The 54,875-nt window shown below is 73.2% G+C and carries 58 protein-coding genes and 2 pseudogenes (1 of these 60 cut by a window edge); 28 read left to right on the top strand and 32 right to left on the bottom strand.

Annotated features, from left to right (window positions below; translation table 11 throughout):
- From ABT171_RS08675 to ABT171_RS08685, 3 genes and pseudogenes are all read left to right on the top strand, one after another.
- Nucleotides 1-317 (top strand): annotated as a pseudogene (locus ABT171_RS08675) (hypothetical protein); the annotation flags it as partial.
- A 410-nt stretch (nt 318-727) separates the two neighbouring features.
- Nucleotides 728-2,584 (top strand): M1 family aminopeptidase, encoded by a 1,857-nt coding sequence (locus ABT171_RS08680; protein ID WP_351241263.1) that lies wholly within the window; start codon nt 728-730, stop codon nt 2,582-2,584.
- Between the two features lie 180 nt (nt 2,585-2,764).
- Entirely contained in the window at nt 2,765-3,613 is an 849-nt protein-coding gene (locus tag ABT171_RS08685) for a lysozyme (protein ID WP_351241265.1), read from the top strand.
- Nucleotides 3,614-3,632: 19 nt separating this feature from the next.
- Here the strand turns inward: ABT171_RS08685 and ABT171_RS08690 are convergent, their stop codons facing one another.
- A complete protein-coding gene (locus ABT171_RS08690; protein ID WP_351241267.1) occupies nt 3,633-4,268 on the bottom strand; it encodes a LysE family transporter in 636 nt (211 codons plus the stop codon).
- Between the two features lie 100 nt (nt 4,269-4,368).
- Nucleotides 4,369-4,866: a DUF6234 family protein gene (locus tag ABT171_RS08695; RefSeq protein WP_351241269.1), complete on the bottom strand. Its 498-nt coding sequence runs from the start codon at nt 4,864-4,866 to the stop codon at nt 4,369-4,371.
- Between the two features lie 258 nt (nt 4,867-5,124).
- On the opposite strand from ABT171_RS08695, the gene ABT171_RS08700 reads away from it, so the two are divergent.
- Both ABT171_RS08700 and ABT171_RS08705 read left to right on the top strand, forming a co-directional pair.
- Nucleotides 5,125-5,556, top strand: coding sequence for a hypothetical protein (locus ABT171_RS08700; RefSeq protein WP_351241271.1), 432 nt, complete (start codon nt 5,125-5,127; stop codon nt 5,554-5,556).
- Nucleotides 5,487-5,900 (top strand): PP2C family protein-serine/threonine phosphatase, encoded by a 414-nt coding sequence (locus ABT171_RS08705; RefSeq protein ID WP_351241273.1) that lies wholly within the window; start codon nt 5,487-5,489, stop codon nt 5,898-5,900. Before ABT171_RS08700 ends, ABT171_RS08705 begins: the two co-directional genes overlap by 70 nt.
- Nucleotides 5,901-5,952: 52 nt before the next feature.
- Here the strand turns inward: ABT171_RS08705 and ABT171_RS08710 are convergent, their stop codons facing one another.
- From ABT171_RS08710 to ABT171_RS08720, 3 genes are all read right to left on the bottom strand, one after another.
- The gene (locus ABT171_RS08710) at nt 5,953-6,867 is read right to left on the bottom strand and encodes an aminoglycoside phosphotransferase family protein (RefSeq protein ID WP_351241275.1); all 915 of its coding nucleotides are present in this window, start codon (nt 6,865-6,867) and stop codon (nt 5,953-5,955) included.
- A 110-nt stretch (nt 6,868-6,977) separates the two neighbouring features.
- Entirely contained in the window at nt 6,978-8,129 is a 1,152-nt protein-coding gene (locus ABT171_RS08715) for an FUSC family protein (RefSeq protein WP_503074491.1), read from the bottom strand.
- A gap of 93 nt (nt 8,130-8,222) precedes the next feature.
- Nucleotides 8,223-9,392 carry an FAD-dependent monooxygenase gene (locus tag ABT171_RS08720; RefSeq protein WP_351241277.1) on the bottom strand — a complete coding sequence of 390 codons (1,170 nt, stop codon included), beginning with the start codon at nt 9,390-9,392 and terminating at the stop codon, nt 8,223-8,225.
- Nucleotides 9,393-9,499: 107 nt separating this feature from the next.
- On the opposite strand from ABT171_RS08720, the gene ABT171_RS08725 reads away from it, so the two are divergent.
- Nucleotides 9,500-10,057, top strand: coding sequence for a TetR/AcrR family transcriptional regulator (locus ABT171_RS08725; RefSeq protein WP_351241279.1), 558 nt, complete (start codon nt 9,500-9,502; stop codon nt 10,055-10,057).
- Nucleotides 10,058-10,084: 27 nt separating this feature from the next.
- On the opposite strand, the gene ABT171_RS08730 is transcribed toward ABT171_RS08725, so the two are convergent.
- Both ABT171_RS08730 and ABT171_RS08735 read right to left on the bottom strand, forming a co-directional pair.
- Complete coding sequence (locus ABT171_RS08730) at nt 10,085-11,254, bottom strand: AI-2E family transporter (RefSeq protein ID WP_503074494.1); 1,170 nt, start codon at nt 11,252-11,254, stop codon at nt 10,085-10,087.
- 38 nt (nt 11,255-11,292) lie between these two features.
- Nucleotides 11,293-11,589: a nitroreductase family protein gene (locus ABT171_RS08735; protein ID WP_351241283.1), complete on the bottom strand. Its 297-nt coding sequence runs from the start codon at nt 11,587-11,589 to the stop codon at nt 11,293-11,295.
- A 191-nt stretch (nt 11,590-11,780) separates the two neighbouring features.
- Between ABT171_RS08735 and ABT171_RS08740 the strand changes: the two genes are divergently transcribed.
- Nucleotides 11,781-11,939 (top strand): hypothetical protein, encoded by a 159-nt coding sequence (locus tag ABT171_RS08740; RefSeq protein WP_351241285.1) that lies wholly within the window; start codon nt 11,781-11,783, stop codon nt 11,937-11,939.
- Here the strand turns inward: ABT171_RS08740 and ABT171_RS08745 are convergent.
- Nucleotides 11,933-12,316, bottom strand: a complete 384-nt coding sequence (locus ABT171_RS08745) for an ANTAR domain-containing protein (protein ID WP_351241287.1) — start codon at nt 12,314-12,316, stop codon at nt 11,933-11,935. The genes ABT171_RS08740 and ABT171_RS08745 overlap by 7 nt on opposite strands.
- A 156-nt stretch (nt 12,317-12,472) precedes the next feature.
- Nucleotides 12,473-12,934, bottom strand: coding sequence for a DUF2267 domain-containing protein (locus ABT171_RS08750; protein WP_351241289.1), 462 nt, complete (start codon nt 12,932-12,934; stop codon nt 12,473-12,475).
- 235 nt (nt 12,935-13,169) lie between these two features.
- Here ABT171_RS08750 and ABT171_RS08755 point away from each other — a divergent pair, with 235 nt between their 5' ends.
- Nucleotides 13,170-13,907, top strand: a complete 738-nt coding sequence (locus tag ABT171_RS08755; protein ID WP_351241291.1) for an MgtC/SapB family protein — start codon at nt 13,170-13,172, stop codon at nt 13,905-13,907.
- Between the two features lie 45 nt (nt 13,908-13,952).
- Here the strand turns inward: ABT171_RS08755 and ABT171_RS08760 are convergent, their stop codons facing one another.
- The gene (locus ABT171_RS08760; RefSeq protein WP_351241292.1) at nt 13,953-14,462 is read right to left on the bottom strand and encodes a DUF1360 domain-containing protein; all 510 of its coding nucleotides are present in this window, start codon (nt 14,460-14,462) and stop codon (nt 13,953-13,955) included.
- Between the two features lie 273 nt (nt 14,463-14,735).
- Here ABT171_RS08760 and ABT171_RS08765 point away from each other — a divergent pair, with 273 nt between their 5' ends.
- From ABT171_RS08765 to hypE, 11 genes are all read left to right on the top strand, one after another.
- Nucleotides 14,736-15,266, top strand: a complete 531-nt coding sequence (locus ABT171_RS08765) for a hypothetical protein (RefSeq protein WP_351241294.1) — start codon at nt 14,736-14,738, stop codon at nt 15,264-15,266.
- 240 nt (nt 15,267-15,506) lie between these two features.
- Nucleotides 15,507-15,677, top strand: coding sequence for a hypothetical protein (locus ABT171_RS08770; RefSeq protein ID WP_351241296.1), 171 nt, complete (start codon nt 15,507-15,509; stop codon nt 15,675-15,677).
- A 411-nt stretch (nt 15,678-16,088) separates the two neighbouring features.
- On the top strand, nt 16,089-16,421 hold the full coding sequence (locus ABT171_RS08775; protein ID WP_351241297.1) for a hypothetical protein: 333 nt from the start codon (nt 16,089-16,091) through the stop codon (nt 16,419-16,421).
- 73 nt (nt 16,422-16,494) lie between these two features.
- Entirely contained in the window at nt 16,495-16,863 is a 369-nt protein-coding gene (locus tag ABT171_RS08780; RefSeq protein ID WP_351241298.1) for a hypothetical protein, read from the top strand.
- 66 nt (nt 16,864-16,929) lie between these two features.
- Nucleotides 16,930-18,639 carry an enoyl-CoA hydratase-related protein gene (locus ABT171_RS08785; RefSeq protein ID WP_351241299.1) on the top strand — a complete coding sequence of 570 codons (1,710 nt, stop codon included), beginning with the start codon at nt 16,930-16,932 and terminating at the stop codon, nt 18,637-18,639.
- Nucleotides 18,636-19,202 (top strand): hydrogenase maturation protease, encoded by a 567-nt coding sequence (locus ABT171_RS08790; protein WP_351241301.1) that lies wholly within the window; start codon nt 18,636-18,638, stop codon nt 19,200-19,202. The genes ABT171_RS08785 and ABT171_RS08790 overlap by 4 nt, the downstream gene beginning before the upstream one ends.
- Nucleotides 19,203-19,275: 73 nt before the next feature.
- On the top strand, nt 19,276-19,998 hold the full coding sequence (hypB, locus tag ABT171_RS08795; RefSeq protein ID WP_351241303.1) for a hydrogenase nickel incorporation protein HypB: 723 nt from the start codon (nt 19,276-19,278) through the stop codon (nt 19,996-19,998).
- Nucleotides 19,995-22,343, top strand: a complete 2,349-nt coding sequence (gene hypF, locus ABT171_RS08800) for a carbamoyltransferase HypF (protein ID WP_351241305.1) — start codon at nt 19,995-19,997, stop codon at nt 22,341-22,343. Before hypB ends, hypF begins: the two co-directional genes overlap by 4 nt.
- A gap of 3 nt (nt 22,344-22,346) precedes the next feature.
- On the top strand, nt 22,347-22,637 hold the full coding sequence (locus tag ABT171_RS08805) for a HypC/HybG/HupF family hydrogenase formation chaperone (protein WP_351241307.1): 291 nt from the start codon (nt 22,347-22,349) through the stop codon (nt 22,635-22,637).
- The gene (hypD, locus tag ABT171_RS08810; protein WP_351241309.1) at nt 22,634-23,785 is read left to right on the top strand and encodes a hydrogenase formation protein HypD; all 1,152 of its coding nucleotides are present in this window, start codon (nt 22,634-22,636) and stop codon (nt 23,783-23,785) included. The genes ABT171_RS08805 and hypD overlap by 4 nt, the downstream gene beginning before the upstream one ends.
- Nucleotides 23,778-24,851, top strand: a complete 1,074-nt coding sequence (gene hypE / locus ABT171_RS08815; protein WP_351241311.1) for a hydrogenase expression/formation protein HypE — start codon at nt 23,778-23,780, stop codon at nt 24,849-24,851. The genes hypD and hypE overlap by 8 nt, the downstream gene beginning before the upstream one ends.
- 30 nt (nt 24,852-24,881) lie before the next feature.
- On the opposite strand, the gene hypA is transcribed toward hypE, so the two are convergent.
- The 15 genes and pseudogenes from hypA to ABT171_RS08890 all read right to left on the bottom strand — a co-directional run bounded on the left by hypA (nt 24,882) and on the right by ABT171_RS08890 (nt 37,601).
- Nucleotides 24,882-25,238, bottom strand: coding sequence for a hydrogenase maturation nickel metallochaperone HypA (gene hypA, locus ABT171_RS08820; protein ID WP_351241313.1), 357 nt, complete (start codon nt 25,236-25,238; stop codon nt 24,882-24,884).
- Between the two features lie 7 nt (nt 25,239-25,245).
- Nucleotides 25,246-25,407: a hypothetical protein gene (locus ABT171_RS08825; RefSeq protein WP_351241315.1), complete on the bottom strand. Its 162-nt coding sequence runs from the start codon at nt 25,405-25,407 to the stop codon at nt 25,246-25,248.
- 50 nt (nt 25,408-25,457) lie between these two features.
- Complete coding sequence (locus tag ABT171_RS08830) at nt 25,458-25,664, bottom strand: hypothetical protein (RefSeq protein ID WP_351241317.1); 207 nt, start codon at nt 25,662-25,664, stop codon at nt 25,458-25,460.
- A gap of 20 nt (nt 25,665-25,684) precedes the next feature.
- Nucleotides 25,685-26,275 carry a DUF5947 family protein gene (locus ABT171_RS08835; RefSeq protein WP_351241319.1) on the bottom strand — a complete coding sequence of 197 codons (591 nt, stop codon included), beginning with the start codon at nt 26,273-26,275 and terminating at the stop codon, nt 25,685-25,687.
- The gene (locus ABT171_RS08840) at nt 26,272-26,826 is read right to left on the bottom strand and encodes a NifU-related iron-sulfur-binding protein (protein WP_351241321.1); all 555 of its coding nucleotides are present in this window, start codon (nt 26,824-26,826) and stop codon (nt 26,272-26,274) included. The genes ABT171_RS08835 and ABT171_RS08840 overlap by 4 nt, the downstream gene beginning before the upstream one ends.
- Nucleotides 26,819-28,612, bottom strand: coding sequence for a nickel-dependent hydrogenase large subunit (locus tag ABT171_RS08845; protein ID WP_351241323.1), 1,794 nt, complete (start codon nt 28,610-28,612; stop codon nt 26,819-26,821). Before ABT171_RS08845 ends, ABT171_RS08840 begins: the two co-directional genes overlap by 8 nt.
- Before the next feature lie 62 nt (nt 28,613-28,674).
- Nucleotides 28,675-29,763, bottom strand: coding sequence for an NADH-quinone oxidoreductase subunit B family protein (locus ABT171_RS08850; RefSeq protein ID WP_351241325.1), 1,089 nt, complete (start codon nt 29,761-29,763; stop codon nt 28,675-28,677).
- Nucleotides 29,764-29,865: 102 nt separating this feature from the next.
- Nucleotides 29,866-31,422: a hypothetical protein gene (locus ABT171_RS08855; RefSeq protein WP_351241327.1), complete on the bottom strand. Its 1,557-nt coding sequence runs from the start codon at nt 31,420-31,422 to the stop codon at nt 29,866-29,868.
- 212 nt (nt 31,423-31,634) lie between these two features.
- Nucleotides 31,635-32,126, bottom strand: coding sequence for a LysR family transcriptional regulator (locus tag ABT171_RS08860; protein WP_503074509.1), 492 nt, complete (start codon nt 32,124-32,126; stop codon nt 31,635-31,637).
- Nucleotides 32,127-32,171: 45 nt separating this feature from the next.
- A complete protein-coding gene (locus ABT171_RS08865; protein WP_351241329.1) occupies nt 32,172-33,395 on the bottom strand; it encodes a PP2C family protein-serine/threonine phosphatase in 1,224 nt (407 codons plus the stop codon).
- On the bottom strand, nt 33,392-34,492 hold the full coding sequence (locus ABT171_RS08870; RefSeq protein ID WP_351241331.1) for an FUSC family protein: 1,101 nt from the start codon (nt 34,490-34,492) through the stop codon (nt 33,392-33,394). Before ABT171_RS08870 ends, ABT171_RS08865 begins: the two co-directional genes overlap by 4 nt.
- A gap of 127 nt (nt 34,493-34,619) precedes the next feature.
- Nucleotides 34,620-35,174: a DUF3291 domain-containing protein gene (locus tag ABT171_RS08875; RefSeq protein ID WP_351241333.1), complete on the bottom strand. Its 555-nt coding sequence runs from the start codon at nt 35,172-35,174 to the stop codon at nt 34,620-34,622.
- A 31-nt stretch (nt 35,175-35,205) separates the two neighbouring features.
- Nucleotides 35,206-35,895: a helix-turn-helix transcriptional regulator gene (locus ABT171_RS08880; protein WP_351241335.1), complete on the bottom strand. Its 690-nt coding sequence runs from the start codon at nt 35,893-35,895 to the stop codon at nt 35,206-35,208.
- Nucleotides 35,896-36,112: 217 nt separating this feature from the next.
- Entirely contained in the window at nt 36,113-37,186 is a 1,074-nt protein-coding gene (locus tag ABT171_RS08885; RefSeq protein WP_351241337.1) for a class I mannose-6-phosphate isomerase, read from the bottom strand.
- 1 nt (nt 37,187) lies between these two features.
- Nucleotides 37,188-37,601, bottom strand: a pseudogene (locus tag ABT171_RS08890) (SRPBCC family protein).
- 247 nt (nt 37,602-37,848) lie between these two features.
- On the opposite strand from ABT171_RS08890, the gene ABT171_RS08895 reads away from it, so the two are divergent.
- On the top strand, nt 37,849-39,654 hold the full coding sequence (locus tag ABT171_RS08895; protein WP_351241339.1) for an alkaline phosphatase family protein: 1,806 nt from the start codon (nt 37,849-37,851) through the stop codon (nt 39,652-39,654).
- Between the two features lie 253 nt (nt 39,655-39,907).
- Here ABT171_RS08895 and ABT171_RS08900 read toward each other — a convergent pair whose 3' ends face one another.
- Together ABT171_RS08900 and ABT171_RS08905 are read right to left on the bottom strand one after the other, a co-directional pair.
- Nucleotides 39,908-40,630 carry a response regulator gene (locus ABT171_RS08900; protein ID WP_351241341.1) on the bottom strand — a complete coding sequence of 241 codons (723 nt, stop codon included), beginning with the start codon at nt 40,628-40,630 and terminating at the stop codon, nt 39,908-39,910.
- Complete coding sequence (locus ABT171_RS08905) at nt 40,627-41,853, bottom strand: sensor histidine kinase (protein WP_351241343.1); 1,227 nt, start codon at nt 41,851-41,853, stop codon at nt 40,627-40,629. Before ABT171_RS08905 ends, ABT171_RS08900 begins: the two co-directional genes overlap by 4 nt.
- 136 nt (nt 41,854-41,989) lie before the next feature.
- On the opposite strand from ABT171_RS08905, the gene ABT171_RS08910 reads away from it, so the two are divergent.
- Nucleotides 41,990-43,555 (top strand): nitrilase-related carbon-nitrogen hydrolase, encoded by a 1,566-nt coding sequence (locus ABT171_RS08910; protein ID WP_351241345.1) that lies wholly within the window; start codon nt 41,990-41,992, stop codon nt 43,553-43,555.
- A 13-nt stretch (nt 43,556-43,568) separates the two neighbouring features.
- Here ABT171_RS08910 and ABT171_RS08915 read toward each other — a convergent pair whose 3' ends face one another.
- Nucleotides 43,569-44,381, bottom strand: a complete 813-nt coding sequence (locus tag ABT171_RS08915; RefSeq protein WP_351241347.1) for a serine hydrolase — start codon at nt 44,379-44,381, stop codon at nt 43,569-43,571.
- Between the two features lie 255 nt (nt 44,382-44,636).
- Between ABT171_RS08915 and ABT171_RS08920 the strand changes: the two genes are divergently transcribed.
- The 3 genes from ABT171_RS08920 (at nt 44,637) to ABT171_RS08930 (ending at nt 47,145) form a co-directional block, all read left to right on the top strand.
- Nucleotides 44,637-45,677, top strand: coding sequence for a permease (locus ABT171_RS08920; RefSeq protein WP_351241349.1), 1,041 nt, complete (start codon nt 44,637-44,639; stop codon nt 45,675-45,677).
- Complete coding sequence (locus ABT171_RS08925) at nt 45,674-46,408, top strand: TIGR03943 family putative permease subunit (protein WP_351241351.1); 735 nt, start codon at nt 45,674-45,676, stop codon at nt 46,406-46,408. The genes ABT171_RS08920 and ABT171_RS08925 overlap by 4 nt, the downstream gene beginning before the upstream one ends.
- A gap of 134 nt (nt 46,409-46,542) precedes the next feature.
- On the top strand, nt 46,543-47,145 hold the full coding sequence (locus ABT171_RS08930) for an Rv1733c family protein (RefSeq protein ID WP_351241353.1): 603 nt from the start codon (nt 46,543-46,545) through the stop codon (nt 47,143-47,145).
- Nucleotides 47,146-47,472: 327 nt separating this feature from the next.
- Here the strand turns inward: ABT171_RS08930 and ABT171_RS08935 are convergent, their stop codons facing one another.
- Nucleotides 47,473-47,739 carry a GlsB/YeaQ/YmgE family stress response membrane protein gene (locus ABT171_RS08935; RefSeq protein ID WP_031161323.1) on the bottom strand — a complete coding sequence of 89 codons (267 nt, stop codon included), beginning with the start codon at nt 47,737-47,739 and terminating at the stop codon, nt 47,473-47,475.
- Nucleotides 47,740-47,982: 243 nt separating this feature from the next.
- On the opposite strand from ABT171_RS08935, the gene ABT171_RS08940 reads away from it, so the two are divergent.
- From ABT171_RS08940 to ABT171_RS08950, 3 genes are all read left to right on the top strand, one after another.
- Nucleotides 47,983-49,140: a TerD family protein gene (locus ABT171_RS08940; RefSeq protein ID WP_351241355.1), complete on the top strand. Its 1,158-nt coding sequence runs from the start codon at nt 47,983-47,985 to the stop codon at nt 49,138-49,140.
- Nucleotides 49,141-49,228: 88 nt separating this feature from the next.
- The gene (locus ABT171_RS08945; protein WP_351241357.1) at nt 49,229-49,591 is read left to right on the top strand and encodes an ArsR/SmtB family transcription factor; all 363 of its coding nucleotides are present in this window, start codon (nt 49,229-49,231) and stop codon (nt 49,589-49,591) included.
- A gap of 275 nt (nt 49,592-49,866) precedes the next feature.
- Nucleotides 49,867-51,570, top strand: a complete 1,704-nt coding sequence (locus ABT171_RS08950) for an LCP family protein (protein ID WP_351241359.1) — start codon at nt 49,867-49,869, stop codon at nt 51,568-51,570.
- 10 nt (nt 51,571-51,580) lie between these two features.
- Here the strand turns inward: ABT171_RS08950 and ABT171_RS08955 are convergent, their stop codons facing one another.
- Together ABT171_RS08955 and ABT171_RS08960 are read right to left on the bottom strand one after the other, a co-directional pair.
- Entirely contained in the window at nt 51,581-51,814 is a 234-nt protein-coding gene (locus ABT171_RS08955) for a hypothetical protein (protein WP_351241361.1), read from the bottom strand.
- Between the two features lie 66 nt (nt 51,815-51,880).
- On the bottom strand, nt 51,881-52,750 hold the full coding sequence (locus tag ABT171_RS08960) for a class II glutamine amidotransferase (protein WP_351241363.1): 870 nt from the start codon (nt 52,748-52,750) through the stop codon (nt 51,881-51,883).
- A 290-nt stretch (nt 52,751-53,040) separates the two neighbouring features.
- On the opposite strand from ABT171_RS08960, the gene ABT171_RS08965 reads away from it, so the two are divergent.
- Entirely contained in the window at nt 53,041-54,267 is a 1,227-nt protein-coding gene (locus ABT171_RS08965; protein WP_351241365.1) for an MFS transporter, read from the top strand.
- 19 nt (nt 54,268-54,286) lie between these two features.
- Here the strand turns inward: ABT171_RS08965 and ABT171_RS08970 are convergent, their stop codons facing one another.
- A protein-coding gene (locus ABT171_RS08970) for a TIGR01777 family oxidoreductase (protein WP_351241367.1) crosses the window boundary here: on the bottom strand, nt 54,287-54,875 show its 3' portion. 404 nt of this gene lie beyond the right edge of the window; the window shows 589 of its 993 coding nt (coding positions 405-993); its start codon lies off the right edge, out of view — the gene reads right to left on this strand; the stop codon is at nt 54,287-54,289.

Here is a 54,875-nt window from a genome sequence, read left to right on the forward strand (position 1 = left end):
TGGTTCCGGTCAAGCCGGTGTATCCGGAGAGGCCGGTCAAGCCTGCGGTTCCGGTGAAGCCGGTGTACCCGGAGAAGCCGGTGGTTCCGGTCAAGCCGGTGTATCCGGAGAGGCCGGTCAAGCCTGCGGTTCCGGTGAAGCCGGTGTATCCGGAGAAGCCGGTGGTTCCGGTCAAGCCCGTCTATCCCGAGAAGCCGGTCAAGCCTGCTTACCCGGAGCACCCGGTGAAGCCTGAGTACCCGAAGCACCCGGAGAAGCCCGAGTACCCGCAGCACTCGAAGAAGTCGTCGAAGTCGGGCGGTGAGCACGAGGAGTAGTCCGAGGCGCGCTGGGCCGCCCCGCAGGGGGCGGCCCAGTCGCATGGATGGGCCGAACTCCCCACCGCAGGCAGGCCATACGCCGAGAGCGCCCTGACCGGCTACGACTGGAGCACGGCGGGTTGGGCGAGCGCTGGATCCACGGCGCAGGCGCCGAGCCGGCCGACGACCAGGACGGCACCCAATGACTCCGCGACTCACACAAAACTCCGCGCCTTCTGGCATGGTCCGGTCAAATCTGGCACTCTCTCGAAGGTCCGGCAGTCCGCGCCCTGATGCCTGTGAGGGCGCGGCGCACCGCTCGGTGCAGCGATCGCGCAAGCCCCGTCCGTGGCCGCCCCGGCTCACCCCAGCCGTCCGGCGGCCATCGAGCAGGCCGGGAATCCCGGCCGCCGCCAAAGGAGTAGCGTGTGAGATCGACCCCCCACAAGGCCCTCGGCGCCGGTGCGCTCACCGTCGCCGCGGTCGCCGCCCTCGTACTCCCCGGCACGCCCGCCGCAGCCCGCCCGGCCGCGGCACCCGCCGCCTGCACTCCGGCGCAGGTCGTCGGCAACGGCGGCTTCGAGAGCGGGACATCGCCCTGGTCGACGTCCTCCTCCACCGTCGTCACCAGCCGCTCGGGTGAGGCCGCCCACGGCGGCAGCTCCTACGCCTGGCTGGACGGTACCGGCAGCACCCACACGGACACGCTCAGCCAGAGCGTCACGATCCCGGCCGGCTGCGATGCGGCCACCCTCACTTTCTGGCTGCACATAGACACCGACGAGACGACCTCGTCCACCGCGTACGACAAGCTCACGGCCAGGATCGGCAGCACCACACTGGCCACCTACTCGAACCTCGACGAGAACACCGGGTACGTACGGAAGTCGGTCGACGTGTCGGCGTACGCCGGGCAGACCGTCACCCTCTCCTTCACCGGGGCCGAGGACTCCAGCCTCCAGACGAGCTTCGTGCTCGACGACATCGCGCTCGACACCGCCGGCGGCACCACACCACCGCCGGGTGACTCCACCCGCACCCCGGCCGCGCCCTCGTACACCGTGAGCCTCAGCAGTGACACCAGCGGCACCCTATGGACCGGGCACGAGAGCGTGACCTTCACCAACGCCTCGGCCACCGCGCTGAACGAGGTCTATCTGAGGCTGTGGGACAACTACCACGGCACCTGTGACGCCCCGCCGATCCGGGTCACGTCCGTCACCGGCGGCACCGCGGGCGCGCCCTCCGTGGACTGCACCGCGCTGAAGATCGACCTGCCGGCCGCGCTGGCCCAGGGGCAGAGCGCCACCATCGGCTTCGACCTCGGCATCACCGTGCCCAGCGGCGCCGACCGGTTCGGCCACGACGGCGCCTACAGCTTCATCGGCAACGCCCTGCCGGTCCTCGCGGTTCGCGACGGCAGCGGCTGGCACCTGGACCCCTACACGAACAACGGCGAGTCGTTCTACTCCCTCGCCGCCGACTTCAAGGTGACCCTCGACCACCCCAGCGGCCTGCTGGTCCCGGCCACCGGCACCTCCACCGACACCCCCGGCTCCAGCGGCCGTACCGTCACGACGGCGACCGCCTCCAAGGTCCGTGACTTCGCCTGGGCCGCCGGGCCGTTCAGCAGGATATCGGGGACCTCGTCGGCCGGTGTCGCGGTGAACGTCTACTCCGTCTCGGGCATCAGCTCCTCCAGCGCCCAGTCCATGCTCAGCACCGCGAAGACCGCCGTGGACGCCCACGCGGCCCGCTTCGGCGCCTACCCTTACGGCGAACTGGACGCCGTCATCGACAACAACTACTGGTTCGGCGGAATGGAGTACCCCGGCTTCGTCCTGGACCTGGTCAGTACCACCGCCCTCACCCACGAGATCGGCCACCAGTGGTGGTACGGCATCGTCGGCGACGACGAGTACAACAGCCCCTGGCTGGACGAGGCGTTCACCGACTACGCCACCGACCTCGCCCTGGGCAAGACCGGGACCAACTGCTGGAACAGCGTCTCCTGGGCCTCCAGCGCCGAGAAGATCACCAATTCCATGGCCTACTGGGACGCGCACTCCTCGCGCTACTCCACCGTCGTCTACGGCTACGGCAAGTGCGCCCTGCACGACCTGCGCCGTGTCCTCGGTGACACCGCCATGACCACGCTGATGAAGGACTACGCGACCGCACACTGGTACGGCGTGTCGACCACGGCCGAGTTCAAGGCCGCCGCCCAGGCCGCCACGAGCACCGACCTCACCTCCTTCTGGACCCAGCACCGTATCGACGGCTGATCCGGTGGGGCCGGTCGCGGGTGTGCCTCCTGATGACTCCCACGACCGGCCCCCCTACCGCTCGCGTATCACCGCGTATCACTCGTAAACCGCCCCGAGACCCCCGAACGGACGAAACATGGTTCGCCATGGCTTCGTTGGGCGGAACCCGAAGTGCGCCGCGGCCCGACCGAGTGTCAGATGGTGTTCGTGCGAAGCGCCATGTCCCTCTCCCGCGGCCGCTCACGCCTTGTCGTCACGGGCGTCCTGACCGGCCTCCTGTTCTCCCTGTCCGGCCCCGCGGCCCAGTCCGCGTCGGCCCCGGTCGTCCCTCCGCGCGGCACCGCGTACATGGGCATCGGAGTCCTCGCCCATGACGGACGCGCCAGCGGCCCCGACGCCACGCCCGCCCCCGCCCGCGCGAACCAGATCGAGGGCGTCGACGTCTCCAGCTACCAGGGGAACGTCGCCTGGGCGACGCTGTGGGGCGACGGCGTCAAGTGGGCGTACACGAAAGCCACCGAGGGCACGTCCTACACCAACCCCTCGTTCACCCAGCAGTACACCGGCTCCTACAAGGCGGGCATGGTCCGCGGCGCGTATCACTTCGCGACCCCGGACACGGCCGGCGGCGCCGCCCAGGCCGACTACTTCGTGAAGCACGGCGGCGGCTGGTCCAAGGACGGCAAGACCCTGCCCGGCGTGCTCGACATCGAGTGGAACCCGTACGGCGGCTCCTGCTACGGCAAGTCCAAGAGCGCCATGGTCAGCTGGATCCGTGACTTCGTGAACCGTTACAAGTCCCGCACCGGCCGGGACGCGGTCATCTACACGGCGACCAACTGGTGGACCGAGTGCACCGGCAACTACTCGGGCTTCGGCAAGACCAACCCGTTGTGGATCGCCCGCTATGCCTCGACCGCCGGGACACTGCCCGCGGGCTGGCCGTACCACACGATGTGGCAGTACACCTCGTCCGGCAAGACCGTCGGGGACCACGACCGCTTCAACGGCACCCTCGACCGGTTGCAGGCCCTCGTGAACGGCTGAACCTGCACCACCGGCCCGGCTAGGAAGCGGGTACGACGAGCACGCGAAGGGCGAGCGCGGCCATCACGGCGCTGGACGCCAGGGCCGTGCAGAGCCGCCCGCGGCTGCCGGTCAGGAGCCGGCCGAGCAGGGCTCCGCCGCCGGCCAGCAGCAGCTGCCAACTGGCGGACGCCGCGAAGGCGGCCACCACGAACACGGCCCGCTCCAGGGGACTCGGCTCCGCCGAGGTCTGACCGCCCAGGACCAGGGCCGCGAAGTAGAGCACGGTGAGGGGGTTCATCATCGTGACGCCCCACAGCCCGATGAAGGCCCGTGCGGGGCGCTCCCGTGCCGCGTCGCTCCGCGCGGCCGGCCGCGGCTGGCGGTGGTGGGCGATCGCCTGTGCCGCGCCGCGAACGGCCAGGACGACGAGCACCGAGCCGGCGATCCAGCGCAGGGGATAGGTGACCGGCTGGAGGGCGTGCGCCAGAGCGGAGCCTCCCAGCACGGCGATCAGCGCGTAGAGACCGTCGGCGGCGGCCACCCCCAGCGCGGCGCACGCACCCGTCTTCCACGAGGTACGGGCGGTCAGCGCCACCAGATACGTCCCGACGGCGCCCACCGGCACGGCGATGCCGTACCCCGCGAGGAGCCCCGCGACCAGCGCCGTCATCATGCGGGGACGGGTGCCGGCCTCCGCGATCGACCGGGCTGCTGCTGCCGGCCACGCACCGATCGGTGGGTGGCGGTCGACGGCAGGAAGACGGTCGGTGAGGTCATGGGCCGATCATGGCGGCGGTGCTGCGCCCCGGACAACTCCTTTTCGGCGCGGCCGCCCGCGGCACCCCGTCCGAGCGCGGCGCGGCGGGTGCGGCGTGGCAGGCGCGCGTGCCGTGGTCGGCCGAGGTGTCGTCGTGGGCCTGCGCGGTGGCACCCGCCGCCACCACGACGGTGATCAGGACGGCCATGACGAGCTGGCTGACGACGGTCACGAACGCCCCGGCCCGGGCCGCGACCAGGGCTGCCACCAGCGCGAAGGCGGCGACCCCCGCCGCGGCGGTCAGATACCCCCACAACGGGTCCGCCTTGACGGTCCTGGCCGGGTCCAGACTGACTCCGGACAGAAACCAGAGCCCGAAGTCGCACGCCAGCGCCATCAGTTCCAGCAACACCAGGCCGCACCCGGCTCCGATGTCGGCACCGGTGTCGGCACGGTCGCGCCGTCGGGGACCGTTGGTGGCGTCGAACGCCGGTGGGGCGACGGGAAGATTCATGGCCCTCACGCTGCCCGGCCGACGGGGCGAACGCATGAGTACGGCTACTCAGCCCCGCCCCTCCCGGTCAGAGTGGCGAGCCCGCTCGCGGAAGTGGGCTCGTCCGGGGGAATCCGGGCTGCGGGGCCCGGCAAGCCTTGCGGGGCTGCTGGGAAGACGACCGCTCGGGGTTGGTGGTGACGACGTGACGGCAGATTCGGGCGGTGCGCCACTGGAGACGTCCTCGCCGTCCACACCGAGTCGCTCACCGCGGCGTCCGTGCGGCAGAGCCGCGCCCTGGCCGCTTTGCTCGCGAAGATGATCACCTCGAAGCGGACCTACACGGACTCCTTCGTACGGCGGACGCGCACCGAACCCATGAACCTGCCCGCCGAGATGCTCCGGGCCTTCCTGCCGCCGCGCACCGTCGGCAACCCGTACGTCGTCTCCACCGCCGTCCTCCAACCCGCCTACGACATCGGCGGTGACGCCTTCGACCACTCCCTCACCGCGACCGCCCTGCACACCGTCGTGCTGGATGCGATGGGGCACGACCTCGCCTCCGGGCTGACCAGCGCGGTGGCGCTCGCGGCGTGTCGCAACGCCCGGCGCACCGACGCCGATCTGCGTGCACGGGCATCATGGCGCAGCTCGACTTCTCCACCGGCATCCTCGAATGGTGCAACTGCGGCCATCCCGCACCGCTGCTGATCCGCGGCCAGCGGCTCGTCGCCGACGCCCTGGCCCGCGAGGCGGATCCGCCCGTGGGGCTGCGCAACCTGTTCACCGCACGGGGGCGCCAGGTGCACGAGGCGCGGCTCCAGCCCGGCGACCGGGTGCTGCTCCACACCGACGGGGTCACCGAGGCCCGGATGGCCGACGGGCGACTGCTCGGTCTGGAACGGTTCGCCGACTACGTCATCAGGGCCAGCGCCACCGGCGAGCTCGCGCCGGAGACGCTCAGACGCCTGATCCACTCGCTCCTGGACTCCAGGGACAGCCGGCTCCGCGACGACGCCACGATCCTGATGTTCGAGTGGCGACCGGACGGCTGAGCCCGCAGTCCCTGGATCACGGTCCGGTCGGCCCCATGGCCGCCGAGCGGAGTCAGCCGCGGGCCAGGGCCAGGAGGAACCGGGTCTGCGCGTCGTCCCGTCCGTTGCACACCCCGGGAACCGCGATGAGGGCGGCCAGGGCCCGGCACCAGCCCAGCACACGGTCGGGGGACTGGCCGGGGACCAGCGTCGCCAGCTTCTCGATCCTCCGCTCCAGCTCGGCGAGACCCGTGACCCCTTCGAGCACCCAGTCCACCGCATCGAAGTCCGGGTCGCCCCACGTCGGCCTGGGATCGATCGCCACCATGCGGGCGCCCGGACCGGACAACACGTTCGCCGGATGGAGATCCCCGTGCACGAGTCCCATGGGCCCACCGGCGGCGAGTTCCAGGGCGGCCGCTCGGGCCCGACCGAGCACCACCGGGGGAATCAGGCCGTTGCCGGGGGCCGCCGCTGCCAGCCTGCGGTCGGTCAAGCCGAACAGGGAGTCGATCCGGCGTGAGAGAGGCTGCAGTACGGAGTGCTCCTCTGGCGCGGGAGGAGAGACCTGCGAGGCCCGCAGGTCCCGGAGAAGAGCCGCGACCGAAGGCAGGTCCCAGGTGAGTTGCCGCACCGGCACTCCGGGTTCCACGTTCTCCAGCAGCAAGGCCCCGGCGGCGACGTCCTCCGCCAGCAGGGTGACGACCGACGGTGTGTCCGCCCAGGCCCGCAGGGCTTCCGCCTCCTCGCGGGCGATCGCCGGATCCGGCGTGAGCTTGAGCCACACCGAGGCACCCGTGTCACGCCTCAAGCAGCGGAACACGCGGGAGGTGCCTCCGCCACCCGCCGCGACAGGATGCAGATCCCAGCGAGCGGCGAGTTCGCCGACGAGGACGGGCAGCTCGTCGCACCAGGCGAGCACCTCGGCCCCGAACCGAACGACGAGCCGCTCCCGGACCTCCGGCGCGACACAGGCCAACTCTCTCAACACGTTCCCCCGCAAGTGGTCCATGCAGTGCTGCAGTGCTTGCGCATCCTAAGAGCATCCGACCCGCCGTCGGCCGCCGGTGACCACGCCAGGCCGGGGCCGGCCCCGGGTCACGTGCCCGAGGCGGCCAGCTGATCGGCCAGCCGGTGTGCCTGAGTGAGCAGCACGCCGTACGTGGCGACCTCGTCGGGGTCGTCCGTCGTGGAGCGGACTAGGTCCCGGCGCAGTTCGTCCAGCGTCGCGCGCAACCGCGTGACGGCCGCGCGCAGTTCGTCGTCGCAGGCCTCGCTGCCGAACCGGCTGTGGCTGTAGAGCCGCAGCGCGTGCGCGGTGCGGCGCAGGAACTCGGCGTAGCGGCGGGCGAGTTCGGGGGGCGGCCGGGAGGCCGCGCGGTCCTCGGTCGCGGCCTCCAGCACCGTGCGGGTCACGCCCGCCGTGTGTACGGCCGCGTAGTCCAGCACCAGGATCGCGTCGTCGTACCCCTTGCCGGGCGGTGGTGCGGCACGGGTGTGCCGGCGGCGCAGGTTGCCGCGCAGGCTCTCCCGGCTCCACGCGAGCGCCGAGCGGGCCTGCTCCACGAGCCGGTGCAGCCGCAGGGCCCGCTCGTGCCAGGCGCCGGCCTCCTCCCTGTCCCAGCGGCCCTCGGCCAGCCCCTGCGCCACCGCGCGCAGGATGTCGTGGGCCTCCTCGGTGGCGTCCTTGAGGACGGCCCGGCTGTCCCGCAGATACAGCGGCGGTCGGACCAGGGCGTTGACCGCGATGCCGACCACGGCTCCGAACAGGGCTTCGGCGAGCCGGGCCGTGGAAGTGGCGACGGTGACGGACCCGTTGGTCAGCACGAACAGGGCGCCGGTGGCGGCGTAGATGCCCTGGCTGCCCAAGCGGCGCCACTGGCCGAGCAGCATCGCGAGGGGCAGGACGACGGCCATCGTGGCCACCGTGTCGTGCAGCGGCAGCGCGACCGCGGTGGCCACGATCGTGCCGGCCGCGATCGCCGCGAGCTGCTGCAGCCCGTGTGCGATCGACCGGTACACGGTCGACTCGACCAGGACCACCGCCACCCACGGCGCGACGAACGCCACCGGGGCGTGCAGCCACCAGCCCGCCACCGCCCAGGCCAGCCACGCGGCCAGGGCCGCCTTCATCGCCTGGGCGGCCAGATCCCGCTCCCGGCACGGGCCGGCCCAGGCCCGTGCCGCAGCGTGCGCCGCAGTCCTCACCTCGCGCCGCAGCGCCTGCCACGTCGTTCGCGATCCATGCACGGCGCCCGGGTGCCACCGCGGACACCGCTCCATGCCAGGCGGTCGGGGCGACTGGGCTGTCGGTGGACGCACCGCGGTGGGCTTCCGGTCCGCCTACTGTCCGTGGCGTGTCAGGCTGGGCGGCGTCCAGTCGGCGTGGCGCAGGATCGCCCGCGTCGTCGCCCGGGCCGGGGCGAGCCGTAGCGCGGTGTTGCGCAGGGTCACGGCGAGGGGGTGGGACAGCTGCTGGCCCATCCGGCCCGCCTGCCGGGCGGCGCGGGCGACCGCCTGGGAGCGCGGGCGGCGCTCGGCGTCGTAGCGGGCCAGTGCCGAGCCGACCGAGGGCTCGGCGGCGAGCGCGGCGGCCAGCGTGACCGCGTCCTCCAGCGCCTGACAGGCACCTTGGCCCAGATTCGGCGTCATGGCGTGCGCCGCGTCACCGAGGAGCACCACCCGGCCCGCGACGAACGACCGCAACGGTGTGACCAGCTCGTGGATGTCGTGGTGCAGCACATCCTGGGGCCGGGTGGCGTCGAGGAGCGCGGGGATCGGGTCGTGCCAGCCGCCGAAGCGCCGGCGCAGCATGCCGAGCGGGTCGGCGTGGCGGACCCCGGGCGGGGCGGTGAGCACCGCGTGCCACTCGGCCAGGCCGTCGGCGAAGGTGATGTGCCCGAACTCCGCACCCCCGCCCCAGGTCAGCTCGAAGTCGCCGCTCAGCTCCAGCGGCCGGGTGGTGACGGCCCGCAGCACCGTCGAGCCGCCGTACACCGGGCCGGGGTGGCCGGGGAACAGCAGTCCGCGCAGCCGGCTGCCCACCCCGTCGGCCGCGACGACCAGGTCGGCGTCCACAACGCCGTCGCCGACCGGCACCTCCACCCGGTCCGGGGCCGACCGGGCCAGTGCGGGCACGGTGACCCCGATGCGCAGGCACTCGGCCGGCAGGGCCGCACGCAGCAGACGGTGCAGGACCGCGCGCCGGATACCGGCGATCGGCGTGCCCAGCGCCCGTTCCAGGGCGGCGCCGTCCATCCGGGCCAGCCAGCGTCCCCCAGGGGTGCGGGTGCCGCCGCTGTACTGCGGCCGGGCCGCCGCACGCACGGCCGCTCCGACGCCGAGCGCGTCCAGGGCGCGCAGCCCGTTCGCGTGCAGCGAGATGCCCGCCCCCGCGTCGGCCAGGGTGGCGGCCCGCTCCACCACCGTGACGTCCCAGCCGATCCGGCGCAGACCGATCGCCGCCGCCAGCCCGCCGATTCCGCCGCCGACCACCACCGCCGTGCCGCCCATGCCGGTCCCCCTTCGTCTTCTACAGGTGTAGAAGATCCTACCCCCGCCTACCCCGCGTGCTCTACAGGTGTAGAAGCGGGAGGTGGAATGAGGTGTAGAAAGAGGGCATGCCAACGGATCGACGTACTGTCCTCGCCGACGCGGCCATCGCCGTGCTCGCCGACACCGGTATGCGAGGGCTGACGCATCGCGCCGTGGACCGGGCGGCGGGGCTGCCTGCCGGTACCACATCCGCCTACTACCGCACCCGTCAGGCGCTGCTCACCGCCCTGGTCCGGCGCCTGGTGGCACTCGACCAGGGCGAGCTGCAGGAGATCGGAGCCCGGATTCCGGTGCCGCGCACCGTCGGTGACATGGTCGCCGGTCTGGCGCAGTTCGCCGCGGCGCGGCTCACCGGGGAGGGACGCAGGCGTTCCCTGGCGCGCTACGCGTGTGCGGTCGAGAGCGCGCGTCATCCCGAACTGCGCGAGATCCTGCTGCCGCGCGAGAACCGGGCGCGGCAGGCGGCATGCGACTTTCTCGCCGCCCAGGGCGTGGCGGACCCGGAGGAACGCACGGTGACGCTGCTGACCTGTGTCGACGGCCTGATCTTCGACCGGCTGGTGAACGGCGGAAGCGTGTCGGAGGAGGAGATCAGGGGCCTCGTGGCGGCGGCTCTGCGCTGAGCGGTACGACGGTGGCGGCGCTCTTCGTCACGGCGGCACCGCGCGCAGGGCGCGCAGCACCGCCCAGACGACCGAGACCAGGGGCACGGCCACCACCGCACCGATCACGCCCGCGACGATGCTGCCGGCGATCACCGAGACCGCGACCACGAGCGGATGCAGCCGCACGGCCCAGCTCATCACCAGCGGATGCAGCACATGCCCCTCCAGCTGGCCGATGACGACGATCAGCCCCAGCACCGCCACCGCCGTGATCGGCCCGCGTCCGGCCAGCGCGACGACCGTGGCGACGCCGAGCGCGACCGGCGAGCCCACCAGCGGCACGAACGCGGCGAAGAACTCCAGCAACGTCAGCGGCAGCGCGAGCGGCACCCGCAGCACGAGCAGCGCGACACCGACGAGGACGGCATTGGTGGCGGCCACGATGATGATGCCGCGCGTGTACCCGGCGAAGGCCCGCCAGGCCGCGTGCCCCGCCCGGTCCCACGCCGTACGGGCGCCGCTCGGCAGCAGCTGGTCACGGATCCACCTCCACTGGCGCTCGCCGGAGTAGATGAAGAACACCGAGGCGAACAGCGCCAGCGCGCCCCCGGCGACCAGCTCGACCAGCTGGCTCAGCCCGCTGACGGCGCGGCTGAGCAGGCTGGACCGGTGCGCGGTGATGTAGTGCGTCACCTGGTTCTCCAGCTCGGACAGCCGGCCGGGGCTCATCCGGAACGGCGGCCGTTGCAACCACTCCTCGATGCGGTGCACCCCGCCCCGGAACTCACCCGCCAGCCGGGCCGACTCGCCCGCCACGGCGTTGCCCACCAGGGCCAGCAGCCCCAGCAGGAGCAGCACACTGCCCACCAGCGTCACGGCGACGGCCAGCGGCCGGGGCAGGATCCGGCTGAGCAGGTCCGTCAGCGGGCGCAGGACCGAGGTCACGACCAGCGCGAGGAAGAGGGCGACGGCGATGAGCTGGAAACTGCCGAGGATGCTGAAGACGCCGTAGACGGCGAGCCCGACGAGGATCAGCCGCCAGGCGTAGGCCGCCCCGACCCGCAGCCACGGCACCGTCCGCTCGGCCACCGGCTCCGGTCCGGGCCGCGGGGGAGCCGGGATCCGCACCGAGTACGCCGGCCGGCTGCCGAGTACCTGCCTCCCGCGGCGTCGGCTGCCCGCTGCGGCCGCTCGCCGACGCCCATCGCCCTCCACCGATTCAGGCTCCTCTCCGTCACCGTGATGACGGTCGGTCACATGTACAGCACCGTAAGCGCAGGTGGCGGGCGGAGCGCGCGGAATGCGCCCGCGCGCGGTGTCCACCGGACGGCGACGTTTCGGCGCGCGGCGAGCCGTGTCCGCGACGCGGCATGCCGACCCGGGGGTGCGCCGCCGGCACCGTCGTCCAGGAAGGTGAGCGTCTCCCCGAGCGGTGCCCGGTCGATGCGGGCGTACGGCGCCGTCGGGTCCGCGAAGCCCATCGACACACCCGCGAACAGGACCAGTTCCTCCGGAGGCGACACGATGACCGCGGCCGTCCGGTGGTACACCGACTCGCCTCGTAGACCTCCACCGGGTGACCCCCTGGCTCCCGGTCGACTCCGTCCTCCGCCGTCCTGACGGAGTCCGGCCGGCGGATGTGACCGGAGAGAGGGCGGTCACAGGACTTTCACAACCGCCCCGGGTGGGCGGTGGCGGGCGGGGCACCCGGGAAGTGCCGCCGGCAGAGAGGGATCCGCCAGTGATCACCATCGCCGTACTGCTGCTTCCGGTCCTCAGCATCCTGCTGTACGGGCTGGACCAGGTCGAGGACCGGTGGATCCTGCGGCCTCCGGCCGCCCGCCACAGCAGGCACCGCCGACTGCGCCGTACGAACCGTACGCAGGCGGGCCGTCACTGATCCGCCGTCGGGTCCCCCGTCGCCGGAGCGTCGTTCAGGTCGGCGCACCGCCGGTAGCGCGCGATCGCCCTGCCGAGTTCGAGGCGCTCCGGTTCGGGGAGCGTCCCGCCGCGGGCGTACTGGAGGATGTGCTCGGCGACCGTCCGCAGCTTGGTGTTGGTGCGCTGGGAGACGTCCCGCAGCGCCCGCCAGGCCTCTTCCGGAGCGATCCGTCCGAGGACGACCACGGCTCCGATGGCCTGGTCGATCACGGCGTGCGAGGACACGGCGCGCTGCAGCTGCTGGTTCTCGGTCATCAGCCGGTCGTACTCGGCTGCCAGGTCGGTGGAGGAGAGCAGGACCAGCGGCTGGTGCCGGGAAAGGGCGAAGAAGGCCATGGAGCACCTTTGCGGGGTATGGGGGGCGTCACTGCTACGCCTGCCCTCGGCGGGCGCCGGCACACAGATTGAACCAGCACCGCGGCACACGTCACGCCGCACGGGCCGGGCGTGGGGCGCCCGAACCCCTTCACCGGTGCCGGCCCGGCGCCGGTGTCAGCCCTGCCCGCCCGCGCGGCCGGTGCTCTCGCTGCTCTCGGCGTTCTCGGTCGCCCGGCCCACCGGCAGCAGGTCACGGATGTCGGCGGGCAGGGCGCCGGCCATCCGTTCGGTCAGCTCCGGGGCGAGCGCCGCGTCGAGCACCTCCATGACGGCGGCGGCCTCCCGCAGGGCGGTGTCCTCGTCGGTGCCCGCGCGGTCGGCGATGCGCCCGGCGAAGACGGTCAGCCCGAACCGCTCGCCCGCCGCGCCGGAGTCGGCGGCGGCCGAGGCGTCGGCCGCCTCCCGCATGGCCGCCGCCATGTCGGGCGGCAGCTGGGCGGCCACGTGCCGGGCCAGCCCCGACGGCAGCCGTTCCGACAGCGTGCTGACGACGGCGTGCGCGGCCCGTTCGGCCGAACCCCGGTCCGGCAGCTGGGCCAGTGCCTGCACCTTTCCGATCATCTCGTCGTGCCGCATGAGCCCGGTTCCTTCCGCACGAAGTCCTGACGGTGTGGTACGTCCCTCGCCGGGGGTGAGGCGCGGGTCTCGACCCGTCCGGTACCCGGACATGCCGAGTACCCGGTTGCCGCGGCCGGTTACCCGGGCCGCGGCCGGTGTCCGCCCCGGTGGAGTCGCGGTCCCCTCGCGGGGTAGGCGTCGGCGGCGGACCATCGAACGACCGGACATCGGCGGAGCGAGATGTGAGGTGTGCATGATAGGGACGGGGCTGGCGGCGCCGTTGTGGGACGTGCACAACGGCCAGGGACTGCGGCAGCTGGGCGAGCTGGGTCTGGCGCTGCTGCTGGCCAGTCTGATCGGCTGGGAACGGGAGGCCCAGCAGAAGAGCGCGGGACTGCGCACCCACACCCTGGTCGGCACCGCGAGCGCGCTGATGATGGAGGTGTCCCAGCACGGCTTCACGGCGGTGCTCGGGCTGGAGAACGTCTCCTTCGACCCCTCCCGCGTCGCGGCGCAGATCGTGTCCGGCATCGGCTTCATCGGCGGCGGCCTGATCTTCGTACGACGGGACGCCGTACGGGGCCTGACGACGGCCGCCACCATCTGGCTGACCAGTGCGGTCGGCATGGCCTGCGGCGGCGGACTGCCCATCCTCGCGCTGGCGGTGACCGCCCTGCACTTCCTGGTGGTGCGGGGCTATCCGCTGCTCACGTCCCGTCTGATCCCCGGCACCGCCGCCGGTACCTTCGAGGCGCGCCTGACCTACCGGACCGGAGCGGCACTGCTGCCGCGCCTGATGGAGACCTGCACCCGGCGCGGTTTCCGGATCGTGGGGGTCAAGGTCGAACGGCTGCCGGGCCGCACGGACGACGCGGCCCGGGTACTGCTGCAACTGGAGGGCGCCGGGGACTCGTCGGGGCTGGCGTCGGAGTTCTTCCAGGACGAGGGAGTGCTCGACGTCGAGGTGAGCGCCGCGTCGGACGACGAGTAGCGACTACGGCCACTGCCGCGCAGGAATCGCCGGGCTGGGCACCGCTCAGCTCCCCTGCGTCTGCTCCCTCTGCTCGGTCTGCTGTGTCCATGCCCAGGCGTACTGCAGCCAGTCCGCGACGGTCAGCGCGCCGAGACCCCCGCAGACCAGACGGGTGAGCCGCGGCGCCGCGGCGTACGAGCACACCAGGGTGCCGGCGGCCCAGGCCGAGGTACAGAACGGGCAGGACAGCAGGTCGCCGATGGCCCGCCGGAGCCCGCGACCCCGCGGTTCGTCGATGACCTCGTTCGCCTCGCCCTCGTCCGCGCGGCGGGTGAACGGCGCCCGCAGAACGCTCGTGACCTTGTCCCTGGTCACCAGCCTGGACGCCTTGTACGCCCCCGCGCCCATCAGTACGACGTCCCAGGGCGGTACCTCGTCCGGCAGCTGGACGCCCCGGCGACGGGCCAGCACCGCGAAGGTGCCGGCGCCCGCCGTGAAGACGGAGACGAGGGCGGCATACCCGCCGAGAGGAACGTCGCCCTGCTCGTCGTACCGCTCGGCGTCCGTCGTCATGAGACCTCCCATGCCTCCCCGGACACAGTCGGCACCGGGGCCCGCATCGAGTTCCCCGGGCCGGGACGGCGACACGCGCGCAAGGAGCCGCACGGGGCACCGGGCTCCGCAGACGGGGCGGCGTCCGCCGGGCCGGCGTCGCGATGCCCCGCCTGACGTGGGCAATGCCACATATGACCTGTTTCGCAACCCCCTCCCTGTCGAGCCCGGCGCCGGGCTACCGTTGCGACGAGCCCCTGTTCCCCTTCCCCCACGCATTCGGACGGCCCGGCTGTGCTCACTGATCTGTCCCCCCTCATCGCCGCGACGGCACGCTGGCTGACGGTCGCCTATCCGCCCAGTGGCGGCGCGCTGGCCTCCGCCCTGTGCGAGGCGCAGGCCCGGCAGGCCGTGACCGTCGCCGCGTGGCTGCGCTACCCGACGGAGATCGACGCGGCCCTGGTCACGATGGCCGGTCCCGGCGGTGCCGCACGCCTCGACTGGATCACCGGCACCGAGCGTTCCGGTGAGGACGGCCCTGCGGACGACTGGGCCTGGCGCACCTGGGTGGACGAGGTGGTCGCCAGCTGGGCGGCCGGCCTGCTCACCGATCCGGAACTGGCCGGGCTGGCCGTCGCCGCACTCGCCGACGGCGAGCACGCCTCGGGCGCACCGGTGGAGTTCCGGCGCCTGCTCGCGCCCGACGACGGTGACCGCCGCGCCGCCGCGCTGCTGCGCCACCCCGACCTTCTCGCTCCCGTGGCCGAGCTGCACCTCGACCAGCTCCTGGACCGGCTGGGCCCGGGCGACGCCCTGGCCGCCTGAGCCCCTGCTTCCACCGGGCCGGCTCCGTGGCCGGGCTGCGCCTCGACCGGTTCGTGGATCGGCTGGGACCGGGCGACGCCCTGGCCGCCGGGATCCCTGCGTCCTCCGGTCCGGGTCCTTTGCCGCACACCCTGTGGCCGGGCTGCGCCTCGACCGGTTCGTGGATCGGCTGGGACCGGGCGACGCCCTGGCCGCCGGGGCCCCTGCTTCCGCCGGGCCGGGTCCGCTGCCGCACACCCTGTGGCCGGGCTGCGCCTCGACCGGTTCGTGGATCGGCTGGGACCGGGCGACGCCCTGGCCGCCGGGGTCCTTGCTTCCGCCGGGCCGGGTCCGCGCCGCACACTCGTCGCCGAGCTGCGCCTCGACCACCCCTTGGACCCGCTGGCACCGGGCCGTGTCCTCCGCGCCTGAACACGTACACCCGCCCCAAGCGCCCAGCGGCCCGACCCGCCGTGTCAGCCCGGCCCGCCCGTCCAGCGCGGCCTGTGGGGCAGCCGGGCCTGCGGGACTATCCCACCCCAGACGTTGACAGCCCACCCGGCCTCGCCCAGTCCGACCGCGGGTCGCGTCCGCCCCCCGGGCCTGGTGCGAGTCGTCGTAGCGGCCCACCGGGCCGGCCTGGCCCGTCCAGCCCGACCCACAGGCCCAGCGGGAGTCGCGAGGCCCACCTGGCCCACTTGCCCCCTTTGGCCCACCGGCCCACCCGGTCCGACATGACCGACCGGCCCCGTGTCGTACGCCCCCGCAGGGGTACTGCGGAGCTGGTCCGTGGGTCGTTCGCCGGTGGCGGTCGGTCCGGGCGACGGGAGGCAGGAGAAGGCGATGGGCGCGCGAGGCGACGAGACATCGGCGGTCGGCGGAGTCGGGGACGCGGCGGCCCGGCCGGCCCAGCACAAGGAGAGCGCCGCCGTCCGGGACGAGATCATGACCGCGCCGAAGCGGCTCGGTGCGGGCGGGCTGCTGCTCGCCGGAGCCGCCACGTGCGGTGTGCCCGCCCTGCCGGCCGCACGCACGACCCTGCTGCGGGCCCTCGGCCCGGTCCTGCCGGAGCGCACGGCCTCAGCCGTACTCAGCCGCGCGTACGCCGCGGGCGCAGGGGGCCTGGGCATGGGGGCGCTGAATCGGATGCGGGCCGCGGCCCGGGCCGCCGCGTGAGGGGCCGGCGGCCGGTGAGCCGGTTGCGCCGGCCGAGGGGGCGGTTGCGTCGGACGAGGGACAGGGCCCGGTCATGACCTTCAAGAATCCCGTGCACCGCGGCGGGGCGCGCCGCGGCCGCTTCGAGCAGTTCGCGGAGTACGCCTCCAATTTCACCAGCTCCCCGGTGTTCTTCCTCTTCTGCCTGCTCCTCGTCGGCTTCTTCGCCGCCGCCCACCTCGCGCACCTGCGGATGGAGCTGCTGCTGTTCGCGGGCGAGTCGATGACCGCGGTCACCCTGCTGCTCCTGGCGCTGCTGAAGAACGCCGAGATGCGTGCCGAGCACGCGATCCAGCGCAAGCTCGACGCGATCGCCGGGGCCCTGCTGGAGGCCCACTCCGACGACGGGAGCCAGGCCTTCGAGGACCTGCGCAAGGCGATCCGTATGGAGGAAGAGACCTGACAGAGGGGGACAAAACCGCGCGGCGGTTCTTCACGGCACCCCGGCCAGGGACGACCATGCCGTGTCATGGACATTTTGCTCGTCGCCAGCGCGTTCAACAGCCTCTCCCAGCGTGTGTACGCCGAACTGTCGGATCTCGGGCACCGCGTGGACGTCGTCCTCGCCGCACAGGGTGCCGATCCCGTCCGCGCAGCCGTGCGCGAGCTGCGCCCGGAGCTGGTCATCGCACCGATGCTCAGGACGGCCCTGCCCGAGGAGGTATGGCGGGAACACACCTGCCTGATCGTCCATCCGGGCCCGCCCGGCGACCGGGGACCGTCCTCCCTGGACTGGGCCATCGCCGACGGCGCGGCCACCTGGGGGGTAACGGTCCTGCAGGCCGAGGCGGCGATGGACGCCGGCGCGATCTGGGCGGCGGAGCCGTTCCCGGTGGCGCCCGTCGGCAAGAGCGACCTGTACCGCAACGAGGCCTCCGACGCCGCCGTCACCGCCGTCCTCACCGCCGTACGGCGCTACGCCGAGGGCTCCTACAAGCCCCAGCCGCAGACCGACGACTCGATCAGCGTGGTGTGGCGCGACGCCTTCCGGCAGGAGCGGCGCCGCATCGACTGGGAGCGGGACGACACCGAAACGGTCCTGCGCAAGCTCCGCGGCGCCGACTCACAGCCCGGCGTCCTGGACGAACTCCTCGGCCGTGAGGTGTTCCTGCACGGCGGGCACCCCGAGGACCGGCTGCGCGGCCGCCCCGGCGCCCTGCTGGCGACCCGGGCGGGCGCCGTCTGCCGGGCCACCCGGGACGGCGCCGTGTGGATCCCGGAACTCCGCCCGCGCAAGAACTCCGGCGACCCGGCGCCCTTCCGCCGCCCGGCCGCCTCCGTGCTCGCCTCGTACCAGCCCTCCCTCCGGCTCGCGGCCTCCCCCCTCCCGCTCGAACTGTCCCCGGACCGCCGGACCTGGACCGACATCCGCTACCGGCAGCGCGGTGACGTCGGCTTCCTGGCCTTCTCCTTCCCCGGCGGGGCCATGAGCACCGACCAGTGCCGCAGGCTGCTCGCCGCCTACGAGTCGGCCCTCGCCCGCCGCACGTCGGTCCTGGTGCTCGGCGGAGCCCGCGACTTCTTCTCCAACGGCATCCACCTCAACGTCATCGAGGCGGCCGCCGACCCGGCCGAGGAGTCCTGGGCCAACCTCAACGCCATGGACGACCTCGTCGAGGCGGTCCTGCGCACCACCGACCGGCTGGTGGTGGCCGCGCTCGCCGGCAACGCGGCGGCGGGCGGCGCCATGCTCGCCCTCGCCGCCGACGAGGTCTGGTGCCGTACGGGCGTGGTCCTCAACCCGCACTACCGGCGGATGGGCCTGTACGGCTCGGAGTTCTGGACGTACACGCTGCCGCGCCGCGTCGGAGCGGACACGGCCCACCGGCTGACGACCGAGGCGCTGCCGGTCAGCGCCACGACGGCCCAGCGGATCGGGCTGGTGGACCGGCTGCTGCCGACCGGGGCGCAGGACTTCGCGGCAGAGGTCGAGCGGATGGCGGCGGACGTCGCGGCCGCGCCGAACATCACCCGGCGCATCGCCGAGAAGGCGGCGGCCCGCCGCTCGGACGAGAAGGCACGGCCGCTGGCGAAGTACCGGCAGGTCGAACTGGCCCGTATGCACGCCGTCTTCTTCGATCCCGAAGCCCCGTACCACGCGCTGCGGTCGGCCTTCGTCCGGAAGGTGCCCGGCGGCAGTGTCCGCCCCCTGGCACTGCCCGCCGGTGACGTCCGTTGACGCCGCGCCTGCTGGTGGCCGGTGTCGGCAACATCTTCCTCGGCGACGACGCCTTCGGCCCCGAGGTGGTCCGCGCCCTCGGCGAGCGCCCGCTGCCGTGCGAGGCGCGGGTGCACGACTACGGCATCCGCGGCATGGACCTCGCCTACGCCCTGCTGGACGGATACGACACCGCCGTGCTGGTCGACGCCGCGCGGCGCGGCCACCGCCCCGGCACCCTCTCGCTGATCGAGGCCGAACCGCCCGACGGCACCGTCGTGCCCGAGGCCCACGGCATGGACCCGGCGAAGGTGCTGGCCCTGGCCGCGCACCTCGGCGAGGATCCGCTGCCCCGCGTCCTCGTGCTGGCCTGCGAGCCGCAGGTGCTGCCGGCCGGCGACGAGGACCTGCTGCCGGGGCTCAGCACACCGGTACGGGAAGCCGTCCGACGGGCCGTCGACGCGCTGCACACCCTGGTCCCGGTCCTGCTCGCCGATCCCGCCGCACCCGCGCCGCCGTTGGGCCGCCCGATGGAATCCGGGCCCCCGCGCCCGGCTGCGCTGCCCGGCAGGACGGTCGGCTGAGCGGAAGATCGGGAGAGCCCGGGCCACAGGGACGCGGTCCGGGCTCCGCCGTCGTATCCGAGGAGCAGCGCCCATGTGCCGGTCCGATGTCAAGCAGGCCGTTCTGGCGAAGAACGACGACCTGGCCGCGGACCTGCGCGGCGACCTCGCCCGGCAGGGCGTGACCGTCGTCAACCTGCTGTCCAGCCCCGGCAGCGGCAAGACCGAACTCCTCGGGCGGGTCCTGGCCCGCGCGGTGGAGCAGGGCGTGCCGGTGGCCGCGCTGACCGCGGACCTGGCCACCGAGAACGACGCCGTCCGGCTGGCCCGTTCCGGCGCCCCCGTCCAGCAACTGCTCACCGACGGGCTGTGCCACCTGGAGGCCCGTCAGGTGCGCGCCCGGCTGGACGGCTGGCTGCCGCCGGACACCGCGGTGCTCTTCGTGGAGAACGTCGGCAACCTCGTCTGCCCGGCCGCGTACGACCTCGGCGAGACCCTGCGGGTCGTGCTGATGGCGGTCACCGAGGGCGAGGACAAGCCGCTGAAGTACCCCACCGCCTTCGGCTCCGCCCATCTGGTCGTGATCACCAAGACGGACCTCGCCGAGCCGGCCGGCTTCGACGAGGCGGTCTTCCGTGCGAACGTCCACCGGGTCAACCCGGGCGTGGAGATCGTACGGTCCTGCGCCCGCACCGGCGCCGGAGTCGGCACCCTCCTGGAGCGTGCCCTCGCCGCCCGGAACGGCGTCCCGCACCGGCCGCCCCTGGCCCCGCATCCGCACGGCCACCACCACACCGCGCCCGCTCCCGTCGCATGACCGCCCCCGCCACCGGACCGGTGCGCCGCGTCCTCACCGTGCGGGGCACCGTGCAGGGCGTCGGCTTCCGGCCGTATGTGCACCGCCTCGCCGCGGGGCTCGGACTGGCCGGGTTCGTCGGCAACACCGGTGACGGCGTGCACATCGAGATCGAGGGCCCGGCGCCGGAGGTGGACCGCTTCCGCGTCCTGCTCGCGGAGCAGCCGCCGCCGCTCGCCACCGTCACCGCCGTCGAGGACAGGGTCCTGCCCGCGACCGGCGACACCGGCGCCTTCGCCATCCGCTCCACCGAACGGGCCGCCGGCCGCACCCAGCTCCCGCCCGACACCGCCACCTGCCCCGACTGCCTGCGGGAACTGGCCGATCCGGCCGACCGCCGGCACCGGCACCCCTTCGTCACCTGCACCCACTGCGGCCCGCGCTTCACCATCGCCACCGCGATGCCGTACGACCGCGCGGCCACCACCATGGCCGGCTTCCCGATGTGCCCGTCCTGCGCCCGCGAGTACGGCGACCCCGGCGACCGGCGCTTCCACGCCCAGCCGGTCGCCTGTCCCGACTGCGGCCCGCGGCTCACCCTGGTCCCGGCCGACGGACTCGGCGTCCGGCCGGCCCGCGACGCGGACGCCCTGGCGGCGGCGCGGGCCCTGCTGGCCGCCGGGCGGATCGTCGCCGTCAAGGGCCTCGGCGGCTACCACCTGGCCTGCGATGCCACCGACGCCCGGGCCGTGGCCACGCTGCGCGACCGCAAGGAACGCGGCGGCAAGGCCTTCGCGGTGATGTGCGCCGACCTGGGCACCGCCGAACGGCTCGCCGTCCTCTCCGCCGCCGAACGGGCCGCGCTGACCAGCACCCGGCGCCCCATCGTCCTGCTCCGCAGACGCACCCCGGCAGACGGCCTCCGCCTGGCCGGCCAGGTCTGTCCGGGCAGCCCGCACGTGGGCGTGATGCTGCCCTACACCCCCGTCCACACCCTGCTGTTCGGGCTGCCCGGCGATCCGCCCGGCCCCCGGGTCCTGGTCATGACGAGCGGCAACCGCTCCGGCGAGCCCATCGTCACCGACGACGCCGAGGCGCTGACCCGGCTCGCCGGACTCGCCGACGCCTGGCTCGCCCACGACCGGCCCATCGCCTCGCCCTGCGACGACTCCCTGCTGCGGGTCCGCCCCGACGGCACCGAACAGGTCCTCAGACGCTCCCGTGGCTACGTCCCCCGCCCTGTGCGGCTCCCGGTTCCGGTGCGGCCCGTCCTCGCGGTCGGCGGCGACCTGAAGAACGCACTGTGCCTGGGCGAGGGCGACCAGGCCTGGTTCGGGCCGCACATCGGTGACATGGGCGAACTGGCCGGCCTGGAGGCCGCCGAGCGCGCCGAACGGCACCTGGCCCGCCTGACCGGAGTCAACCCGGCCCGCGTCGCCGCCGACCGGCACCCCGGCTACCACTCGACCCGCCGGGCCCGCCGGCGCGCCGCGCACCTGCCGGACGGCTCCCTGCGGCTGGTCCAGCACCACCACGCCCACATCGCCTCCGCGATGGCCGAACACGGCCTCGACGGCACGGCCCCGGTGATCGGCGTCGCCTTCGACGGCACCGGGTACGGCGACGACGGCAGCGTGTGGGGCGGCGAGATCCTGCTCGCCGACTACACCGGCTACCGGCGCTACGCCCACCTCACTCCCGCCCCGCTGCCCGGCGGGGACGCCGGTGTGGCCAACCCGTGCCGGCTGGCGCTGGCCCGGCTGTGGGCGGCGGGTGTGCCCTGGGAGCCGGATCTGCCCAGCGCGCAGGCCTGCACGGACGTCGAACGCGCTGTGCTGCGGCGGCAGTTGGAGCGGCAGGCGGCATGTGTGCCGACCTCCAGCATGGGCCGCCTCTTCGACGCGGTGGCGTCCCTCGTCGGTGTCTGTCACCGGGCCGCATACGAGGCGCAGGCGGCGCTGGAGCTGGAGGCGACGGCGGCCGAGGCCCGGGACGCGGACGAGGTGGCGTACCCCTTCGGCATCGCCCGGCAGCGGGACATCGACCCGGCGCCCATGCTGCGCGCACTCCTGGAGGACCGGCGGCGCGGCACCCCCGCACCGGTCCTCGCCGCCCGTTTCCACCGGGGCGTCGCGGCGGCCGTCGCCGAGGTCTGTCACCGCGCCCGCGCCGAGACCGGCCTGACCACGGTCGCCCTCACCGGAGGCGTCTTCGCCAACGGCCTGCTGGAGCGGGAGTGCACCGCACGGCTGACCGCGGCAGGCCTCACGGTCCTGCGGCACGGCGAAGTACCCCCGAACGACGGCGGGTTGGCGCTCGGTCAGCTCATGGTCGCGGGAACAGCGAACAACCACGAGACGGAGTGACCCATGTGTCTGGCAGTGCCCGGCAAGGTCGTGTCCATCGACCATCGCGCCGACCCCCTGACCGGGATGATCGACTTCGGCGGGGTGCGCAAGCAGGCGTGCCTCGAATACCTGCCCGATGTCCGGGTGGGGGAGTACGTCATCGTCCACGTCGGCTTCGCCCTGCAGCGGCTGGACGAGGAGTCGGCCCGGGCGTCCCTGGAACTGTTCGGGCAACTGGGGCTGCTGGAGGAGGAGTTCGGGGACGCCTGGGAACAGGCGGCCCGGCAGGAGAGCGGGAGTGAGACCCGGTGAAGTACCTCGACGAGTTCAACGACCCGGACCTCGCGCGCCGGCTGCTGGACGAGATCCATGCCACGGTCACCCGGCCGTGGGCGCTGATGGAGGTCTGCGGCGGCCAGACCCACTCCATCATCCGGCACGGCATCGACCAACTCCTGCCGGAGAAGGTGGAACTGATCCACGGCCCGGGCTGCCCGGTGTGCGTCACGCCGCTCGACGTCATCGACAAGGCCCTGGACATCGCCGCCCGCCCCGAGGTGATCTTCTGCTCCTTCGGGGACATGCTGCGCGTGCCCGGCACCGACCGCGACCTGTTCCGGGTCAAGGGCGAGGGCGGTGACGTCCGCGTGGTGTACTCCCCGCTGGACGCGCTCGACCTCGCCCGCAAGCACCCGGACCGCCAGGTCGTGTTCTTCGCCATCGGCTTCGAGACGACCGCGCCCGCCAACGCCATGGCCGTCCACCAGGCCCGCCGCCTCGGCCTGGACAACTTCAGCCTGCTGGTCTCCCACGTGCGGGTCCCACCCGCGATCGAGGCCATCATGACCGCACCCGAATGCCGGGTGCAGGCCTTCCTCGCCGCCGGGCACGTGTGCAGCGTGATGGGCACCGCCGAATACCCGGAGCTGGCCGACCGGCACCGGGTGCCGATCGTCGTGACCGGCTTCGAGCCGCTGGACATCCTCGAAGGCGTCCGCCGCGCGGTCCACCAGCTGGAGCGCGGCGAGCACCGGGTGGAGAACGCCTACCCGCGCGCCGTACAGGAGCAGGGCAACCCGGCGGCCCTGCGCATGCTGGAGGAGGTCTTCGAGGTCGGCGACCGCAACTGGCGCGGCATCGGCCGCATCCCCGCCAGCGGCTGGCGGTTGTCCGACGCCTACCGGGCCTACGACGCCGAACACCGCTTCGACGTGGCCGGCATCCGCACCGAGGAACCCGCCGTGTGCCGCGCGGGCGAGGTGCTGCAGGGCCTGATCAAGCCCACCGAGTGCGAGGCGTTCGGCACCGGCTGCACCCCGCGCACCCCGCTCGGCGCGACCATGGTCTCCAGCGAGGGCGCCTGCGCGGCCTACTACCTGTACCGCCGCATGAACGCCCCGGCACCGCAGGGCTCCCGCATGCCGCGGTCCCAGCAGGAGGAGATGAACCCCGTTGGCTGACCTCGCCACCGAAACGGCCGTCGACCCCGCGAACTGGACCTGTCCCGCGCCCCTGCGCGACCAGCCGGTCGTCGTCATGGGCCACGGCGGAGGCGGCGCCCTGTCCGCCGAACTCGTCGCGGACGTCTTCACCCCCGCCTACGGCAACCCCACCCTGGCCGCGCTCACCGACTCGGCCGTCCTCGACCTGGGCGGGGCCCGGCTGGCCTTCTCCACGGACTCCTATGTCGTACGGCCGCTGTTCTTCCCCGGCGGCAGCCTCGGCGACCTCGCCGTCAACGGCACGGTGAACGACCTGGCGATGAGCGGCGCCCGGCCCGCCTACCTGTCCACCGCCTTCGTCCTGGAGGAGGGCGTGGCACTGGACGTCGTCCGCCGCATCGCGCAGGCCGTCGGCGCGGCGGCGAAGGCGGCGGGCGTCACCGTCGCCACCGGCGACACCAAGGTGGTCGAGTCCGGACACGGCGACGGCGTCTATGTCACCACCGCCGGCGTGGGCCTCGTACCGGACGGTGTCGACATCCGCCCGCAGCGCGCCCGGCCGGGCGACGCCGTCATCGTCAGCGGCCCCATCGGGCTGCACGGCGTGGCCGTCATGAGCGTCCGCGAGGGCCTGGAGTTCGGCGTCGAGATCGCCTCCGACACCGCGCCCCTGGCGGACCTCGTGGCGGCCATGCTCGCGGTCACGCCGGACCTCCACGTGCTGCGCGACCCGACCCGGGGCGGACTCGGCGCGTCCCTGAACGAGATCGCCCGGGCCTCCGGCACCGGCGTCCGGCTGCGCGAGCGGGCCATCCCGGTTCCGGAGGAGGTCGCGAACGCCTGCGGCTTCCTCGGCCTGGACCCGCTGTACGTCGCCAACGAGGGCCGGCTCGTCGCCTTCGTCCCCCAGGAGCACGCCGAGGCGGTCCTGGCGGCGATGCGGGCGCACCCGCAGGGCACCGGCGCCGCCCTCATCGGGGAGTGCGTGGCCGACCACCCGGGCATGGTCGTCGTCGCCACCGGCCTCGGCGGCACCCGGGTGGTGGACCTGCCGCTCGGGGAGCAGCTGCCCCGGATCTGCTGAGCGCAGGACCTGTCGAGCGGACCGGCCCCGTCAGGACGGGGCCGGCACCGGCTCGACCGCCGTGATCTCCAGCTCGCGCCCGCTGCGCAGCTCCTGCGAGGGCCGGTCGCAGCGCGGGCACCAGAAGAACGGCGGCATGCCGACCGCGAACTCCTCGGCGCACCCGCCGCACCACGCATGCGCGCTCACCTGCTCCACGACCAGCCGCGCCCCGGCGAGCGCCGTGCCGTCGCGGGCCACCTCGAAGGCGAAGTGCAGCGCGTCCGGTACGACGCCGGCCAGCTCGCCGACGCGGACGGTCACCGCTGTCACACGGTCCGCCCCGTCCGCGCGGGCGATCTCCTCGGCCTGTTCCACGATCGCGGTCGCGATCGACAGCTCGTGCACGAGCAGCTCACGGGTACCGGCGGTTGGCGCGCAGCCCACCGGTCATCCGGTAGATGCGCAGTTCCCGCAGGATGCCCGGGAGTTCCCTGACGAACAGGGCGGCCACGAGACTGCCGACCACCGCGGCCTGCGCCGCGAGCAGCTGCCGTCCCGACATCCCCGCCCGCACGGGCCTTCTCCTTCGCATGGCCATGTTCATGACTGTCACTGTCTGCTCCCTCATCCCGGCGAGATGTTCGGCATGTCCTTCACCAGGGCGTCATGCCGTTTCCAGTGGATACCGGTGGAGCGGCGGGCGTCGGAACTGCCGTCCTTGTGGTGTCCGGTCTGGTGCTTGTACGGGCCCTTGTTGCCCTGGTGCAGTCCGCGCACGTGGGAGGGCGTATCGGGCTTCGCCTGGGGGCGGCCCACTCGGATGCTCCCCATGTCGGTTCTCCTTCCCGGTCTCACGACCGCTCGGTCAGCTCCCCGAAGAACTGTTCTACGGCCGTCCAGACCCGGCCGCCACCGGACAGGCCCCGCCACTCGCGGCGGACCAGAGCGATCATCCGGTAGCAGTCGTCGACCGGCACGATCCAGTGTTCGTCGAGGCCGCGCACGGTGTTCACGAGCAGCGCCTCGACGTCGGGTGCCATGGCGGCGAGCTGCGGGACCACGGCGGCCAGCCGCTGCCAGGCCGCCGCGTCCACCTCCCAGCGCATGGCCCCGGCCGGGCTCGGACCCTGCGCGGTGACCGTGCCGTCGGAGCGCGGCACGAAGAACACCAGGCCCACCGGGACGCCCAGCACGCCGGTGTCGACCGGCGGTAGCCGCAGCCGGCGGCGGGGCACGAGCCGGTAGCGGCCCGCCGCGTCGTCGGCGAACAGCACCGAGCAGGGGCCGCACACGCACCGCACCTCGGCTGCAGCGGTGTCGTACAGGTGAGCGTGTTCCTCGGTCACACGGGCGGCGCACAGCTCGCAGACCTCGGGTTCGGCCGTCGCCGCGCGGTCGGCGGCGGAGCGGATGACGCGGGCGAGCGCTCCGTCCACGGTCACCGCGCCTCCTGCGGCGTGGCCCGGCGCTTGATCGTGGTCAGCGGTACGAACGCCGGTGCCGCCCTGCGCTCGTCCGGCACCGTCTCCACGGCGGTCAGCTCCGGAGCGACGGCCAGCACCGCCGCCCGGACCGCCTCGGTGACGTCGGAGGAGCCGCCACCGCACCCGGAGCCGCATCCGCCACCGGTGCTCAGCCGCACCCGTGCCACCTGCCCGTCGACCCCGGCCCACTCCAGGTCACCGCCGCGGTCGCGCACCACGGGCCGCAGCTTCTCCACCGCGCGGGCGGCCCGGCGCTCCGGGGCCTCGGGGTGGATCCCGTGCAGGACCATGAGATGCCCCGCCAGCTCGTCGTCGGCGAGCCGCTCCCGCAACCGCGCGTCGGCGTGGTCGAGCACGCGGGCGAGGGCCTCGCCGTAGACCTCGGTCAGCAGCCGCACCGCCTCCAGGGCCGGGCCGGGCGTGCCTTCCAGCCCGGCCAGCACCTCGTCGAGGCGGGCGAGCCGCGCCTCCACCTCCGGGTCCGCCAGCCGTACGGCGGTCTCAGCCATGGTTGGCCCCGTACGTCGGCGAGTGCACGGTGGTCAGCGTCTTGCCCTTGCCCATGTACATGTGCACGCCGCACGGCAGACAGGGGTCGAAGCTGCGCACGGTGCGCATGATGTCGACGCCCTTGAAGTCGTCCGGACCGTTCTCCTCGAAGATCGGCTGGCCCTGCACGGCGTCCTCGTACGGGCCCGGGGTGCCGTAGATGTCGCGGGGACTGGCGTTCCACGGGGTCGGCGGGTACGGGTGGTAGTTGGCGATCTTCTTGTCCCGGATCACCAGGTGGTGGGAGAGGACGCCGCGCACCGCCTCGTGGAAGCCGCAGCCGATCGACTCGTCCGGCACCTCGAAGTTCTCGTACACCTTGGTGTCGCCGTTCCTGAGCATCCCCATGGCCTCCTCCAGGAACTGCAGAGCCATGGCGGCGGCGTAGGCGATGAAGTACGGCCGGGCGCGGTCCCGTTCGAGGGTGTTGCTCCACTTCGGGATGCGCCACTCCAGTGTCGTCTCCGGCAGCTTCTCGCCCTTGGGCAGGGTGATGCGGATGGCGCCGCCGGTCGTCTTGACGTACGGCGTGTCGACCAGGCCGCTCAGCGCGGTCGACCACAGCCGGGCCAGCGGTCCGCCACCCGTGTCCAGTGCGAGGTGCTCACCGGTGTCCGGGTGGTACCAGCGGGGGCTCATCACCCAGCTGTAGTTGCCCTCGAAGTCCCGTTTCTGTGGCACCGGCACCGTGGTCTGGTTCCACGGGTGGCGCATGTCCACGGGGTTGCCGAGGGGATCGTGGGTGACGAACGGGTCCTCGTTGACCCAGTCCTCGTAGAAGGAGCTGCCCAACATGATGCGCAGGCCGAGGTTGATGTCGATGAGATTGTTGGTGACCAGCTTGCCGTCCACCACGACGCCCGGCGTGACGTACATGGCCCGGCCCCACTCGTTCATCGACGCGTAGCGGTAGTCCACGACGTCCGGGTTCTGGAAGGCCCCCCAGCAGCCCAGCAGGATCCGCCGTTTGCCGACCTCCTCGTAGCCGGGCAGGGCCTCGTAGAAGAAGTCGAAGACGTCGTCGTTCATGGCCACCGCCTTCTTGATGAAGTCGATGACGCGCATCAGGCGGCTGAGGTAGTCGGTGAAGGTGTTCGGCTGCGGCATCGTGCCGACACCGCCCGGGTACAGCGTGGAGGGGTGTACGTGCCGCCCCTCCATCAGGCAGAACATCTCCCGGGTGATCCGGCTGACCTTCAGCGCCTCCTTGTAGACCTCGCCCTCGAAGGGGTTGAAGGCCTTCATGATCTCGGCGATGGTGCGGTAGCCGTGGATGTCGCCGCGGGGTGCGTCGGTGCGCTCGGCGCGGGCCAGGACCCCGGGGTTGGTGGCCTTGACCATCGCCTCACAGAAGTCCACGAAGACCAGATTGTCCTGGAAGATCGTGTGGTCGAAGATGTACTCCGCCGCCTCGCCGAGGTTGGTGATGTGCTCGGCCAGCTTCGGCGGCTTGACGCCGTAGGCCATCTGCTGGGCGTAGTTCGAGCAGGTGGTGTGGTTGTCGCCGCAGATGCCGCAGATCCGGGAGGTGATGAACCCGGCGTCGCGCGGATCCTTGCCCTTCATGAACACCGAATAGCCGCGGAACAGCGATGAGGTGCTGTGGCACTCCACGACTTCCTGGTTGGCGAAGTCGATCTTCGTGTAGATGCCCAGGTTGCCGATGATCCGGGTGATCGGATCCCAGGACATGTCCACGATCTGGGCGGGTTTGCGTTCTGTCGGCCGCGATTCGGTGGTGGTCATCTGCGGTTCTGCCCCTCGCTGTTCGGGTCGGGCGGGTCGTTTGCGGGACGGGTGGGGCGGCGTCAGGCACGCCAGTGCGGGTTGTAACCGCTGGTGAGCTTGCGCTTGTTGTGGCGCCACTTGGGCTCGTGGTTCACCATGTCGTTGGTCAGGCCGCGCAGCCGTCGGATGACCGCCCCGTAGGGCCGGATCGCCATCGACGACAGCGTGCCGCCCGGGGGCTCGTCCATGAACGGCATGAAGGCGTCGGGGAAACTGGGCATCGTGCAGCCGATGCAGATGCCGCCGACGTTCGGGCAGCCGCCGATGCCGGCCATCCAGCCGCGCTTGGGCACGTTGCAGTTGACGACCGGGCCCCAGCAGCCCACCTTCACCTGGCACTTGGGGGAGTTGTAGTCCTTCGCGAAGTCGGCCTGCTCGTAGTACGCGGCCCGGTCACAGCCCTCATGGACGGTCTTACCGAACAGCCACTGGGGACGCAGCATGTGGTCCAGCGGCGGCGGGGGAGCGGCACCGGCCGCGTGCTGGAGCACCCAGACGAGGGTCTCCATGAAGTTCTCGGGCTGGATGGGGCAGCCGGGCACGTTGACGACCGGGAGCCCCGACTGCGCCTTGAAGTCCCAGCCCACGTAGTCCGCGAGACCCATGCAGCCGGTCGGGTTGCCGGCCATGGCGTGGATCCCGCCGAACGTGGCGCAGGTCCCCGCGGCCACCACCGCCCAGGCCTTGGGCGCGAGCTGGTCGATCCACCAGTTGAGCGTCTGCGGCTCACCGGTGTCCGGGTCGTTGCCGAACGACGTCCAGTAGCCGCCGCCCTCGATGATGTTCTGGTTCGGGACCGACCCCTCGATCACGAGGATGAACGGGGCCAGGTCACCGCGGGCCGCCGCCCGGTACGGAGCCAGGAAGTCCTCGCCGCCCAGGCTCGGCGACAGCACCTTGTTGACCAGGTTCACCTTCGGCAGGCCCGGGATGAGCCCGAGCACCACGTCCTCGATGGACGGCTGGCCCGCGGCGGTCAGCGACACGGTGTCGCCGTCGCAGCTCATGCCCTCCGAGATCCAGAGGATGGTGATCTCGTCGAAGCCCTGCCGCGCCTCGGCTCGGCTGGGCTCCCCACGGACTTCGGTGGTACCGCTCTGTGTGGTCATGTCTGCAACCTCCGTCGCAACCGGTGTCGGAGTGGGTCGTGGGCCGCCGCGCCGCAGACGCGGAACAGCCGCTCGGGCATGCGCTGGTCGTGGGCCGGCATGTCAGGGGCGTCCGCCGAACCGTCGTCCGGCGAACCGCCGCTCCTCCGGCCGGTCGGCCGGACGCTGTGGCCGCGGGGACCGCGGCCCGGGTGATCCCACCGGTCCCGTCGGCTCCGGCGCGACCGTGCGCCCGAGCGGTTCGACCTCGTCGGGCCGGAAGTAGTGGAAACGGCCGTACCAGCCGTGCAGTTCGGCGGCCGGATCGTCGTCGACCGTGACCGCCAGGTGGACGCTGCCGTCCACGTCGTGGAAGACCGCGGCGACCCGCGCCGTCCTCCCCTCCAGGAACATGTCCTGTGCGTCGGCGCCCCGGCCGCGCGGGCGCAGCCGCACCCGGCTGCCGCCGCCGACGGACACGCCGTCCACGAGCACGGTGTCGGTCGCCGGGGACAGCCCGTCGTCGCCCTCCTGCCACCAGGCGGGCCGCTCGGCGGGCGGCGGCACCGGCGTCAGGGAACGGATCGCACCGTGCAACCGCTCGAAGACCTCGCGGGGCATGGTGTCGACCCGGTCGAGGATCCGCGCGGCCCGCGGATCGGTGGCCCGTGCCTCGGCCTTCTCCTCGTCGGTCAGCAGCATCGTGCGCAGCGTGAGGATCTCGTCGATCTCCGCGGCGTCGTGCAGATCGCCGGGACTTTCCGGCGCCACCTGCGGATGGTCGGGCAAGATGATCGGGGCGGAGAGCATGACGCCGGCGCTCCCCGGCCGCACGGGCGGGCCGCCCAGCACGGGAAACGTGAACGCGTTCCGGCACTCCCGCGCCTGCTCCGCCCACTCCTCGGGCGGATCGATCAGAGAGACGAACTCCACGCCGTCGCCGCCCACGACAGTGTGGGTGGCGATCAGCGCCTGCCGCAGTGCCTCATGGCGAGGGGCCCGTGGGTCGGGTGCCGCGCCGGTGTTCTCGGTGCGCACCCGCAGCCGGTACAGCTCCGGCGCGAGCGGTTCCGCCACCACCGTCGTCGTGGCCCGCACCTCCCGGCGCCGCCGCACCGTCCGCCCCGTACCGCCCGGCAGCGGCTCGGACTCCGCACCGCCGGCCGCGCCCACCGGGGCGGTACGTCCGCCCCGCAGCAGCTCGGCCAGCGGCACCACCAGCTCCGTCTGGCGCGGCACCGCCTCCTCGAACGACAGGTGCACGGCGCCGTCGGCGGTACGCAACGACTCCACCGGGCGGTGCCGTCCGTCCCCGCCGGTCTCCTCGACCTGCTTGTCCTGCATCTGCAGATACCGCACCCGTACCCGGACGACCGCGTCGGCGCCCGGTGCCCGCAGCAGGCACTCGGTCTGCTGGTACCACGAGTCGGCGGAGCCAGAGATCCCCGGGGTGACCGGTCCGTCCCGCTCCACCCACGTGCGGGGCAGCAGCACGCCGAACTGCCAGCGGACCCGGTTCTTCGCCGAGGACCGGCGGTAGGGGTAGAGCAGGTAGCCCTCGTACAGCACGGCGTCGGCGACGGCTCCCACCTGCTCGAAGGCACCGCACGGCACGTCGGCGTCGTCGCCGTCCTCCAGGGCGGCGAGCACCGCGCCGTCCTCGCCGGTTCCGACCGACATGCCGCCTCCTCATCACGGGTCAGTTCGCCCATGCCTTCCACCACGGTCACACCCGTCACAGCCGCTCGCCCCTCCGGCGCACGTCGGTTGGGCCAAGCAGGGGACGGCGGCCCATCCGGGCGGTTCACGCGCTGCCGCCGCCTGGCACGCCGTACTGAAGAACCCAGGGATCGTCGGCCGGCGGGCCGAGGCCCCGCGCACCCGCGTCGGGCTCACCCCCTGACCGGGCGGCAGACCACGCCCGGGCGGGAGGAGAACCGCGCCGGGGACCCGGCGGCGAGGGCGATGCCGTATCCGTCGGCGATCGCGCGCTCAACCAGTCGTCGGCCTGCTCGGTGACCGCGCCGACGCGCACCGGGCGGCCCTCGCGCTCGTCCGCGGCCAGCCACTGCTCGCGCCACGCGCCGGGCTCCGCGCAGCAGCGCCGCGTCCACCTCGCCGTCGGCCGGCCCCGCACTCGGGTTCGACCAGGCCGCCTGCCGCAGTTCCGCACGCCACCCGGGGCGCCGCCGGGCGAACTCCGCGACGGTCTCCTGGGCCGTCTCGTTGGCCGCGCTCGCGAGGAACCCCAGGCGCGGGATCCGCGCGTCCGTGGGCGCCATGCCGGTGCGCGACCGGTCGAAGAGCCGTACACCGAGCCGGGTCTCCAGCTGCCGGATCCGCTTGGTCAGGGCCAGGAAGCACCGCCTGGTCGTCTCGGGCACGCCCGCCGGGCCGCCAGGGCGACGCGGTGACGCCGTGACCGTTGATCAACACGGTTCACGTGAGGCACGGGCCGACTCCCAGGGCATGCGCTCCAGGGCGACCAGGGCCGCGTCGTCGTCGAGGTCGCCGTGCACGTGGTGCAGGAGGTCGCGGCGCAGGGCGGTCACCATCGCCTCCAGCGGTCGGCCGGCGTGTGCGTGCACCGGGGCGGCCAGGTCGTGGAAGCGGCCCCGGCGGTCGCGGCCCTCGATGAACCCGTCGGTGTACAGCACCAGACGGTCGCCCGGAGCGAACGGCACGGTCTGGGCGACCGGTTCCGCCTGCAGCAGATCGCCCAGGCCGAGCGGCGCGCCGGGCCGGTCGGGCTCGTACGGCCTCACCTCGCCCGCGTGGACGACGTACGGCTCGGGATGACCGCAGTGCACGATGCGGGCCGCGGACTCGTCGGGCGGGAACTCCACCAGGAGCGCTGTCGCGAACCGCTCCGCGAACAGCGCGCCCGCGTCACCACCGTCGGGTCCGCCCGTGTCCGATGCGCCGTCCAGCGCGGCGATGTGGCGGCGGGCCCGTTCGTCCAGTTGCTCCGCCACCCGCGTCAACGACGGCTCGCGGTACGCCAGTTCCCGGAACGCGCCGAGCAGGGTCGCCGACGCGCCGACGGCCTCCAGCCCCTTGCCCCGTACGTCACCGATGACGATCCGCGTGCCGTACGGCGTGGGCAGCGCCTCGTAGAAGTCGCCGCCGATCCGCGCCTCCGACTCGGCCGGCAGATACACACCGCTCAGGGCGAGCGAGCCGATCCGGCGGGGGAGGGGGTGCATCAGGGCGCGCTGTGCGGTCTCGGCGACGGAGCGGACCTGACGGAGCTGCCGTTCCCGGCGCTGCCGCAGGGAGCACGCGGCCAGCGAGGCGAGTCCGACCACGAACAGGCTGCCGAGGGTGACGTCGGAGTCCGGGTGTCCGCAGCTGCCGGCGTCCCACTGGAGCAGCCCGGTGATCACCAGCACGGCGCAGGCCAGTACCGCCGTCGCCCGCCAGGGGAGCAGGGCGGCGGCCAGCACCGGGACGGCGGCCATCACCGGCGACACGTGCAGCCAGTCCGGGGTGAGCAGGTCGGTGAGCGCGACGACCACCAGGAGCAGCACGGGGGCCGGGGCCAGGAGGGCGCGGGAGCCCGGGCGGCGGGTCCAAAGCGCCGGTGTACGGCGCGCGGGTGCGGCGGCCCGCTCGGTGGTCCTGTCCGGGAGGCCGCTGGTGTGAGGGGTCATCGTCGCGGTGGGGGCCGAAGCGGGTCGAGGAGCCGGTGGGCTCGGTCGGGCGGGGCGGGTGCGGGCGCCGACAGGCAGGTCAGGGCCGACTCCAGGGGGCGCAGGAGGCACTGGTCCGGGGCGGCCGCGTCGGCGGGACCACGACCGGGGGCGCCGAGCCGGGCGAGGGCCTGGCGTGCGGCGGGCAGGGCGGGGTGCGGCCGGCCGCCGCGGCAGGAGTAGGCGCACAGGGCGGTGGTCCGCAGCAGACGGGCGTACGGCTGCGCGAAGGCGGAGCCGGGGCGCGTGCCCTCGGGCGCGCCGGGGTGGGCGTCGAGCAGCCGGCCCGTCGCGGTCACCTGCCCTGCGACGTCGGTCAGCGTGCGCAGAACCCGGTGATCCAGGTGCCAACGGCGGCGCCGGGCGGTCGGCCGGACGTTCCAGCGCAGGCTCTCGTGTGCCTCGTCCACGGCGGTGCGGGCCCGGGTCAGCGCCGTGCCGAGGTCGTCCTCCCAGGCCGCGCCGAGTCTGTTGCGCGGCCGCTCGTGCCGTACGACCGCGTCGGCCAGACCGTCCAGGTGCCGGGCGATCAGCAGCCGCAGCTCCTCCAGCGCCCGTTCGGCGGACCGTACGCGCACGGCGGGGAACAGCAGCATGCTGCACGCCAGCCCGAAGCCGATGCCGAGCACGATCTCCGCCACGTGCGCTCCCAGTTCACCGGGGTGGCGGCCACGGACCAGGGCGAAGGTGAGCAGGGCGGTCGTCGGGACGTGCAGGCCGTGGTGGCCGAGGAAGCCGTGCCGGGCCAGCAGCGCGGAGGCGAAGACGACAAGGGCCAGGCCCGCCATGCCGGGCTCGGCGTACAGCGCGCCGGGTACGGCGACCAGCACCCCGAGCAGGCAGCCGACGGTGTAGCGGGTGGCGGCGGAGACCGTGGCCACCACGGTCGTCTCGACGATGAGCAGCGCGGCGACGGCGCCCGCGTAGGGATCGGAGATGTGCAGCAGCGTCGCGCAGGTCTGCCAGGTCAGACCGGCCGCCACCGTGGCGCGCGCGGCCTCGGCGCCGCCGGCCTGTCCGATCCGTGCCATGAGAGCGGGCAACCGTGCGCTGTGCATGCTCGTCCCTCCCCTTCCCTTTCCGTATCCGGTCGGACAAGGCCGCCAAGGATAATCGGACAAATGCCGCACATGGCAAATAAGGGATATGTAGGGATGGTCGCTGCTCGGCTTATGGGTGTTCCGTTCAAATCTCAACGGCCGGGCACGTGTTCGGGCCTCCGGTGGCGCCGGCGAGGGTCGTCACGTCCGCCGGCGGCATGGCCCGCGGGTGTCGGGCGGCCTCGGCGGCTGTGTGGGAGGAGGTGAAGGTGAAGGCGCGGGGGGACGGTCCGTGGGCTCGCAGGTCCGCCAGTCGTTCCATGGCCTCGTCGACCGTCGGGAGGTGGCCGGCGGGGACCCACCAGAGCACGAGGTGCGCCTCGACGTGCCGCTCGAACCAGTCGCGGCGTCGCTGCATCGCCTCCAGATGTCCGCTGCGGTAGGTGAAGTCCCACAGGGCCTGCTGGTCCTCCCACACCGACAGGGTGACGATGACGTTCTCGCCCGCCGGGCGCAGGCCGGTGGCGTCGGGCTTCCCGTCCTCCGTCAGCCGCCACACGAAGCCGGGCGCGTCGTCGGCGGCGGCGTTGACCGGGTCGAGCATCTCCACGAAAGGTGCCGTGCGAGGGTCGTCGAGGGGGTGGCGGAGCGTGGCGACGTTGAAGTGGGCCAGGTGGACGGCGTGCGGGGATGAGGTCATGGGCTCATCCCAGCATGACCCCCTTTCTATGTCAATGATGATTGGCTTTAGAAGCCTCGACCACCACGCAGCACTCCCCGGGCCGGGCGTCCATGCGGGCACGGACAGGACCGTCCGTGCCGAGCAGCCCCTCCAGCAGCGCCAGATTCATGCCGCAGATCAGCGGCGGGAAGCGTTCGGCGACGGCATGGAAGGGGCAGTTGCGCATACGCACGGCGTGTGCGGCCGCCCCGGCCGCGCCCTGGGCGCCTTCGGCGCCTTCCAGGTGCGGTTCGTAGCCGCGGGCCGCCAGCAACTCCATGGCCTCTTCGAGGCCACCGCAGGGTGCCGCCGAGCCGCGCAGCACCTCCCCCCGGCGTCGCGCGGCCGCGCAGAGCCCGGCATCCAGTCCGGCCTCCTCGGCGGCCTCGGCGAGCAGTTCCGCGGCGGTGCGGTAGTCGCGGGCGGGCAGTGACACCGTCCGCTCGGCCCGCGCCCGCGTGTACACCTTGGCGGGACGGCCCGCCCCCGGCCCCGAGCGCCCCGTCAGGCGGCGGCTGCCGCTCTCCAGCAGGCCGACTTCCGCGAGCTTGTCCAGATGGTGCGCAGCGAGAGTGCGCGCCACCCCGGCCGCCTCGGCGGCCTCGTTGCGGCCGACCTCGCGGCCCTGCGCCACCACGTACTCGTACAGGCGCCGCCGCACAGGATCCTGCAGCGCCGCGATCGCTTCGATGTCCTCCACCCGGCCATTCTAGGAACAACCCAGGTCGGAGATAGAAGCATGCGGGCGGCGCAGGCCCTCAGCTCCTGCACCATTTCCGCCAAGCGTGGCCTTTGACGCCACAGCCGGCGGCGGATCGGTGCGGGTACCAGCCGCCTGTTGAGCTGCCTGGCTCGGGCATGACCATCACCTCCAGGCCCCCGCGTCCCCGCCCCCCGTGCGCGGCAAGCTGCCGCCCCTACGGCACGTCGCCGAGGGCGCAGATCGCGGCGGGGCCGTGCCCCGCGGCTGCCAGGGGTTCCTCGATGTCGGTGGTCAGGTCGGGGAGATAGCCGAAGAGGACGTCGGCGGGCCCCTCCACCCGCACCTCTTCCAGGGCCGCCGGCAGCAGCAGAGTCCGCGCCCGGTCCAGGCGGCCGGTCCAGCCGGCGGCGGCGACGGCGACCGGAGCGCCGGCGTTGGTGAGGACCTGTGCCGTGGTGAACACGCGGATGAGGAGGGCGGTGCCGCCGGCCGTCCAGCGTTCCAGGGCGAAGTACGGACCCGCGCACAGCACCGTGCGCACCACGGAGTCCGCCTGCGGGATGCTCACTCCCGGCTGGAACTCCGGCCGCGGCCCGGGCCGCCACTCCTCCAGCAACCGTCCGATGTTCGCCTCGTGCTCGCGTGCGTCCAGGGGCGCGCCGTCCTCCATCCGCCACGGCATGGCGTGCTGCTGGATGTCGGAGGTCTGCTCGATCTCGTACACCAGCGTGCCCGGCCCGAAGCTGTGCAGGGTCCCGCCGGGGACGTAGACGGTCTGCCCGGCGCGTACCGGCAGACGGCGCATGACCGCGTCGAAGTCCTGCGCGAGCAGGGCCCGGCGCAGCCGCTCGCGGTCGACTCCGGGGCGGGTCCCCACCAGCGCGGTGGCGCCGGGTACGGCGTCCAGGACGTGCCAGGCCTCGGTCTTGCCGTGCGGCTCGCCCTCCAGGCGGCGGGCGGTGGTGTCGTCGGCGTGCAGATGCACGGGCAGCGCCCCGGTGGCGTCGATGAACTTGGTGAGCAGCGGAAAGCACGGGCCGTGCGGCCGGTCGCCCAGCAGGCCGTCCGCGTGCTCCGCCATGAGCCGGCGCAGGCTCCGCCCGGCGAGCGGGCCCTCGGTGACCGTGGCGCCCTCGCCGTCGACATCGCTCACCTCCCATGTCTCGGCGACCCGGCCCGCCGGCAGACCCGTGCGGCCCAGCCGGCCCGCGAGGGCCCGCCCGCCGAAGACATGCTGCTTGACCGGTGTGCTGAGGCTCAGCGGATACCAGGTCGCCGGGCCCGGCATCTCAGCCGGCCGCGTTGTCGACGCGGATGCGCACCTGCTCCTCCAGACGCCTGAGGCTGCCGTCGAGTGCCTCGTACACCGCCTGCTCGCCCGGGTCGTGACCCTCGTCGAAGAACGACAGGTGCACCGTCACCTCGCTGGCGCCGCTGCCGATCCCGGCAACCTGCAGCCACCCGGCGTAGCTGCCCTGTCCCCGGGTGCCCCACTCCAGCCGCATCTGCTCCGGCTCGGATCGCAGCAGCGCGGGCATGTCCTCGCCGGAGGTGTCCTCGTGCACGGTCACGGCGGGCGGGTCCCCGGCGTCCACGTGCAGGGCGTCCGGGAGCCATGCGTCGAGCTGGCCGAGGTTGGCCGCCTAGTCGAAGACCTGCTCGGGCTGTGCGGGCATCGTGCGGGACCGTTCGTACTCGCCCATGGTGCCACCGCCCCTCCACTCGGAAGTCGTACCCCACCGCGTGCCCCTTCCGGAGCGACCGAAAAGCCCCGCCCGGCCGCCCCCGCGGAAGGAGCCGCGTGCGCCGCCAACTTGTCTGGCCAAGTTTGGTCGTGGTTCTTCCGCTCGACAGCGGCGTCCCGTACTCATGTCCCGTTCGTTGCGCACTGTCAGGCCGTGCGGAAACCACTCCTCACGGCATCCTCACCCACAGGACGAGGTACCACGTATGCGACTGCGCCGGAGATCTCTCGGCGGGCTCCCGGCCCTCCTCGGAGCACTGATCGTCGCCGTTCCCGCCCCCGCCCATGCGGCCGGGAGCAGCGGCAACCTGATCGTCAACGGCGATGCGGAGAGCGGCGGTTACTGCACCCAGGACTGGGCGGCGGCCAGCACGGTCCCGGGCTGGACCACCCAGGCCGGCGGACCGGACGTCATGTGCCACAGCGTCGCCTCCTTCGGGCTGCCGAACGACGGCGGGACACCGGGCAAGGCGTTCTTCGGGCCCGGCAACTTCGGCGACGGTGCCATGAGCCAGACCATCGACGTCTCCTCGGCCGCCGCCGCCATCGACGGCGGCGGTGTGCACTACGACCTCTCCGGCTGGCTCGGCGGCTGGACCACCTACGGCGGCCACGTCGCCGTGAGCCTGCACTTCCACGACGGCGGCGGCCACCCGGTCGGCGCCGCCGCCAAGCTGCCCACCGTGTCCGCGAGCGACCGGGGCCTGGCCACCAAGTTCCTCTCCCGCAGCACCACCGGAGCGGTGCCGGCCGGCACCCGGTCCATCCAGGTCGAGGTGCAGTTCCTGTCGACCAGCAGCGAGACCGGCTACCTCGACAACCTCTCCCTCACCCTGGACACCCCGGTCACCGCACCGGCCCCGCTCGCACCGCCCGTCTCCAAAGTCCCCGGCTACGACCATGTGTTCATGGTCATGATGGAGAACACGGACTACTCCGAGGTCATGAACGACCCCGCGGACACGCCGTACATGCACAGCCTCATGTCCCAGGGCGCCACGCTCACCGACTTCCACGGCGTCTACCACCCGAGCGACGAGAACTACCTCGCCATCGCCGGCGGCGACACCTATGCCAAGGGCGCCACCTACTTCCCCAACATCAACTCCCCGCAGCGCAACCTCGGCGACACCGTCGAAGCGGCGGGAAAGACCTGGAAGGCCTACGAGCAGGGCATGGGTACCCCCTGCAACACCAAGAACAACAACGACAGTTACTACGAGCCCGACGACGCGCCCTTCATCAACTACACCGACATCAGCGGTGACGCCGCACGCTGCGCGGCCCACCTGTTCGACACCACCCAGCTGACCACCGACCTGAAGTCCGCAGCCACCACACCCGACTTCTCCTGGATCGCCGCCGACGACTACTACGACGGTGAGGCCTCCGGCAACGGCAACGCCACCAGCCTGAAGACACAGGACGGCTGGCTGAAGCAGACCCTCGCCCCGGTCCTCGCCTCCCCCGCCTGGACCCAGCAGCGCTCGCTGCTGGTCCTGACCTGGGACGAGAGCCAGAACGAGGGCTACAACCACATCGCCACCACCCTCGTCGGCTCCCAGGGCACCGTCCCGGCCGGCACCAGCAGCCCGCTGCACTACGACCACTACGGCATCGGCCGCACCATCGAGGCGGCCCTCGGCCTGCCCGGGCTCACGGCCAACGACACCTACGCGGCACCGCTCAACGCCGCGTTCGCCCCGTCCGGCGCGAGCACGCCGACGCTCACCGGCGACCTGAACGCGGTCTCCGACGGCGGCAACGTCACCGTCCGCTACTCGATGCCGTCGGCGGCCCAGGCGAACGCCAGGAACTGGATCGGCGTCTACCCGGCGGGCGGTACCCCGGGCAAGCAGTCCTCGCTCACCTGGTCCTACGCCCCGAACGCCAGCGGTGCCCTGACCTTCTCGACCGGCAAACTGAGCGGCGCCGGGAAGTACGACGTGTACTACCTCGCCAACGACGGCTACTCGGTCCTGGCCGGGCCGTTCTCGCTCACCGTCGGCTGACCGCCCCCCTCGGAAGCGGGCCCACGCGCAGCCGCTCGGCGGAGCGGCCCACGAGGTGATCCTCGTCCCCTCACCGGCCGCTCCCCCTGCCCTCGCCGCTCGGCGAGCGCGCGGGCCCGGTGGTCGCACCCGAAGGCCTCGCCGAGCGGTCCGGCCCGTCCACGGCCGCACCGGCGGCGGGGTCCCGCCGCGGCGGACAAGACCACAGGCGGCCTCCAGCCGCACCGGCACGCTGTGCCGGCCCCCGACCGCGTCAGCCGTCGGTGCCGGCCGGCGGCCGGGGCGGCCTGCCGTCCGCCGCGTCCGCGGCGAGGCCGGCCCGATGGGCGAACAGGGCGGCCTGCACCCGGTTCTCCAGACCCAGCCGGGTCAGGACGCGGTTGACCCGGCTCTTGACGGTCGCCTCGCTGAGCCCGAGGTCCGCGGCGATCCGCGCGTTGGACAGTCCCCGCGCGACCAGCACGAGGACCTGGATCTCGCGCTCGGTGAGCGTGCCGGCCTCCGGCGCCGGGGCCGGTGCGGGAGCGAGGAGGGCGGGCGGCAGCGCGGTGACGGTGTCGATCAGACGCCGGGTGACGGTCGGGGCGAGCACGGACTCGCCGTCGGCCGCGGCGCGGATGGCCTCCGCGAGCTGGTCGGGCCGGCTGTTCTTCAGCAGGAAGCCGACGGCTCCGGCGCGCAGCGCGGCGTGGACGTACTCGTCCAGGTCGAAGGTGGTCAGCACCAGCACCCGGGGCACCGGCCCCGGACCGGACCACTCCCGGACGATGCGCCGGGTCGCCTCGACGCCGGTCGTGCCCGGCATCCGTACGTCCATCAGCACCACGTCCGGCCGCAGCGCCTCGGCCCGGGCGACGGCCTGCTCCCCGTCGGCGGCCTCCCCGACCACCGACAGACCCTCCCGGCGGTCGACGACCAGACGCAGCGCGGTCCGTACGATCTCCTGGTCGTCCACGACGAGCACCCGTACGGTCATCCGTCCCCCTGGGCGGATCCAGGACTCCGCGCGGACAGGACGGCGCGCAGGTGCCAGCCACCGTCCGCGCGCGGCCCGGCGTGCAGGGTGCCGTCGAAGGCCGCCACCCGTTCCCGCATCCCGACGAGCCCGCGTCCGGCGCCGGGCACCGGCCGGTGGCCCGGGGCCGGTGCGTCGTTCTCCACCTCGATCGCCAGGCGCGCCTCGTCACCGTGTACGGCGATCCGCACGCACACCGGTCCCGCGTGCTTGACCACGTTGGTCAGCGCCTCCTGGACGATGCGGTAGGCCGAGACCTGCATCCCGGCCGGCAGCGCGTCCCCGGCGCGTGGCCCGCGGTCACAGGTGACCCGGCAGCCCGCCGAGGCCGCCACGCCGATGAGCCGGTCGAGGTGGTCCAGGGACGGCTCGGGTGCGAGGCCGCGTTCGCCGAAGGAGAGCAGTCCGAGCAGCCGCCGCATCTCGGTGAGCGCCGTGTCCGCGGTCCCCGCGATGAGCGCGACACCGTGCGCGGCCTCGCCCGCATCGGGCGGACGGGCGGTCAGCACGTCCTCGGCGGCGCGTGCCTGCAGGGCGATCGCACTGACATGGTGGGCGACGACGTCGTGCAGGTCGCGGGCGATGCGAGCCCGCTCCGTGAGCACGGCCTGCCGGGCGTTGAGCTCCTGTTCGGCCGCGAGCCGCCGGTTGAGCTCCCGCAGGCGTTCCGCGTCGGCGTCGATCCGGCGCCGTCCGTATCCCAGCAGCCAGGCCAGCGCGAAGAAGAACACGAACGTCGTGACGCTGACGGGCTCCAGGGAGCCGGGACGGGGCGGCTGCCAGTGCCCGGTCAGGGCATCCGTCACGGCGGCGACGACCAGGACGGACAGGGTGAGCGGCAGGCTCGCCGGTGCGGGTGCGCGCCGCGCCACGGCGTAGACGCCGATCATCAGCAGGAACGGCCCGGGGACCTTCCCCGGGATCGGGCCGAGCGCCTGGAAGAGGACGTACAGCGCGGTCATCGCGAGCAGGGCGGCCCGCGGATGCGTCCGCCGCCACAGGAGCGGCACGGTCTGCGCGCCCCACAGCGCCACACCCCACCCCGCCGGCCGTGGCGTCCGGTCCAGCACCGTGGCCATGTCGAGCAGGGTCAGGCCGCCGGCCCACAACGCGTCCGTCACGCGCGGTCGGTCGGCGAGCCAGTGCCGTGCGGCCCGGGGCAGGGCGTTCACCTGGGTGGTCATCGGTCCGTCAGGCTAGACGACGCGGAGGGCGGGCCGGATCCCCCGTGGGGCGGGCATCGAAAGATGCGTCAGCACGGTGCAGGATCGGCATCTGGCCGGAGGCCCGGCCGGGACGGGGCGCCCTAGCGTCCCGGCCATGACGAACACAGCCGCACCGGCACCGCCCCGCCCGACGGACCCGAGGGAAGAACCGCCCCCGCCGCCGACCCGTGCCCACCGGCACGCCTGGCTCCTCCTGCTGCTCGGCACCGGGACGATGCTCCTCGCGGTCGGCGGCCGATGGGACATCGCGGCCGCCGCCTGGATCTTCCCCGTCCTCCTCCTGCGCTTCACGCGGCTGAGCCGCGCCTGGTCCGGAGCGCTGTGGATCTGGCTGGCGCACCTCGCGGCCGCCGTCTTCTGGCTCCAGGAGTCGGCGATCGGCTTCAGCGCCGTGGTGCTCGCCGGGGCCCTCGCCCTGTCCGCCCTGCAGACGCTGCCCTTCCTGGCCGACCGACTGCTGGCGGACCGGCTGCGGCCGGCGCCGGCCGCACTGGTCTTCCCGGCCGGTGTCGCCGCCGCCGAGTTCCTGATCACCCTGCTGTCCCCGTTCGGCACGGCCTACGGCTCCCTGGCCGTCACCCAGCACGCGGACCTGCCACTCCTCCAGGTCGTCCCGGTCACGGGCCCCTGGGGTGTCGGCTTCCTCATCGGCTGGGTCGCGAGCACGGTCAACCGCGTCCGGGACCGCCGGGACCGCCGGGACCGCCCCGCCTGGCGCGGCGGCCTCGTCTGCACCGCCGTCCTGCTGGGTGTCCTGCTCGCCGGCGGCGCCCGGCTCGCCTTCTTCCCGCCCCAGGGCACGACCGTACGGATCGCCGGCGTCAGTCCGTCCCGCACGGTGACCGAGCGGCTGCACGCCACGCTCGCCCGGTTCGCCGACGGCCCCGGCGGCATCGCCGCCGCCCCCGCCACGGCGGTGCGGCCCGCCATGGCCGCCGTCGAGAACGACCTGCTGGACGCGACCCGGCGCGAGGCCGCCGCGGGTGCGAAGATCGTGGTCTGGCCCGAGGAAGCCGTCAGGGCGCAGGAGCCGGACGCGCCCGCCGCCATCGACGCCGCCCGCGCCGAGGCCCGCCGCTCGCGCGTCTACCTGGAGATCGGGGTGCGCGTCTACAGCACCACCGCACCCGCCTACGGCCGGGACGAAGCACTCCTCATCGACCCGCGCGGCACGGTGCTCCGGACCTACCAGAAGGCCCACCCCATCCCGGGTTCGGAGCGGTTCACGCCCGGCGACGGCCAGGTGCCGGTGGTCCGCACCCCGTACGGCCGGCTCGCCAACGTCATCTGCTACGACGCCGACTTCCCGGCCCTGATGCGTACCCGCGCCGACATCATGCTCGTGCCCGCGCACGACTGGCAGGAGTACGGCGGCGCCCACACCGGCAAGGCGGCCCTGGCCGCCGTCGAGGGCGGTTACTCCCTGGTCCGCCAGGACGAGGAGGGCGTCACGGCCGCGTACGACCACGAGGGCCGTGTCCTCGCCGCCACCGACTACTTCACGACCGAACGCCAGACCACGGTCGCCTACGTGCCCGTGCGAGGGGTCACCACCGTCTACGACCGCGTCGGCGACACCTTCGCCTGGCTCTGCCTGGCCGCTCTGGCGGCGCTCACCGCCACCGCCCTCGTCCGCCCGCGCCGCCCGGCGGCCCGGTGACGACGGGGTGGGCTCACGCGAGAGCCCGGCGGGCCGTCTTCTCCACCAGGGAGATCCCGTCGCCCATCGAGGCGCTGCCGTTCGACAGGACCGCGACGAGGCAGCGGTGCCCCTTGACGGTGACCTGACCGACGCTGTTGACGTCCCACAGACCGGAGGGGCCGCGCTGCAGCCAGCCGTTCTTCAGCGCCCGTGCGGAGCCGGGGCCGCCGGCGGCGGAGACCCCCCAGGCCTGCTCGGGGACGACGTGGCCCATGAGGGTGCGGATGTAGGCCCGGGACTCCGCGGTCAGCCCGCCGGAGCCGGACCTGGCCGGCGTACCGCCGTCGAACACGGCCCTGAGCAGCCGTATCTGGTCGCTCGCGGTCGTCCGTGTCAGTCCCCACGTGACGCCGGGCCCGCCCGTGGTCGAGGTGAGCCCCAGCCGCTTGTTGGCGGCGGCCAGCCCGGGAGCCCGGCCGATCTGCCGCCAGAGCGCGTTGGCCGCCGTGTTGTCGCTGCGCTCGATCATCGGCTCGGCGCGCCCCCGTTCATCGGCGGTGAGCCGCCGTCCCGCGTCCTGGGCCTGGAGGAGCAGCGTGGCGAGGATGTCCACCTTGACGATGCTGGCGGTGTCGTACGCGCTGTCCTTGCCGTGCACCACGGGGGTGCGGCCGGCTCCGTCCAGGTCGAGCACGGCGGCCGTGGCGTGCGGGGACGGGGCCGGAGCGGATGCGGCCGCGGCCGGTGCCGGGTGCAGGGCGCCGGCCGAGAGGAGTGCTCCGACCGAGGCCAGGAGGACGCCGGTCCGGGTGCGTGCGGCGGTGGGGGAGGGGCGAGACGGCATGGCCCCGAACGTAAACAAAAGGCGCACCGGGCGAAGTGGCAGCGGTCACCTTCCCGCGGGCCGGCGGCGAAGTGTGAGAAGAGCCACCGGGGAGGTGCCGACGAGTCACCGACCAGCCAGCGACACCGGCGACGCCGCCGACGCCCCCCAATGGGACGCATTGCGGCGCATGAGCCGGCCATGCGGCGGCGTGTATGCGCGGGCGGATCGGGTGTCTCGCCTATCGTCGGCCAGACACCGACATCCGGAGTGATAATGGAAAAATCGGATGAATTGGTTGATGTGGTCGACGCCGTGGCAGCCGTCCCCGTCGGCTCGCCCCCCGTACGCCGCATCCGCCCGTGGCCGCTCGGCGCCGCCCTCGCGATCGCGGCCGGCGCCGCGGCCGTGCTCGTCCTGGGCGGCGCCCCGTGGCTGAACCAGCCCGCCGTCCAGGCCTGGCGCACCGTCTGCCTGGCCATCACCGTCCAGGCCCTGCCGTTCCTCCTGCTCGGCACCGCCCTGTCCGGTGCCATCAACGCGTTCGTGCCGGCCGGTCTGTTCACCAAGGTCCTGCCGAAGAGAGCCGCCCTCGCCGTCCCGGTCGCCGGCGTCGCGGGCGCGGTGCTGCCGGGCTGCGAGTGCGCCTCCGTCCCCGTCGCCCACAGCCTGATCCGACGGGGAGTCACCCCGGCCGCCGCCTTCGCCTTCCTGCTCTCCGCGCCCGCCGTCAACCCCGTCGTCCTCACCGCCACCGCCGTCGCCTTCCCCGGCAACCCCGCGATGGTCGCCGCCCGGCTCCTCGCCTCCCTCGCCGCCGCGGCCGTGATGGGCTGGCTGTGGCTCTGGCTGGGCAAGGAGGAGTGGCTGCGGCCGGTCCTGCGGCACCGGCACACCGGCCACGAGCACGGCCGCAGCCGCTGGAACGAGTTCCGGCTCGGATTCCAGCACGACTTCCTGCACGCCGGCGGCTTCCTCGTCCTCGGTGCCATGGCCGCCGCCACTTTCAACGTCGCCGTGCCCCGTTCCGTCCTCGACGCCTTCTCCGGTACACCGTGGCTGTCGGTGCTCTTCCTGGCCGGGCTGGCCGTGCTGCTGGCGGTCTGCTCGGAGGCAGACGCGTTCGTCGCCGCCTCCCTCACCGGGTTCTCGCCGACCGCGCGGCTGGCGTTCATGGTGGTCGGCCCCATGGTCGACCTGAAGCTGATCGCCCTTCAGGCGGGCACCTTCGGACGGGCCTTCGCCTGGCGGTTCTCCACGGCCACCACCGTCGTGGCGGTCGCCGCGAGTGTCCTGATCGGAGGCGCACTGCTGTGAAACGCCCCGTCCAGACCCTGCTCCTCACGCTGACCGGCGCCGGCCTGCTGCACACCGCCCTCTTCACCGACATCTACCTGCGCTACGTCAAGGCCGGTCTGCGCCCGCTGCTGATCGTCTCCGGTGCCGTCCTCCTGCTGCTCGGCCTGGCCGCGGCGGCCGTACGGGACCAACCGCGGCACACCGCCCACGACGGCCACGCGCACGGCCACGACCACGCCGCCACCCCGCGCATCGCCTGGCTGCTGTTCCTGCCGGCAACCAGCCTGCTGTTCTACGCGCCGCCCGCCCTGGGCGCGTACACCGCGGCGCGCTCCAGCACCAAGCCCGTCGCGGTGCAGAAGGGGTTCGCCGCGCTGCCCGCCACCTCACCGCTGCCACTGACCCTCACCGACTTCACCAAACGCGTCCAACAGGACCGCAGCCGTGCGATCAGGAGCCGGATCGTCAAGCTCACGGGCTTCGTCACCCCCGCCGAGGACGACGACGGCTTCTACCTGACCCGCATCATCTTCACGTGCTGCGCGGCGGACTCGCAGACCGTCAAGGTCCGCGTGTACGGCACCGAGGCGCCGCCCGCGAACACCTGGCTCGCGGTGACCGGCACCTGGCACCCCCACGGCGGTCTCGGCACGAGGACCGCGCAGGCGGCCCTCGACGTCAAGGAGACCCACCCCATCGCCCAGCCGGTGAACGCCTTCACCGACGACCTGCCGCTCACGCCGTCCTAGCCGCCGGCGCGAGGTCGGTATGCCCCTCTTCGTCACTCACACCGCCGACAGGCGGATTGAGGTGCACGATGGTGTCGTGGCACTCCGCGGAGTGAGCGGTGGAAGCCGCCGGTGCGCGAGAGGAGGCGGTGACGATGAACCGGACACCTCCCACGACGGTCGCCCGGGTACGGCTGTGGCGCTGGCGACGCAATCCGCTCAAGCGGCACAGCGACGTCATCGAGGCCTGGATCGTCCTCGTGACCTGGGTGCTCGCCGTGCTCGGCGGGGCCGTCGCCGGTCTCGCGGCGGTTCAGACCGCCGACTCGGCCTTCTCCGCCCGGCTGGCCCAGGTGCACGCCGTGTCCGCCGTGCTCGTCGACGGCGCGGCGAGGACCCCGGCCTCCGGGAGCGGCTACGACGACGGAAGGGTGTGGGCCTCCGTGCGCTGGACGGACGACCACGGCAGGGTGCACACCGACCAGGCGAAGGTCCGGCCCGGTGTCCCCGCGGGATCCCAGGTGACCGTCTGGACCAACCGCGCGGGCCACCTGGTCTCCGCGCCCGTCACCGGCGCCGCGGCGGACCTGCAGGTGGCACTCACCGGCGCCCTCGTCGCCCCGTCGGCCGGCGCGGCGGTCTGGGCCGCGGGCTGGCTGGTCCGCAGCCGGCTGATCCGGCGGCGCATGGCCGAGTGGGACGAGGAGTGGAAGCAGATCGGGCCGCGGTGGGGGAACCTCAGCGGCGGACGGGGCTGAGCGGCCGACCACCCGGCTGCGGACGCTCCCGCGCCGGCGTCCGCTGGCACGACAGGGCGGGAAGGGCTACCCGCTTCTCGTGGGTCCGGATTGCGCGGTGCACGGCTCCCAGCCGCTTCCCCGCGTCTGTTCTCGGTCCTTCCCGCCACTACCAGCACACCACGGATTCCGCCGCTCCACCAGGCCTGGCGGCCCACCGTACGACGACTTCGTGCGGCGACGAGGACGTCGACGCCGCAGGCGTCCGTGAACACGATGCCCGCGGCAAGGCCGGCCCGTGCCGCACGACTTGTCGCTTCTACAGTACTGTAGAAGCGACAAGTCGGATCAGTCGCGGGAGTTGCCGAAGAGGATGCGGTAGCCGATGAGCAGTACCAGGGAGCCGCCGATCGCCGCACCCCAGGTGTAGAGGTCGAAGAAGTGCTTCTCCACCGGGCGGTCGAGGAAGCGGGCGGAGAGCCAGCCGCCGACGAAGGCGCCCGCGACGCCGATGAGGGTGGTGCCGATCAGGCCGCCCGGGTCGCGGCCGGGCAGCAGCACCTTGGCGATGGCTCCGGCGAGCAGGCCGAGGATGATCCAGCCGATGATGCCCACGGTGTTGTCCTCCAGTCGGGCCGGGATCCGTGCGGAGTGCGCGGGACGCCGGCTCGTGAATTGCTTGGTTGCGCAAGCCTAGGGGGCACGTGAGGCGGCCGGGCGGGCTGAGTCGGCACCTGGTGATGGTCCGTCGAGGACCTGCGACATGACCAAGACATTGCGTGATCGAGGAACTGAGAGGGACTCAAAGGCGTTGATCATGACGGATACGGGACGTGTGAGTGGCTGCGGAGGATGTGGATGAGTGTGTCCCTGACCAAAGGCGGCAATGTGTCGCTCAGCAGGCAGGCCCCCGGACTGACCGCTGTGACGGTCGGGCTGGGCTGGCAGGCGGACAGCGGGTACGAGCTGGACGCCAGTGCCCTGCTGTGCGACGCGTCGGGCAGGGTGCTGTCCGACGAGCACTTCGTCTTCTTCAACAACCTGAGCAGCCCCGACGGTTCGGTCCGCCACGCCGGCGGTGGCAGCCCGGCCGGCGGTGACGACCAGCGGATCCAGGTCGAACTGACCAGGGTCCCGGACCGGGTCGAGAAGATCGTCTTCCTGGTCTCCCTCTACGAGGGCGCGAGCCGAGGGCAGACCTTCGGGCAGGTGCGCCGGGCGCACATCCGCGTCCTCGACCAGGACGACGGCACCGAACTGGCCCGCTACGAGCTCGCGTCGGGCAGCCTGTCGACCGAGACGGCACTGGTCTTCGGCGAGCTGTACCGGCACGGTGCGGAGTGGAAGTTCCGTGCGGTCGGCCAGGGTTACGCCTCGGGGCTCGCCGGCATCGCCACCGACTACGGCGTGTCCGTGCTGCGGGACACGCCCGCGAAACCGGCCCCGGCCCCCGCACCGGCCCCGAGCCCCGCACCGGCCCCGGTCACACCACCGAGCCCGGCCCCGGTCACCGCACCGCAGAAGGGCGCCGCTGCCTATGTGCCGCCCGCCCCGCTGAACCCACCGGTCGCCGCCCCGTCGGCCCCCGCAGGCACCACATCCCCTCAACCCACCGGGAGCTCCACCATGACCTGCTTCTTCGACCCCCAGCACGGCCCGGGCGCCGTCACCGTGACCTGGTCCCCGCAGTGGGGCGTGCCCCGGCCCGTCCAGGCCTGCGGTGCCTGCGCGCAGCGCGTCCAGACCACGCCACCGCCGTTCTACACCCCGCCCCAGCAGGGCTATCCCCAGCAGGGTTACCCCCAGCAGGGCTATCAGCAGGGTTACCCCCAGCAGGGATACGCAGAGCCGTACGCAGACCACGACCACCACCAGCAGCAGGGCGGCGGCCGGCGTTTCGGCACGGGTGCGCTCATCGGGGCCGGTGCGGCAGGCCTCATCGGTGGCGCGCTGCTCAACGAGGCGTTCGACGACGACGAACCGGAGGTCGTCGTCAACAACTACTACGAGGACTGACCGGCGGCGCCCGCCCCGGGCAGCCGGACGCCTACACTGGGTGGGCGTGTGTGCGTCGGCTGTGACGGGGGCGGGACGGGAGAGGACCGTGACGGAGAACGCCGCTGGCTTCCAGGACCCGCCCGCCGAGGTGCTGGCGGAGGCCGCCGCGGCGTTCGGCCTGCTCGCCTCCCCCGCCCGACTGCATCTGATGTGGGCTCTGTCACAGCGGGAGAGCGATGTCACCCATCTCGCGGACCAGGTGGGCGGTGCGCTGCCCGCGGTCAGCCAGCACCTGGCGAAGCTGAAGCTCGGCGGACTCGTCCGCTCCCGCCGCGAGGGCCGACGGCAGGTCTACTACATCGACGACCCCGATGTCGTCACCCTGGTCCGTGTGATGGTGGGACAGCTGACCGCCCGCTCCCGGCACGCCTCGCTCCCCGGCCAGGGCCTGCGCAGGTCCGGCGGCTGACGGCACCGGCTGTTCTCACTCACATCCGGGTCGTTTCTTATACAAGGCGCGTAGACTCCCGCTCCCGTACCGTCCCGGGTCCGCATCCGGTTCCATGAGATGCCTCACTGGTGAATCGTGTGTGGAACTGCGCTGCTCGGGCCACGGGTTTGTTAGATTGCGCAACCACGCAAGCAAGGCGGAGCACGTGCTCCGCCCGCCCGTACACCGCCGTCGGGCCTGGCCGTACGCCCGACGGCCCGGCCTCACGGCTCGACCGTTCAGGGGAGTGGGAGATGAGCGACCCGTGGGACGGGCCCGCCGGCCAGGCCACCCGCAGCCGTAGCGCGAGTGTGCCCGGACAGCGAGCGGCCGAGCCCGACGGGCCGCCTTCACCGGGTGGCCGGGCCGCGGCCCGGGCGGCTGCCCGCTCGCACGGAGGCCGGGGTCGCCGGGGCCGTCCGGTGGGCCGCGGCAAGCGGGTGCTGAAGGTCTTCGCGATAGGCCTGTCGACCGTCATCGTGGTCACGGCCGGTGCGGGGTGGTGGTTCTACGAGCACCTGAACGGCAACATCCACAGCGTCGCGCTCGACGGCAAGGGCGGCACCGAGAAGGCGGACGCCTTCGGCCGTACCCCGATCAACATCCTGGTCATGGGTTCGGACGGCCGTACCAGCGCGGCCGACTGCAAGCTCGGCGGCGGCTGCGCGAAGACCGGGGTGCAGACCGGCAGCAACGCCGATGTGCAGATGGTGGTGCATGTCTCCGCCGACCGCTCCAACGCCACGGTCATGAGCATCCCCCGCGACACCATGGCCAAGGTCCCGGCCTGCAAGGACAGCGAGAGCGGCCAGTCCACGAACGGCTACTACGGGCAGATCAACAGCGCGCTGCAGTACGGCCCCGCCTGCCAGGTGGCCACCGTCCACCAGCTCACCGGCATCCCGATCGACCACTTCGTCAAGCTGGACTTCTCGGGTGTGGTGAAGATGTCCGACGCCGTCGGAGGCGTCGACGTGTGCGTCAGCAACGACGTCTACGACACCTACTCGCATCTGAAGCTGTCCAAGGGCGCCCACACCCTCAAGGGCGTCGCGGCGCTGGAGTTCGTCCGCTCCCGGCACGGCTTCGGCGACGGCAGTGACCTCGGCCGTACGATCTCGCAGCACATCTTCCTCAGCGCGATGATCCGCAAGTTCAAGAGCGCGGGCACGCTGACCGACCCGACGGCGGTGTACGACCTCGCGGACGCGGCGACCAAGGCCCTAACCGTGGACGACGGCCTGAACAGCGTGAAGAAGCTGATCTCGCTCGCGTCGGACGTGAACAAGGTGCCGACGAAGCGGATGACGTTCACGACGATGCAGACGGCCCCCGACCCGAACAACAAGGACCGGGTGGTCGTGGGCCAGGGCGCCAAGACCCTGTTCTCCACCATCGCCAACGACCAGTCGCTGACCACCGGTTCGGGCCAGAAGTCCGCGGCGGCCCAGGCGACCGCCAAGCCCACCGCCTCGGCCGTACCGGCGTCGCGGATCGCCGTCACGGTCGAGAACGGCACCACGGTCACCGGCCGTGCCTCGGACATCGCGACCGCGCTGACCGACCAGGGCTTCAGCCCCGAGACGGCCACGGCGAACGCGCCGAGCCCCGCCACGGCCACGACCCTGGCCTACGGCACCGGCCAGAAGGGCGAGGCGCAGACCGTCGCCAAGGCGCTGGGCCTGTCCTCCTCGCACCTGAAGCAGGGCACCGGCACGGGCCTGACCCTGGTGATCGGCAGCGACTGGCCCAGCGGCAGCAGTTACCCGGGCGGCAGCTCCTCGCCGGCGCCCGCCGACACCCAGGCCGCCGTTTCCAACGCCCACGCCTCCACCGCCGACCAGGCCAAGACCTGCGCCAAGGTCAGCCCCTACAAGACGGTCGAGGTCAACGGCGTCTCCATGACACCGTCCCAGGCATACGCGGAGGCGCGGAACAAGCCCGACTCGGACGCCTGACCCCGCCGGTTCAGGGACTGGCGACGTCGAAGCCGTACCGCAACGGCTCGGTGGTGACGGTGTAGTCGCGGCGGTACAGATACACCGCCTCCGCGCGTATGCCGCCGGGCGGTGCGGCCTCGACCGGACAGGGGTACGCCACCTGGATCACGCGCGGCCGGTCGGAGACCTTCATCCGCAGTCCGTCCGCCGGCCCTCCGTCGAGCACGGCGGTCTCCCAACCCGTCACTTCGGTAGTCTCCACGACGGAAATTTTACGGGTTGCGCACGTTCTGAAGCGGTGAGGCGGATCACTGGGACGGCCGCCGGGCTACGCGGGCCGCTGGGAGGCCGCCGCTTCGGGGCGCAGGTCGGCCAGGGTGAGGGGGTGGGCCGGGGGATCGGCGAGTGCGATGCGGGCGGTCGCCCGCAGGTCGGGGCCGACGTGGAGCAGTTCGCCGGGCGCCATGAGCTGCCAGTGCGGGCTCTCGTCCATGCGCTCGCTGGCCACGACGACGGACGGACGGGCACCCAGATGCGCCGAGCGCACCCGCAGTCGGCCGCCGTGGCCGGTGTGGTCCAGCTGCCGTGAGCCCTGGTGACCGCCCGCCGGGCGCCGCAGGACGTACAGCTCGTGGGTGGCGGGATAGCGCAGCGCCCACAGCTCCCGGGCGGTGACGAGGACGATGTTGAGCGCGAACAGGGGCAGATTCCGGGCCACCCAGCGTGCGGCGGACTCCAGGCCGGCGGACACGTTCCCGCCGTGCGCCGCGGTCTCCCGTGTGACCAGGGCGAAGAAGCGCTCGGAGTCGGTGTCGCCGTGCACCAGTGCGCGGTCCTCGCCCAGGTGGCGGTCGAGTTCGTCCAGTCCCTCGATCACGCCGTTGTGGGCGAACAGCCGCCCCTGCTGCTCGAAGGGGTGGGTGTTGCGTACGTCCAGCCCGCCGGTCGAGGCGAACCGGATGTGCGCGAGGAAGGTCGCCGACTCGACCTCCCGGGCCTCCCTGGCGAAGACGCGGTCCTCATAGGCCGCGATCGGTGCCTTGTGCACCTCGGGCGTGCCGTCCGCGTCGAAGAAGCCGAGCCCGGTGCCGTCCGGCTCGCGGTGACTCTGCGCGCTGAGGCTGTCGGGGGCGTCCAGCAGCCAGAACGTGGCGTGCGTGCGGAGCGGGGAACTGATCAGCCCGAACAGTCGGCACACGGCATCCTCCTCGTCGCCCGTCCTTCACCGGGCCCGCCGCGGCGCGCCCGGACGCCCATGGTCCCGCGGCGCGGACGTTCCCGCACCGCTGCGACAGTCGAGGGACGAGCCCCGGCGATCCGGCTCGGGCGCGGCAGAGGTGTGGCGCGAGGCGGAACCACCGCCCGCCCGGGCACACTCCGCCGCCCCGCACCGAGCGGACGGAACCCGGACACTGACGCCGTACAGCCGGTCTCGACGGCAGACCGAGCCGCTTCCGGCAGACGGGCGCGAGACGCCACGATGACACCATGAGCACTGGAGACCGAGGCCCGGGCGCGGGGCGGCCGGTGATGGGGCCCTGGCGGTTCGTGGTGTGGTTCGGCACGGTCAGTCTGCTCGCGGACTTCGTCTACGAGGGCGCCCGTTCGGTCACCGGCCCCTTGCTGGCCTCGCTGGGCGCGTCCGCCCTGGTGGTCGGGGTGGTGACGGGCGCGGGGGAGGCCGCCGCGCTGGGTCTGCGGCTGGTCTCGGGCCCGCTGGCCGACCGTACCGGCCGCTTCTGGGGACTGGCGATCGCCGGGTACGCCCTGACGGTCGCGTCGGTCCCGCTTCTGGGCGTCGTCGGGGTGTTGTGGGCGGCCTGCGCCCTGGTGATCGCGGAGCGCGTCGGCAAGGCGGTGCGCTCTCCGGCCAAGGACACGCTGCTGTCGCACGCGACGGCGGCGACGGGGCGGGGCCGTGGCTTCGCCGTGCACGAGGCCATGGACCAGATCGGCGCCCTGGTCGGCCCGCTGCTCGTGGCCGGGATGCTCGCCCTGACCGGCGGCGGCTACGGACCGGCGCTCGGCGTGCTGGCGCTGCCCGGTGTCGCCGTCCTGGTGCTGCTGCTGTGGCTCAGGGCCCGGGTGCCGGACCCCGAGGCGTACGAGCGGGGGACGGCCGTCGGTACGACGCCGCGGGAATTGCCCCAAGGCTCCCCGCTGCCCAGGGCGTTCTGGACCTACGCCGGGTTCACGGCGGCCACCACGACCGGCTTCGCCACCTTCGGTCTCCTCTCCTACCACCTGGTCGAACGTCATCTGATGGCCGCCGTGTGGGTGCCGGTGCTGTACGCGGCGGCGATGACCGTGGACGCCGTGGCGGCACTGGTCACGGGGTGGCTGTACGACCGGTTCGGCCCGCGCGTCCTGGTCGGCCTGCCGGTGCTCACGGCCGGTGTGGCGCTGCTGGCGTTCACGGACACCGTCGCCGTCGCGGTGGCCGGCTCGCTGGTCTGGGGCGCCGCCATGGGCATCCAGGAGTCCACCCTGCGTGCCACCGTGGCGGACCTGGTGCCGCCTGGACGGCGCGCGACGGCGTACGGCCTCTTCGCCGGCGTGGTGGGCGCGGCGAGCCTGGCGGGCGGCGCGCTGACCGGCGGCCTGTACGGCTACTCGATCCCCCTGCTGATCACGGTGGTGGCCGCGATCCAGGTCGTCGCGCTGGTGCTGCTGGGGGTCACCGGGGCGGCCCGGGCCCCACTCCGACGCCCGTGACCAGGGGGCGGCCACCCGGTCAGGTCCGCGGTGCGGAGGCCGGCGCCCCCGCCCGCCCGCGACGCCCCGCCCGCGACGACCTGGCCCGTCGTACGAGGTCCTCGGCGGCCGGCCGCCACGCGCGATACGCGAACTCGAAGCCGGCTTCCCGCAGTCGGCCCGGGACCACCCGGCGGCTCTTGAGCAGCAACTCCGTGTCCGAGCGCAGCGCGAACGCCCCGAGCTCCGCCATCCACCGCGTGGCCGGCAGCCCCACGGGGACGCCGCAGGCCGCGCGCAGCGCCCGCATGAACTCCCGGTGCGGCAGCGGGCCGGGAGAGGCGAGGTTCACCGGCCCGTCGATGTCGTCCCGTTCGATGAGGAACTCCACCGCGCGTACGAAGTCCTCGTCGTGGATCCAGGAGACGTACTGCGCCCCACCGGCGACCGGTCCGCCCAGCCCCGACCGGGCGAGGCCCAGCAGCACGTCGAAGACGCCGCCCCGGTCCGGGCTCATCACCATCGCCGCGCGCAGCGCCACCTTCCGTGTCGCCGGTGTCGGCGCCTCCGCCTGCGCGCGCTCCCAGTTCCGGGCGATGTCGACGCTGTACGACCAGTACTCCGGGACC

Origin of the sequence: Streptomyces sp. NPDC001851 (assembly GCF_040297165.1) — a bacterium.
Lineage (GTDB): Bacteria > Actinomycetota > Actinomycetes > Streptomycetales > Streptomycetaceae > Streptomyces.

Bases quoted from the DNA above. Each gene is read 5' to 3' on its own strand.
- ABT171_RS08685 (WP_351241265.1), top strand. From the start codon at position 2,765: ATGGTGTTCGTGCGAAGCGCCATGTCCCTCTCCCGCGGCCGCTCACGC.
- ABT171_RS08690 (WP_351241267.1), bottom strand. From the start codon at position 4,268: ATGATGACGGCGCTGGTCGCGGGGCTCCTCGCGGGGTACGGCATCGCC.
- ABT171_RS08695 (WP_351241269.1), bottom strand. From the start codon at position 4,866: ATGAATCTTCCCGTCGCCCCACCGGCGTTCGACGCCACCAACGGTCCC.
- ABT171_RS08705 (WP_351241273.1), top strand. From the start codon at position 5,487: ATGGCGCAGCTCGACTTCTCCACCGGCATCCTCGAATGGTGCAACTGC.
- ABT171_RS08720 (WP_351241277.1), bottom strand. From the start codon at position 9,392: ATGGGCGGCACGGCGGTGGTGGTCGGCGGCGGAATCGGCGGGCTGGCG.
- ABT171_RS08725 (WP_351241279.1), top strand. From the start codon at position 9,500: ATGCCAACGGATCGACGTACTGTCCTCGCCGACGCGGCCATCGCCGTG.
- ABT171_RS08745 (WP_351241287.1), bottom strand. From the start codon at position 12,316: ATGGCCTTCTTCGCCCTTTCCCGGCACCAGCCGCTGGTCCTGCTCTCC.
- ABT171_RS08750 (WP_351241289.1), bottom strand. From the start codon at position 12,934: ATGCGGCACGACGAGATGATCGGAAAGGTGCAGGCACTGGCCCAGCTG.
- ABT171_RS08755 (WP_351241291.1), top strand. From the start codon at position 13,170: ATGATAGGGACGGGGCTGGCGGCGCCGTTGTGGGACGTGCACAACGGC.
- ABT171_RS08760 (WP_351241292.1), bottom strand. From the start codon at position 14,462: ATGACGACGGACGCCGAGCGGTACGACGAGCAGGGCGACGTTCCTCTC.
- ABT171_RS08775 (WP_351241297.1), top strand. From the start codon at position 16,089: ATGGGCGCGCGAGGCGACGAGACATCGGCGGTCGGCGGAGTCGGGGAC.
- ABT171_RS08780 (WP_351241298.1), top strand. From the start codon at position 16,495: ATGACCTTCAAGAATCCCGTGCACCGCGGCGGGGCGCGCCGCGGCCGC.
- ABT171_RS08785 (WP_351241299.1), top strand. From the start codon at position 16,930: ATGGACATTTTGCTCGTCGCCAGCGCGTTCAACAGCCTCTCCCAGCGT.
- hypB (WP_351241303.1), top strand. From the start codon at position 19,276: ATGTGCCGGTCCGATGTCAAGCAGGCCGTTCTGGCGAAGAACGACGAC.
- hypF (WP_351241305.1), top strand. From the start codon at position 19,995: ATGACCGCCCCCGCCACCGGACCGGTGCGCCGCGTCCTCACCGTGCGG.
- ABT171_RS08805 (WP_351241307.1), top strand. From the start codon at position 22,347: ATGTGTCTGGCAGTGCCCGGCAAGGTCGTGTCCATCGACCATCGCGCC.
- ABT171_RS08830 (WP_351241317.1), bottom strand. From the start codon at position 25,664: ATGGGGAGCATCCGAGTGGGCCGCCCCCAGGCGAAGCCCGATACGCCC.
- ABT171_RS08840 (WP_351241321.1), bottom strand. From the start codon at position 26,826: ATGGCTGAGACCGCCGTACGGCTGGCGGACCCGGAGGTGGAGGCGCGG.
- ABT171_RS08845 (WP_351241323.1), bottom strand. From the start codon at position 28,612: ATGACCACCACCGAATCGCGGCCGACAGAACGCAAACCCGCCCAGATC.
- ABT171_RS08850 (WP_351241325.1), bottom strand. From the start codon at position 29,763: ATGACCACACAGAGCGGTACCACCGAAGTCCGTGGGGAGCCCAGCCGA.
- ABT171_RS08855 (WP_351241327.1), bottom strand. From the start codon at position 31,422: ATGTCGGTCGGAACCGGCGAGGACGGCGCGGTGCTCGCCGCCCTGGAG.
- ABT171_RS08865 (WP_351241329.1), bottom strand. From the start codon at position 33,395: ATGACCCCTCACACCAGCGGCCTCCCGGACAGGACCACCGAGCGGGCC.
- ABT171_RS08870 (WP_351241331.1), bottom strand. From the start codon at position 34,492: ATGCACAGCGCACGGTTGCCCGCTCTCATGGCACGGATCGGACAGGCC.
- ABT171_RS08875 (WP_351241333.1), bottom strand. From the start codon at position 35,174: ATGACCTCATCCCCGCACGCCGTCCACCTGGCCCACTTCAACGTCGCC.
- ABT171_RS08885 (WP_351241337.1), bottom strand. From the start codon at position 37,186: ATGCCGGGCCCGGCGACCTGGTATCCGCTGAGCCTCAGCACACCGGTC.
- ABT171_RS08895 (WP_351241339.1), top strand. From the start codon at position 37,849: ATGCGACTGCGCCGGAGATCTCTCGGCGGGCTCCCGGCCCTCCTCGGA.
- ABT171_RS08900 (WP_351241341.1), bottom strand. From the start codon at position 40,630: ATGACCGTACGGGTGCTCGTCGTGGACGACCAGGAGATCGTACGGACC.
- ABT171_RS08905 (WP_351241343.1), bottom strand. From the start codon at position 41,853: ATGACCACCCAGGTGAACGCCCTGCCCCGGGCCGCACGGCACTGGCTC.
- ABT171_RS08910 (WP_351241345.1), top strand. From the start codon at position 41,990: ATGACGAACACAGCCGCACCGGCACCGCCCCGCCCGACGGACCCGAGG.
- ABT171_RS08915 (WP_351241347.1), bottom strand. From the start codon at position 44,381: ATGCCGTCTCGCCCCTCCCCCACCGCCGCACGCACCCGGACCGGCGTC.
- ABT171_RS08920 (WP_351241349.1), top strand. From the start codon at position 44,637: ATGGAAAAATCGGATGAATTGGTTGATGTGGTCGACGCCGTGGCAGCC.
- ABT171_RS08930 (WP_351241353.1), top strand. From the start codon at position 46,543: ATGAACCGGACACCTCCCACGACGGTCGCCCGGGTACGGCTGTGGCGC.
- ABT171_RS08940 (WP_351241355.1), top strand. From the start codon at position 47,983: ATGAGTGTGTCCCTGACCAAAGGCGGCAATGTGTCGCTCAGCAGGCAG.
- ABT171_RS08950 (WP_351241359.1), top strand. From the start codon at position 49,867: ATGAGCGACCCGTGGGACGGGCCCGCCGGCCAGGCCACCCGCAGCCGT.
- ABT171_RS08965 (WP_351241365.1), top strand. From the start codon at position 53,041: ATGAGCACTGGAGACCGAGGCCCGGGCGCGGGGCGGCCGGTGATGGGG.